This window comes from Streptomyces sp. NPDC021212 (assembly GCF_044332925.1).
Classification (GTDB): Bacteria; Actinomycetota; Actinomycetes; order Streptomycetales; family Streptomycetaceae; genus Streptomyces.
The window spans coordinates 494,592-552,262 of sequence record NZ_JBIRPZ010000005.1; the positions used below are offsets into that span (position 1 = coordinate 494,592).

Sequence of the window (57,671 nt, forward strand, 5' to 3'; positions counted from 1 at the left end):
GTCGGCGATCCGGCTGAACGCGATGAGGCGGTGCTGGTGTTCGTACAGTCCCGGCGCGGGATGGTCAGCGGCGAACTTCTGGCAGGCGGTGCCGAGGCGCCGGGTCTCGGCCGCGGCGAATCGCAGGTGGTCCGCGTTCAACGGGTCGAGGCCGTCGGTGCACGGTTGTTGTCCGCCGTCCTGCGAGAGGGCGGCCGATTGCCTGGCATGGTCCGGTCCGTAATAGGAGAACTGACTCATGCGGGCGGCCCAGAATTGGAGCAGGAATGACACTCCCCCGGAGATCCGGAGGTTTCTGGCGTCCCGGTAGAAGCGTTCCAGCGGAAGGGCCGGTGCGCCGCGCCGCGCTTTGCTGGGAGCTGTCTCGAACCCCTCTCCGGCCAGCAGATCCATGGTGCGGTCGGCGACTCGCCAGCAGATCTCCGCGCTGATCGCTTTGGTGACGTTCTGTTCGAACGCCACGTTGAGCCCGAGATCGGGTTGGTCGGCGGGGATCAGACTCCATTCGGCGAGCGCCTGGATCGCGAAGACATCGGCCATGGTGGAAGAGACCATGTGCTGGATTTCTTCCCGGGCACCCAGTGGGCGGCCGTCGATCGTGCGCCGGTTGACGAAGTTCCTGGACCATTCCAGGCAGAGTTTGGAGATGGCGAGTGAGGGGGCGGTGATCAGATGCAGTCGGCCCCGGACCACGGCCATGGTGAGTTCCGCGGTGATGCGTACCTCGGTGTCCGGGTCGACCTCGACGATCATGCGTTCGCGGGGCACTCGAACGCCGTCCAGCACCAGTGCCGCATTGGGGAAGCCTTTGACCCCCATGAACTCGTGGCGTGAGCGGATGCTGAACCCCGGGTCGGAGGTCTCCACGAAGAACAGCCGGGGCCGGTCCTGCCCGTCCTCGTCGAGCATCGCGGAGACGGTCACGATGTCCGCGATGGGGCCGTTGCCGATGTGGATCTTCTCACCCGTCAGGAGGAAGGTTTCCCCGTCGTCGGTGGGAACAGCGCGGGTCTGCCGGGCGCTGTTCGAGGCGCCGGCGGGCTCGGTGTCGGCGGAACCGGAGATGATGCCGTCCAGCAGTCGCTCTTCGACGTAGGAGTGCAGTTCGCCGGGCGGCAGCGCCCGCAGGTATGTTCCGGAGCCGACGGCTGTCTGGATCCCGAGGACCAACGCGACCGGCACCGACCAGCTCGCCGCCGCCTGGACGACCCGGAAGGTGTTGTAGCTCGAGAGACCCAGGCCGCCTATGTCCGGGGAGTCCTGGAGATTCAGGAATCCGGTGCGGCGCAGCTCCTCGAGCAGCCCTTCCGGGAGTTCCCGGGTGGCGTCGACGGCGGTGGGGTTCACCCGGTTCCTGAGGATATCTGTCAGGCGTTCCACTGCCGCGTCTCCCGCCTTCTCATCAGCGGAATCCTGTGCAACGAAATTACTTATCATGTCCCAATCGAGCCGACCCTGGTAGATCCCCTCCAGGAAGCTCGGAACCCCGTGCCGATGGAATAGGTTAACCGATTTGCTGTCACTCACTCCGGACCCTGCCTATGACGATGGTTCCTGCCCTCAGGCCAATTACATATAACTCTAGCCAGAGATTTTCGAGCCCTTCGTGTCCACTTATGCACACTCTGGATGTTTAGAACGAGCCAGAAGGGGAATTGGGGACTCCGTAAATTTTGTTCACCATGCGTTCGACCAAACGTCAGATACCAGCAGGAAAGATTGGTACGCGGCACGGCTGGGGCCCGGCGTCCGGTCAGCTCGGCCCCGGGACGAACAGCCCCGGCGCAACGGCGCCACCCCCGCGCCGCCTTCCGGCGCATCGACGACTCCGGTATCGGCGCTCAGGTCCGTCCGGTCGGCAGGCTGCCGCGCAGAGGCCTTCGGCAGCGCCCGGCAGCGGGTGAGTGCCCCCGTCTTTCCGGTGAACGTGCCGCGGGATCACGCGAGCGGCGGCCGGAGCCGATCACCCTGAGTCCCACCCTCGTCGTGGCGGACGGCGCCCGCGCCGCGACCGGCGCCGGGCATCGGGCTGCCCGGCGCCGCTTCGCGATCCGCCCGTGCGAGGGGGCGTCCTCCGTCCGCGCCGACGTCAGGCCGCCGCGTTCCTTTCCTCCATCAGCTTCGCCATGTCGCCGATCGTGGGGGCGGCCAGCAACTCGTCGTCAGTGATCGTGATCGTGAAATCCTTCTCCAGGATGATGGAGAGTTCGACGATGGACAGCGAATCCAGTTCGGCCTCCTCGATGGTGGCCTCCGGGGTGATCTTCTCCGAGGCCGCCTTGAGTTTGCCGACCAGTACTTCTTTGAGCGTCTCGAACACGGGACGGTCCCAATCCTCTGTGTAGGGGGTGTCAGGCAGTGGGCAGCTTGGGCCAAGTGAGCGTGGCCGCGCCCCAGGCGAGTCCGCCGCCGAACGCGGTGAGCAGGGTCCGGTGCCCTTCGGCAAGACTGCTGTCCTCAGCGGCCTGGGCGAGCAGCAGCGGGATGGAGGCGGCGCCGGTGTTACCGACCCGGGAAATGTTCGACAACCGGTGCCCGGCCGGTATGGCCAGCTCGTCCGCGACGGCCTCGAGGATCCGGGCGTTGGCCTGGTGGGCGGCGAACCGGTCGACGTCTTCCAGACACCAGCCGGCGGACTCGACGGCGTGCCGGGATGCCGCCGACATCCGCTCCACGGCCTGCCGGAACGTGTCACGTCCCTCCATCTGGAAGAACTCTTCGCCCGGGCCGCAGGACCGACTCCGGGAACGCTGGCGTGAACCACCGGCCGGCACCTGGATGAGGTGTGCGAACCTGCCGTCGCTGCCGAGTACCACGGGACCCACCGCACCGGGCTCGTCGGCCCGGCCCGCACGCAGCACCACGGCGCCCGCCCCATCCGCGAAGATCACCGCTGTGGAACGGTCCTTCGGGTCGACGATGGTAGTGAAGGCGTCCGCCCCGATCAGCAGAACCTGCCGCGCAGTCCCTGAGGCGATCAGCCCCGCCGCTGTCGCCAGACCGTAGAGGAAACCGGCGCAGACCGCCGAAATGTCGAAAGCCGGCACTCCCACGAGGCCGAGACGGGCCGCCACGTCCGGCGCGGTGGCCGGGCAGGGCCGGTCGGGAGTGGTCGTGGCGAGCACGACTGCTCCTATCTCCTGATCGTCCGCGGATCCCAGCGCCCTCCGGCCCGCCTCGAACGCGAGATCCGATGTGGCCATACCGGGGGAGATCACGTGCCGGGTTCTGATACCGGTACGGGTGCGGATCCACTCGTCCGACGTGTCGAGGCGGGCGCACAGATCGTCATTGGTGACAACGTCCGGAGGCACCCATCCGCCGACACCCGCCACCACCACCGCCCGTTCCCTCTCCTCGTACCTCGTCGGCATGTACGAACCTCCCTGGTCAAGTGGCCATGCCCGCCCGGGCGTCGGCAGAATTCCACGCAACGAAAATTACTGATGAGATCCCATTCGAACTGGATCTCGTCGATGCCCACCAGGAATCCCAGTGAGCCTCACCAACGAAACAATCACCGACCTACTGCCGCTCATTTCCTACTCCATGCAAGGAAATTCCCCGTCATCTTAATCACCCATGACCCTACTCGGAGATTTCCGAGAATTTCGTGTCCACCTATGTACACTCCAAGCGTTTAGGGCGAGACAGGAAGGGAACCGAGGTGTATCTCGCATGGCGAGTCGTTACGGGAGGGGTGAGATCCCCGCCGCCGGACATGAACGGGAACACCCGGACGCGGAAATGCCGGAGGGGCGGGCCCGAATCGGGCCCGCCCCTCCGGGACGGTGTGGCAGGAGGCTGCCGGTTCACAGGGCGACAGTGGGTCCTTCCGGCTGGCGTGACCGCTGCTCGACCACCAGACGACTCAGTTCCTCGGTATTCGCCTCGTCCATCCGCTCGTAGCCTTCCTCGGTGATCGACGCGACGATCGGGAATATCCGCCGGGAGATGTCCGGGCCGCCGGTCGCCGTGTCGTCGTCCGCCGCGTCGTACAGCGCCTGGAGCGCGGCCAGCGCGGCTTCCCGGCGCGAGAGCCCTGGCCGGTAGAGTTTCTTCAACGCTCCCCGGGCATAGGGAGAACCGGACCCCACGCTGTGGAAGTCCTGCATCTCGTACGGTCCGCCGGTCACGTCGTAGCTGAAGATCCGACCCTGCTTGCCCTCCGGGGCGAGTAGGTCGTACCCGGCGAGCATGGGTACCACGGTGAGACCCTGCATGGCCTGGCCGAGGTTGTTCCGGATCATGGTGGCCAGCCGGTTGGCCTTGCCGTCCAGGGTCATCGTCGTACCCTCGACCTTTTCGAAGTGGGCCAGCTCGACCTGGTAGAGCTTCACCATGTCCAGCGCGAGACCTACGGTTCCTGCGAATGCCACCGCCGTGTGTTCGTCCGCGGGATACACCTTTTCCAGATCACGCTGAGCGATGAGATTTCCCATCGTCGCGCGCCGGTCACCGGCCATCATCACACCGTCCGCATAGGTGAGGGCCAGCACGGTGGTACCGTGGGGAATCTGATCCTCTGTCAGCCCTGGGGCTCCGGCGGCACGCTTCCCGCGACCGGGCATCAGGTCCGGGTCGTACCTCTCTATGAACTCCATGAACGACGACGTTCCGGTGGTGAACAGCCAGGGCGTCAGCGGCTGCCCGCCGGTAGTCCCAGTCACTCGGTGTCCCCTTTCTGTGTGGGCCGAAGGTGTTCGGAACCTACCAAACATCCGATCACCGGAAACCCTCCGCGGCTAGCCTGTCGGTCAGTTCCCGAAGCCGGACCGCCGGTTCCGGCCTGTCGAAGAGATAGAAATGGCCACCGGGGAATCCCTCGTGGTCCGGCTGCTGAGCACACGACTCGGACCAGGCCAGCCGGTCCGCCTCGGCCAGGGTGAAGTCGTCCAGCCCGTACCAGACCAGGTACGGCACCCTGGATGGTGGACCGGGCGGCAGGATGTAGGTATCGGCCAGGTGCAGATCGTGCCCGAGCTGGCTGACGGCGGCTTCCGCGAACTCCGGGTCCTCCAGGAACTCCGGGGCGGTGCCGCCGAACGTACGCAGATCCTCCATGACGCTGGAGGCGGACCGCACAAGGAATGGAGCGGCGGGCATCGAAGCCTCCCCGGCGGCCACCACCGGCCCCTTGGACGCGGAGACCACAAGCGTCTTGACCAGCGCCGCCCGGTCGGGCGGAAGCGCCGCGACAAGATTGTGCGCGAACAGGGCGCCGAGGCTGTGCCCGATCACCACGGTTGGCCGGTCGACAAGGCGGAGAAAGTCCGGAAGGAACCGCTCATACGCCGAATGAAAATCGGCGGCTGGCGCACTTTCCGACTCACCGAACCGCCCTCCGAGCTCAAAGAGGAATCCACCACAGCCGTCCGGAAGCTCCTTCAGTACCGGCAGAAACGAGGAGGCCGATCCCCCGGCGTGATGGAAAGCGATCAATCGGACCGGAGCGTCGGATCCCGGAAGACTGTGGTATGTCACAGGCGTGGGCACGGAATGCATCACCTTTCGAGTCGGAGGAATGTAGTGTCAGGTGACCGGCGGCCACGTTCCGACCTTGAGCAGGCCCACCGCATAAGCCCTGGAGACCAACTCGGTCCGGTTGTCGGCCTGGAATTGCCTCATTAACTCGCCAAGATGGTACGAGATACCGTTCTTGCTCATGTGGAGCTGGGATGCCAGTTTGGCGGTGGAGAGGCCGCGCGCCACACCCTCTAGGATCCTGCGGCCCATCTCGCTCACAGTGGCCTTTTTGCTCTTATCGCTCGCGCTCACCGTCAAGCTACCGTCCGGCTGCCATAAAGCGATCAGACCAGGGCCTCCCTCGAATCCGCTCACGGCCACACCCACCAGGGTTCCAACGACGAACCCCCCGTTCCCCCGAGCCATGGCGACTTCCTCGGAGAATCGGATCCGCCGACCCTCCAGAACTTCAGCCATCAAATAACCCAAATGCTCCTTCGCTCCCGGATGAATGAAACCGGAGAGATGCTCCCCGATGACTTTCTCTCCCGCTCCCGAGAAGTAATGAAGGAAACTGGGGCTCGCCCACAGAATTCCCCCCTCTGCGTCGATCACGGCCATGCTGATTCCGGATTGCATGAGCAGCGCCCTATGGAATGTTTCCACGTCGTTGACGGCTATAGGCACAACTACTCCTTCGATCGAGTATGCCCAGAAACGGCGACGAGTGAACAGTAAGCGAGCACTTGAAGAGCAAAGCATGAGTAGCGCCGACACCCGCTAGATTGCGCCAAAGCAGCGAGCGGCCCAAGGGTATATGCCAATCCGCAAGTACCTGCTATACGCAACTTATCGTGGGATCCCTGCGCCGCGCCGCGCATCACGGACGATCCCAGGAAATCACAATACTTTCCAGGGGCCTGATGTCAGCGTCGAATATATGCACGATATAGTCGGAGGTTGGGGCGTTTTTGTGGGTAAGTGCCTTTTGTATTCATGACTTATGCGTAACCGTGAATTCCCGGCCGCAGAACGCGTGCCCCGACCCGGGTGAGCCCCCCGGGGAAGCGGAACTGTCGTTGCGACCCACTGCCCGACACGGCGACCCCCGCCTGTGGTGGCAAGGTGGACTGTCGACGGACCGAGGCGATCGCGTCGACGTATGGCGAGGCGGGCTATCGTGTCCGGTTCGTCGATCGGTGGAGGCAAGGGGGCAGTGGTCTGGCGTTGGCGATGCCCTGGTGTGGCCGGTGTCGGTTGTAGAACTGCTCGAACTCGCGCAGGGCGTGCAGAAGGTGTCGCTGGTTCCAGATCAACGTCCGGTCCAGGAGCTCGCGGCGACAGGTCTGTATCCAGCGCTCCGTGATCGAGTTCATCCTTGGCATCTGGATGCCGCTGAGGACGACGTTGATCCCCGCGTCCTTGAGGACGTCACCGAAGAGGGTGGGGAACTTCCTGTCGCTCGCCGTGCGGACGCCTGTACCCCCAGGGCGGGTTCTCCTTCGCCAGCCGCAGCACCAGGACGCGGATCGAGTGCACCGTGCGCGGCCGTCCCGGACGCTTGGGCCGGCAGGAGGCGGCTTGGCGGCGTGCGACGAGGGTGCGGTGCCAACGCAGCACCGTGTCGGGGCGTACGAGCAGCCGTAATCTTCGCAGGAGGTGAAGTGGCAGCCGGTGCAGCAGCGCCGCCAGGAACGCCCGATCGCTGGGCGTGAACCTCATCTTGCCCTTGCCGAGTTGACGTTCCAACACGGTGACCTGGTGGCGCAGCGCGAGGATCTCCGCGCACTTGTCCCGGTCGGCCATCGGCAGCAGGCGAAGCATCGCGAACGCGTTCGTCACGCCGGGGTAAGCCAGTCGCAGCAGCACGGTCGATCATCTTGCCGCGGTGAGCGCCAGCCTCGCGAGAGCGCCTGTTTCGGCGACTTCGCCGGTCGACCTCCGGTACACCGCGCACACCCCCTCCCACCAGGGCGGACGACATTTACGGCAAGCGCAATCCTCCATGAGTACCGAAATGCGGCGTGACCTGCACGGATGAGGTTTCCGGCAAGGCACCCCGGTGGAAGTCCGGCTGATACCAGGTGTTGCGCTGTGTTCGGACGTGTGCGGTCGCAGTTACTTCGTGGCGAACCAGGACATGCGGTCGGTGGCCTGGCTTCGCATGGGTTCGGGCAACTCCAGCGGCTTGAAGGTGACAGGCCAGTCGGCCGGCCGGTAGCCCGCGTTCAGGTCGACGTGATGCAGTTCGAGCTCGACGAGCTTGCGTAGGACAACCTGGCTGGCCGGGAACGGCTCAAGGTGCAGGATGGTGACACGGGTCGTCCACGCGTCATCGGGTGTTGTGACGGCGGCGGCCCGGAATGCCGCCGCCGTCCGTTCAATGTCGGCTACTTGCTCGGCGAGCGGTCGGCTCGCACCGTTCTCGATCGACCTGTCGCGGGCTTCTTGACTCGCGTAGGCGGGGATGTCGGTCCCGGTGCCGACTGCCTCCAACAGGTTTCGGTGAGCCTCAGCGGCGCGGGCGATGTGGGTGAGGACGTGGCCGCGGGACCAGCCGGACAGCAACGACGGTTCACTGACCTGTTTGTCGGTCAGGCCGTCGGCCGCCGCAATCAGTTTGGCCGTCGCCTCATCGATTTGGGTGAGTAGGTCCTTCAGCCAGGATTCCATGTCACAAAAGTACCAAGGCATGTTCCATACGGCGTTCGAGATCACATGCGTTGCTGACGGTGCTGGGCCCGGACCTGGCGCAGGTGGAGTACCGGCTGAGTGAGCACTGCGGATGCGACGCGGAGCACGAGGACCTCTCCGCCGAGCTCGCGGCGCGCGAGGACGCGAGGACGCGAAAGTCGAGTGCGGCCTCGGGGAGGCTGTGGGTGCCAAATATTACATCCGCCCTGGTCAGATGCCGGATGCTGGTAGCGGTCTCATAGATTCGAAACCTGGGTAGTTGCGTTGTTCGGTGGGGCGCGATGCACCGCGTCGAAGATGCTCCATGTGCCACTTGACCGCTTCCGCGTACGGCGTCGTACAGACCTTGATGGCGGCTGCTGCGGGCGTCGATGCGGGGGACTCCAGCTTCTTTGGTGCGTTTGCGGAATCGGTCCAGGACGGTCTGGGGCCGGAGCGGTTGTCCGTCGGGTCGGCAGAAGAACCAGACCCTGCCGCGCAGGCTCACCGTCCCCGCCGTCGGCTCCACCATGCGGTTGATCATGCGCAGGGTCGTGGTCTTGCCGCAGCCGGAAGGACCGACCAGCACCGTGATGCCGCCCTCGGCCAGTTCCAGGGACAATTCGTCCACGGCTGTGGTCACGTTTGAATAATTCTTGCTCACCGCGTCGAATCTGATCAAGGCTACCCCTTACCCGACTGCATATATTCGTGCAGAGTTATGGGTGACTGAATGAGCAGTCAATGCGTGTTTGTAAACTGCGCGTTACGTTCATGCGAAATCAGGCCAGGGGTGCCCGGAATAGTCACCTTGTACGCATCCGCAATGGTCACCTTGTACGCATGATGTGCCGTGCAAAACTCCAGCTCAGACATAGGGAGACACCCCGTGGAACCGGTCTGGTTCACCTTCCTGAACGGCTCGGACATCGAGCAGCTCGAATTGACCGACATCGAGATACTCGACGCCGTCGAGGAAGGGCTGCGCGCCCAGGGCCTCGGCGAGACGGTCATCGAGCCGCGCGTCCACCTCGTGCCCGATCCCGCCTTCAAAGGTCATTTCAACGTCCTGCGCGGCTATATCGCCCCGCTCGCGCTGGCCGGAGTCAAGATCGTGGGCGACTACGTCGAGAACTACAAGCAGGGTCTGCCCTCGGAGATGGCGCTGCTCAACCTTTTCAACCCCCGCAGCGGCATGCCCGTGGCCGTGTTGGACGCCACCGCCATCACCGAGATGCGTACCGGCGCCCTCACCGCGCTCGGCGCACGTCACCTGGCCCGCCGGGACGCCAAGGTGCTCGGTCACATCGGCGCCCGCGCCACCTCGTACTGGAACGTCCGGCTGCTCGACCGGATCTTCGACCTCGACGAGATACGCGTCCACTCGCGCCGCCCCGAGAGTCGGGAGGCCTTCGCCGAGCGGCTGGAGCGGGAGCTCGGCAAGCCCGTCATCGTCACCGAGGACTGGAAGAGCTGCGTGGAGGGCGCGGACATCGTGGTGGAGGCGTCCCGCCTGGAAAGTCCGCAGCCGCTGCTGAAGACCGAGTGGATCGCCCCCGGTTCGCTGGTCGTGCCCTACGGGGTGCACAGCGCCGTCGAGTTCGATCTCACGGACATCATGGACAAGATCGTGATGGACGACTGGGGCCAGGCACACGCCGGGCCGTTCGGCGCGCTGCGCCGGCACGTGGACTCCGGCAAGCTCAACAAGGACAACCTGCACGGGGAGTTGGGCGAGATCGTCGTCGGCAAGAAGCCCGGCCGGGAGAGCGCTCAGGAGACGAACCTGTTCTGGCACCGCGGCCTCTCCCTCTCCGACATCGCGCTGGGCGCGGCCATGCTCAGGAAGGCCGAAGAGCGCGGTCTCGGTCAGAAACTGCGGTTCTCATGACAGAGGTCGTCGTCGACGGGAAAACGTTGTCCTACGACGATGTCGTCGCCGTCGCCCGTCACAGCGCACAAGTCGCCCTGGCGGACGAGGTGTTGCCCCGACTGGAGCGCGAACGGGCCGTGGTGGACGACGTCGTCGACCACCAGGTGCCGACCTACGGCCTGACGACGGGGCTGGGCACCCGCTCATCGTACGCACTGCCCCGCGACGAACTCGAGCTGTTCAGCGTCCGTACGGTCCGGGGGCGGGCCAACGCGGTCGGCGATCCGCTGCCCGCCTCCGTCGTCCGCGCCGCCCTCCTCGCCCGCGTCAACGGAATCGCGGGCGGTGGCAGCGGCGTGCGGCCGGAGATCCCGCGGCTGCTCATCGACATGCTCAACTCGCGGCTGCATCCGGTGATCCCCGAGGTGGGCTCGATCGGCGCCTCCGATCTGTGTCAGATGGCCCATGTCGGTCTGGTGGTCATCGGTGAGGGCAGCGCCGAGTTGGGCGGCGAGGTGGTCGACGGCGCCACGGCACTGCGCCGGGCCGGTCTCACCCCGGCCGAACTCGGCCCCAAGGACGGGCATGTGCTGTGCAGCGCAAGCCCGTTGGCGGCCGGGCAGGGTGCGCTCGCCCTGCACGAGGCGGCCGCCGTCCTCACCCTGGCCCAGGCGGTCACGGCACTGACCTACGAAGGCTTCCGGGCGAACACCAGCCCCCTCGACGCCCGGGTGCTGGGCCTGCGTCCCGCTCCCGGTCAGTCCCGCGCGGCGGGCGAGCTGCTCGCCCTGCTGGACGGCGGTGAGCTGGGCGATCCCCGGCACGCACGGCGGGTCCAAGACCCCGTCAGCCTGCGCTGCGCGGCTCAGGTGCACGGGGCTCTGCACGCGACGCTGGACTTCGCCGACGACGCGCTCGCCCCGGAGCTCAACGGTTCCGGGGACAATCCGGTGATTCTGGCCGGCACCGACGAGATCCTTTCGTCCGGCAACTTCCACACCCCGGCCCTGGCCCTCGCCTTCGACACCCTCGCCCTGGCCCTGACACAGATCGCGTCGATCTCCGCCGAGCGCATGCGGCGGCTGCTCGACCCTTCGGTCAGCGGACTGCCCGCGAACCTGTCGCCATACGGTCCGGAGCGCTCGGGCTTCGCACCGCTGGTCAAGACGGCGCAGGCGCTCGTCGCCGAGATCCGCATGCTGTCCGCACCCGTGTCCACCGACTCCCGCCACGGCGCGGATGCCGTCGAGGACGACTCGACCAACGCGGCCCTCGGCGCACGGCGGCTGACGCCGATGCTCACCCACCTGCGCCAACTGCTCGCCGTGGAGGCCGTGGTCGCCGCGCAGGCGGTGGATCTGGCGGCGCCCTCTGCCCTGGGACGAGGACCGGAGGTCCTGCACCGCGCGATCCGGAAGGTCGTGCCCCGCCTGGACGACGACCGGCCGCACGGGGTGGATGTGGAGACGGTGAACCGCGACATCCTGGGGTCCGATGACGTGCGGAGGACACTGCGCGCCTTGGTGGAAGGATCGTCATGACCAACGTCGACGTACACCAGCATCTGTGGACCCCGTCCCTGGTGGCGGCCCTGCGGTCCCGCCGGCAACCGCCGTACCTGGACGGCTGGACCCTGTTCCTGCACGGTGAGCCGCCCTACGACGTCCCACCCGCCGACCACGACATCGCCCGCCGTACGGAACTCGCCGCCTCCGACGGTCTCGGTCGGGCGCTCGTCTCGCTGTCCGCCCCGATCGGCGTGGAATGGCTGCCCCCGGCCCAGGCGCGGCCTCTGCTCGACGCCTACCACGACGGAGTGGCCGAACTCCCCGAGCCGTTCGGCGCCTGGGCCGCCACCTGTGTACGGGACGTCGACGCGGACGCGACGGTCAAGGACCTCGACCGGGGCTTCGTCGGCCTGCAGCTCCCGGCGAACGCCCTGGCCGACGCGGCCGGTTACGCACGCTGCGCCCCGCTGCTGGATCTCCTCGAAGAGCGCGACCTCCCGCTGTTCGTCCACCCGGGCCCTGCGCCGGGAGGTTCCGACGGGCCCGGCTGGTGGTCGGCCATGGTGCCCTACGTCCAGCAGATGCACGCCGCCTGGTTCGCCTTCCGGGCCTTCGGCCGGCCGCGCCATCCGCGCCTGCGGGTGTGCTTTGCGCTGCTGGCCGGGCTTGCCCCGTTGCACGGGGAGCGCTTCGCCGCCCGGGGCGGAGGGCAGGAGGAGGCGGACCCGGGCGTCTTCGTCGAGACGTCCTCGTACGGTCCGCGCGCCGTCGACGCGATCGTCCGCGCCCTCGGTGTGGACGCCGTCGTTCAGGGCTCGGACCGGCCCTACGCGGAGCCGCCACGGCATCCCGGCTTCGGTCTGGGCGGAGCCGCGGCGTACGCCTTCCGCGTCGCCAATCCGCGCCGGCTGCTCACCGGGAAGGATTGACCGGGCCCGCAACCGTGCCCAGGTCGAGTCCCGTCTCCCGGGCCTTCCGGGCGGCCTCGTCGTCGCGCGGCGACCTTGCTTGCGGCTCCGGGCGGGTAGTCGCCCAGGAGGCCCCGGCCGCCCTTCATGCCGGTGGCTCCACCACGGCGGGCCTCCCGCAGCAGGGCCGGAACCTTGGTCGAGCGGGAGAGCCGGGGGAACAACTGCTCGGCGACGGCTTCGTGGACATCGAGTCCCGCCGCGTCCATGGACGCGAACGGGCCGATGGCGGCCCAACGCGCCCCGAGGCCGGAGACGACGGCACGGTCGACGTCCGCCACGTCACAGACACCCTCCTCCACCAGCGCGTAGGCCTCACGCAGCAACGCGTACTGCAGCCGGTTGGCCACGAAACCCGCGTGGTCACGGCGGAGCGTGATGGGCTGTTTGCCGATCGCCCGGGAGAGCGTGGCAAGCCGCTCCAGGGTGTCCTGTGCCGTGAGCGGTCCGCCCGTCACCTCCACGAGCGGCACGAGTTCGGCCGGGTTGAACCAGTGCCAGTCGACGAAGAGTTCGGGACGTGCCAGCGACCGGACAATGGTCTCCCGGCTTGATCGGCTCGGTGGCCTCATTCACGAATACAAGCAGGCCGCATAGGTGACACGGTTGTCGGCACCCACAGGTTCGAGACGACGATGGGGATGACCTCCAGGCTTACCAGGGCCTCCGCGTCGTCGTCCTCGTCCACCAGTGCCACCTCGGCCGCACCCGCCACGTCGGGGTCCTCGGTCAGCCAGCGGTAGAGGTCGTGTACGCCGGGGCAGCCCTCGGCGGTCGTGACTCGGACGCTCAACCGCACGGCACCTACCCCGATGTGATCCTGTGATGGGCGCCGATCGTAGCGCCCTTGCCGGGGTCTACTGAGGAGTTGGCGCTGTGCTCGATGGGCCCGCCGTGGAAGCGGCGGACACCGTGCCGTACACGCTCAGCGTCATGGACAGCCTGCCCCAGTCGTCGCGCATGATGACGTGTGCCTGGTACTGGGTACCCGGCTCAGCCGACTGAGGGGGATGGAAGCGGACGGTGTACCGGCAGGGGGCTGAGACCCGGATCGCCTGACCGGGATGGGCCGTCTTGGGGCAGGAGGTGGGAGTCACACCGAATGCGACGTGGCCGGGATCCGCCTTGTCGACGGTCAGGGTCCGCTCGTCGTCGCACTGCATGAACTCCTCCCATGCGTAGTCGTCTGTGGCTTCGCCGCCTGCGGGCGCGCCCAAGGTGATAGTGCCCTCTAAATCGAGCTGACATCTGACGGGGCCCTGGCCGGGGTCCGTGGGCGGCGATGAGGTGATCCGGGTGGGCGACGGGGGTGTCGTGGCCTTGGTCGGGGGGCGGGGGGACGTACGGCTCGGCGACGGGGTCCGGGTGGGGGTCCGGGGCGCGGTGGAGATCGGGACCGGGGGCCGGGTGCCGGTCGCGGCCAGGGAGGTGACCTGCCCGCTGGGGGTCGGCCTCGCCCGCGGCTGACTGTCGCCCGCGGTGGCGAGCCCGGCGAAGACCCCGCCGACCACCAAGGCGGCTACCGCCGCGGTGATCGCCGCCGGATTGGAGGCGGCAGCGGCGAACCCCGTCTTCCCGGCCGCCGCGCCGCCGTGGCCCGCGGTGCCCGCTATATGGCCGATCACTGCCCCGGCGGCCAGCGCCCCGCCGGCCGTCGCCAGAGCCACCATGCCCAGCGCCCGCTTGCGCACCTCCTCCTCCTGGCGGAAGTACGCCTCGTCCGCGGCCGAGCCCAGTGCGCGGGCCGCGGCCGCGCCCAGGTCGAGGACCTGGTGCCAGGCGCCCCAGCGCAGGGAGCGGGCCAGGGCGGGGGCCGTCGTACGGGCCAGGGCGCAGACGGCCGCATGGTCGCGGGCGCGTGCCGCAGCCGCGAGGACGTGGCAGACGACGGGGGCTTCGGCGGCGATGTCATGACGGGTGGCCGTTGTCGCGGCCGCCCAGGCTGTCAGGGCGGGCGCCAGTTTCGCCGCGTCCCGGGCCGGGCCGGTGCGCTCGGCGACCAGGTGGGCGACGCGGCCGGTGGTGCGGTAGCCCGTGCCGGAGGAGCCGATGAGGGCCAGCGAGGTCAGCTCCGTGATCGCGGCCTTGTCCACGCCGCCCGCCAGGATCGGCAGCAGCTTCGCGGACAGCGGCAGCGGGGACAGCGCGTCCAGCAGACGCAGGAGTACGGACGCGGCGTCGCTGAGCCCGTTCGCGAGCCCCGTCACCCGCGCGTCCTCGTCCACCTCGAAGGTCGTGTCCGCCGCCGCCTGCACCAGCGTCAGCGGATGGCCCCGGACCGCCGTGACCAGCCGTCTGGCCGCCTCGTACTCCTCGTCGCGCAGTGGCCGCCGTAACTCTTCCCCGAACAGCGCGAGCGCGGGCTCCTCCTGGAGGCCCTCAAGGCGAAGCGCCCGCCCCTCGTCCCAGGTGTGGCGCTCGGCGGTGGCCAACAGCACATCGCATCCGGGCGCGGCGTCCATCAGCTCGGCCAGCTCGGCGGTCGAGCCCTGGAAGTCGTCGATGACGAGCAGCGCCCGCACCGAGCCCATCAGGCGGCGCACCCTGGCCGGCTCCGGCTTGTAGTCCTCCGCCTCGTAGCAGGCGTGGAAGAGCTCCTGGACGAGGTCCTCGGCCGGCACACCCGCCGCCGGGAGATACACCACGTCTCGGCCGCTCGTCGCGGCGTCCGCGGCGTAACGGCGCAGTAGTACGGACTTCCCGGTCCCGGGTGGGCCGTAGACCTGCACTGGGTAGCCCTGCCCCAGCCACCGCTCCAGTGCGGCCAGCTCACGATCACGCCCCAGTAGCCGGGGCGCGCGGTCGGGCAGTGCGCGGCCCGCGGGACGGGTGCGCCGCCGCGTGGGCGGCGGGCCCTCGCTCCGTACGCTGACGGACGAGCCCAGCGCGGCGTTGATGACGACGTTATGGTCGCCGACGACGACTTGGCTGCCCTCGACATCACCGTGGACATGGATGCCGTGCGTACCGGCCATGGGGCTGCCCTCCCCCGTAGCGCCCACCCAGGGAGGAAGTTATAGCAGCCAAATGGGCTGTCCAGATCTTAATGCTCGTTATTGCCCGAAGTTGTCCGACGGGTTTCATTCACCCGAAGGGTGTGATCGTGGATCTGCGACTGCTCTACCTGATCTTCTGCCGACTACTGACCTGCCTCCTCTTGTTGAGCCGATCGACCGTCGCGAACAACGCCGAGATCCTCGTGCTTCGCCATGAGGTCGCGGTGCTTCGCCGACAGGTCGAGCGGCCGCGGTTCTCGTGGGCTGATCGTGCCGTGCTCTCCGCTCTCGCCCGGCACCTGCCACCTGTCTTACGCTGCCATCGGGTGGTCACACCGGGCACATTGCTGACGTGGCACCGTCGTCTGGTGCGCTGGAAATGGCACCAAACTCCAACCGTGCCCGGTCGGCCACCGCTTGCGGAGGAGATTGCGGCGTTCATCCAGCGCTTGGCGCGAGAGAACCCCACCTGGGGATACATGAGAATCCAAGGTGAGCTTCGACGGCTCGACTATCGGGTTGCCGCCGCCACGATCCGGCGCGTTCTGCGCCGCTCCGGTCTACCGCCCGCACCGCAGCGAGCCTCCCGGCAGACCTGGCGCTCCTTCCTCCGTGCCCAGGCCCACACGCTTCTGGCCTGCGCGGGTCACCCAACTTGCCCGAAACCTGCTCATGAACCTCGACGACAGAGCGGGGCGCTTCCGGTTCCTCATCCGCGACCGGGACAGCAAGTTCACCGCCCCTTTCGACGCCGTCTTCGTCGGCAACGGCACACCGACTCCTCATCACGGGTGAACGGCACCTGCGGACGGTCCTCGACGAAGACGTGCGCGGGGAACGTGCCGTCCCGTTCGGCCGCGGCGAGGCGACCGCGTCTGCACCTCGTGGAGGAGGTCGGAGGTACTCCGGGAGCGCGTGCGGCACAGCTTGATGATGGCGCGCTCGATGGGGTGGCGGCCCGGGTCGTCGGGCGGTTCGCCCGCGACACGCACGCGCGAGGCGCGCATGGTGGAATCGGCGGTGGGCCGTAATGTGGCCCGCATCGGAATGCAACCTTTCGTCCCAGTTCATTCCTCACTATGAATATTGTCCCGTCGAGTGGATGACGAACCGTCATGGTGGCAATTCAGAGGGCTATTTGAGGTTGCCCGGGACCTCGGACAGGAACCGAGGGGGCCTGGGCGCCATCTCCATGAACGCCCGCCCCGCGCACTCGCAGGGCAAACACATCGATTGACTTTCGATAAATATGTATCGATAATCGATACATGCATCGTTTCTTCATCGCCGCACTCCGGGTCGGCATCGCCACAGCGGTCTTGGCCGGGCTCTTCGGTCAGATCGTGGTCATCCCCACAACGGCGGCCGATGAGGTCGACCGCTTTCCTCCCTACGCCCCGTTCGCCACGCCCTATGTGACGGTGGCGATCATCGGCATCGTCTGCGTCCAAGTCGCGCTCGTGGCGGTGTGGATGCTGCTCGCCATGGTTCAGCGCGATGCGATCTTCACTGCGCGGGCCTTCCGGTGGGTCGACACCATCATCGGATCCGCGGTCGTGGCGACACTGCTGGCGTCCGGGGTCGCCGGGCATCTGGCCCTGGCCGCCATTCCCTCTCCCAGCGACGGAATGGAGGTCATCGGCGCGCTGGGCGCCGCGGTCACGGGTACCGGCCTGGGGGTGTCGTTCGTGATGCTCATCGCCATCATGCGGAGCCTCTTGCGGAAGGCGACGGATCTGCAGACCGAGATCGCCGAGGTGGTCTGATGGCGATCATCGTCGATCTCGACGTCCAGCTCGCCAAACGCAAACTGTCGGTCGGTGAGTTCGCCGCCGCCGTCGGCATCACGCCCGCCAATGTCGCGGTGCTCAAGAACGGCCGCGCGAAGGCCGTGCGCTTCACGACGCTCGACGCGATCTGCCGCACGCTCGGCTGTCAGCCCGGCGACGTGCTGCGCTGGGTGCCCGACGACACGGTGGAGACCCCTTAGCGCCTGCCGGGATGATGTCAGAGGTCCACGACCACTGGTCGCCATGCTCACCCGCTATGTCACGGCGCCCTCGGGCGGTGGTGGCACGGCGAGCCGTGCCACCACCGGGCGGGTTACGCCGACGGGGTCGTGACGGACACCTCGGTCGCCGGGCCGGTGCCGGTGGCCGTGACCGCCGCGATGGAGAAGGTGTACGCGGTGTCCGGGCGCAGGCCGGGAACGACCCGGAACATGTTCTTGGCCGAGGGCTGGCCGACGAGCACGTCCCGGCCGCTGACCTCGATGGTGCGGCCGTCGGAGACCGTGACGCGGTAGCCGATGACCGGGGTGTCGCCGGTGGCCTTGGGCGGGGTCCAGCTCACCGTGGCGGCCCCGGCCTCGGCGCGCGGCTTGAGGGGGGTGGGGGCGGCGGCGAGGGTGCCGGAGCCGGTGCTGGGAGTCACGGGCGCGGCGGGGAGGGACTTCTCGCTGACGCCCGCCGCGTTGCGGGCGGTGACGGTGACCGTGTACGGGGTCCCGTTGGTGAGCCCGCGGACCACCGCGTACCCGGTGCTCTTGAAGCGGGCGGCCGGGATGGTGGTGGACACGGTGCGGGGCCCGCCCGAGGCGGTGACGGTGTACGAGGTGACGGGGGCGCCGCCGTCCGCGTACGTCGCGTTCCACGCCACGTACACCGCGCCGTCGGCCCCGAAGTCGCCTACCCGGGTGGGGGCTTCGGGCACCGACACCTCGGCGAAGGTGCGCCCGAGCAGGCCCCGGTAGCGCGGTTCGAGACCGGCCGCGGCCACGATGTCGGCGGGGGCCTTCGACGGGTCGGTCAGGATGCGGTTGCCGCTGGTCACCACGCCCCTGGCGTCGCCGTCGGGGTCGCCTTGCTCCCAGTAGTTGTCCGCGATGAGGGTGGGGTCGTTGTTGCCGAGGTTGTCGCGGTAGTCGACGTGTTTGCTGCCCACGTTGGCGTAACTCGCGCCGTAGAGCACATTGCCCTGGACGGTCACGTAGGTGCAGCCGTTGTCGGTGTAGACGGACTTGCCCAGGCCCCACTGGTCGTGGATGACGTTTCCGGTGACCTTCTCGCCGTCGGCGAGGGAGGTGCCGGTCAGGCCCTGGGTGTAGATGCCGCCGCCGTCGTCGAGCGCCTGCATGTAGTCGTAGATCAGGTTGTTGGACACCGTGTTGTCGTGGGAGACATTGGCGGTGGCCGGTTTGCCGATCTTGTCGGGCCAGCCGCCCCAGCCCATGGAGATCGCCGAGTAGGCGACGTGGTCGATCTGGTTGTGGGCGATGGTGTTGTTCTGGGTGTAGCCGTTGAGGATGGCGACACCGCCGAGGTATTCGCGGGGGAGTGCGTAGAGGTGGTTGTTGGTCACCGAGACCCGGCGGGTGAGGTCCGCGTCGGTGCCGGGCTGCGGGGCGTCGACGCCGCCGATCTCCATTCCGTTGCCGGAGATGTCGGTGAAGACGTTGCCGCGTACGGTCGCGTCCTTGGTACCGGTGCCCAGCTCGAGCCCGGCCGCGCCGAGGTGGGTGAACGCGTCGTCGGAGAACTCGATGTTCTTGCCGTGGCTGATGGCCACGTTGCCGGGCATCTTGGTCCAGGACGCGTACGGGCAGGTGCCGCCCGGGGTGTACTGGCACAGCCCCTGGGTCTTCCAGCCGTCCGCGCCGGTCACCGTGTAGCCAGCCTGGACCTCCGAGAAGCCCTCGGGGGTCGAGGGGGTGAGCCAGGTGGCGTAGGAGTGCTGGATGGAGCGCAGCGCGATGTCGTGCAGCGGGGCGTCGCCGGTGCCGCGCCCGTCGACCAGTTTCTCCAGCGCCGGGGCCTCGACGTCGGCGGTGCGCGGATTCTCACCGGGACGCGGGCGGTAGTAGACGGTGTGGCTCGCCCGGTCGAGGTACCACTCGCCGGGCTGGTCGAGGACCTCGTACGCGTTCTCGATGTAGCCGGGCAGTTCACCGTTGGTGAGCTTGCCGGGTCCGACCATGTTGATGCTGCGGCCGGGGATGTCGGGGAACTCCACGCGCTTGGTGGAGTTGTCCCAGCACGGCTGGGCCATGGTGATGGTGGTGCCGCTCGCGGAGGCGATAGGGCAGCGCGGCACGGTCCACTGGCCGAGGCCGTAGCGCTGGATGTTCCACAGCGCCTCGCCGCTGGGGTAGACGAACTCGATGTCCGACCGGTTGCGCCAGCGGGCGAGCGTGTCGGCGGAGGCGGTGTATCCGGTGGCGGTGGCGGTCAGCGTGACGGGGATCGTCCCGCGCGCCCGCTGGGCACGGACGCCGTTCACGTACAACTGCCGGGTGTTGCCGAGCCCGGCGGGCGCGGGCGCCGACCACAGCCCGGCGCTGCCCTTGACCGGCTTCCACCCCTGGACGGCGCGGCCGCCGCTGAACACGGTGCCCTTGCTGCCCTGCCAGATGACGCGGTGTCCGTTGCGGCCGGAGTCGCGGGCGTCGAGGACGAGTGGCCGGCTGAGCCGGTACGTACCGGGCGCGAGGTGCACCGTGAGGTCGGACGTCTGGTGCGGGGCGCGCTTGCGCACGAGGTCGCGGGCGCGTTCCGGGGTGCGTAAGGGGGCGGTACGGGTGCCGGGTGCGTGGTCGTCGCCGTTGGGCGAGACGTAGACATCGGCGGGGTTCGCCCTGGCGGCGGGCCCTCGTGCGACGGCGTCGGCCGGGGCGCCGAAGGCGGCGCCGAGGGTGGCGAGGACGGCCGCGACGGCGGCGGCTCTTCGGGCCGCCCGGATGCGCGACCGGATGGGTGAGCGGAAGTTCTCCGACATGTCCCTCCCTGTGGGAACCGTGCTGGAACTCCTGGAGTAGGCCCCGGAAAGGTAGGATCTATATACGGATCACGTCAATATGTAGGGCGAGATCGGCCGCCAGGTCGCTCATTGATTGGATCTCTTGGGCGAACTTTGTGGTTCGCTGATCCAGCGCGCACGGCCGGCCCCCGGCCGGGGGCCGGCCCGAAGGCCGCCCCCCTGCACGTGGTCCGGCACTTCTTCCAGCCCGCGTTCGTCGTGCTCCTGGAGTTGATCGCCGACATCCTGGCCCTCTCCGAGGACGTGCTCTGGGCCGTTGACATCAACCGCGGCGGCGCGGCTCTGGTCATCGGCCTGCTGCTCGACCACGACGGATCACCTCTCGGAGCCTGGCTGGGCTCGGCAGTCGGCCGGCGCGCCAATTGGGGGAGCGGATCAACGACTGCTCAGCCGAGCTGGTCAGAACCGTCCTGGCCACCTACCTGGGGGATCCGGCTTCGAGCCGCTCATGGCCGAGCGCGGACGTCGTGGCGCCACCGTCTTCATCCATCCCTCGTACCTGCCCGGAGGGCCGGCTGCCGCTCTCCCGTCCTACGCGGCCGACTTCCTGCTCGACACCGTGCGCGCCGCCATCAACTACCGGCACCTTCGACGATGGCCTGCTTCCCGTGGCATCCGGAACCGCCTCGCCCGCAAGGGCATCGAGTCGTCCCGGCGTCTGGGCCGGCGCACAGCTCTTGTGGCAGTCCCCGCGTCAACCCAGGTCAGGACGGCGGTGACGGATGGGGCTGATCGTCTCCAAAGCTGCGCCCAAGCGCAGAACGGTCGCCTCGTCATACCAGCGCGAGACGAGCTGAACGCCGATCGGTAGACCGTCGGTGGTGGTCCCGAATGGCAACGACAGGGCGGGCAGGCCGGTGAGATTGAATGGAACGGTCGCGCGCATGATGCCGCGCGCCGGAACGGTCACGTCTCCGACGCGGAACGTCGACCGGGCATGCGGTGGGGCGGGGACGGGGCACACCGGGCACAGCAGCGCGTCGTAGCGCTCGAAATATGCGGCGAACAGCGAGCTGAGCGCGTCGACCTGCTGCTGTGCGGTGACGTAGTCGGCGGGTGCCACCTCCGGGGCGCTGATCGTCCGCCGGATGACGGGGTGTACTTCGGACTCGCGGTCGGCAACCACCTGCCGGAAGTACGGCGCCACCTCGGCGGTGTACAGCACCGCGCTCACCTCGGTCGCGTCGATCGCCTCCAGCCCGGCCGGCGGGGCGGGGTCGACCGCACAGCCCAGCTCCCGCAACGCGTCGGCGGCGGCTGTGACGGTGGCCATCACCTCGTGGTCCACCGGGCCGAACGCGGGCTCACCCGCCCAGCCCACCCGCAACCCGGCCAGGGCCCGCGGCCTCTCCGCGTGTGGCGGCGAGTGCCATACGTGACCATCGGCACCGTCGGGCCCGGCGAGAATGTGAAACGCGGTGGCGATGTCCCGCACACTGCGCGCCATCGGCCCGACGTGCCAGTAGCGGCTGGGAACCTGGGGCCAGTGCCCCGTGATCGGTACCCGGCCCCTGGTCGCCTTGAGGGCGAGAATGCCGGTGTCGTGGGCCGGGCCGCGCACGGAGATGGCCACGTCGCTGCCCAGTCCCAGCGGCGACATCCCGGCGGCGATGGCGGCCGACTCACCGCCACTGGAGCCACCCGGAGTCCGCTCGCCGTTCCACGGATTGCGGGACCTGCCGACGATCAGGTTGTCGGTCTCGGTCCAGTAGGAGAACTCGGGCAGGTTCGTCTTGGCCAGAGGAATGCCGCCGGCCGCCCGTAGCCGGGCCACCGCGGTGGCGTCCGCCACCGGGACATGGTCCCGGAACAGTGCCGAGCCGCGCGTGGTCACCGCTTCCGCCACGTCCAGCGAGTCCTTGACGGTGAACGGCACACCGTGCAACGGCCCCACCGCGTCGCCGGCCGCCATGGCCTCGTCCGCGGCACGAGCCGCGACGAGCCCCTGCTCACCAAGCACCGTCACCACGGCGTTGACCTGCGGGTTGACCGCCTCCAGGCGATCCAGGAAGGCCCGCACCACCTCCACCGCGGATACCTGCCGGGTGGCAATCAGCTCCGCCAACGCGGTCGCGTCCAGATAACAGATGTCGCTTTCGGACATCTCCATGCCCCTTCCACCAGCCGCCAAGATCAAGGTACCCGCAGGATGGCCGGTCGCGGCCGTTTCGGCACCGGTCGGGGAGCCAGCTCTCCAGGCGGGCGGCTCGGGCCTTCAGGTCTTCCGCGAAACCATCCCCGTCGGGTCCGAAGAGAGCAGGTCCGTCGTCGCCTCGCGCAGGAGTTCGGGGTCGTCCGGGCGCTGCGGACAGGCCAAGGCCACAGAGGACACTGCCTTCACTAGGCCGAGGCCGAGGCCGCCGTCGATCGTCTGTCGACTACATCCGGAATCCTGCGGGGCCGCGTACTGCGGCCGCGGCGAGTTCCTTGATGCGGGTGGCGGGGACGGGGATGCCGGTGGCCTGCTGGGCCCAGGCCACGAATTCCTGGGGAGTGAGACCCGACGGCGGCTGCCCGATATAGGGGAGGGCGTACAGCGGGGTGTGGGGTTCGCTGCGCCAGCTCTCGGCCAGCGTGCCGGGACCACGGGAGTTGCTCAGGACGACGTGCAGACCGGCGTCGGTCGCGCGGCGGGCCACCGCGCGGCCGACCATGCCGGTGCCGATGATTCCCAGGGTTACCTGGCTCACTTGTGTTCTCCGTTCATGTCTTCCCACCCCGCGGCAGCCGGTGATGGGGCCGCTGTGGTCTCACATCCATCACAGCGGCGATGACCCCGGTGAACAACAATCAGAATCCTCCAGCAGCGATCACACCATGTGAGAGATCGGAGGGATGGAGCTGAGGGAACTGCATTACTTCGTGACCGTCGCCGAGGAACTGCACTTCGGGCGGGCGGCACAACGGCTGAGCATCGTGCAGTCGGCGGTGAGCCAGCAGATCACCCGACGCGAAATCTCGGATGAGTAACTTGATCGACTCGGCGTGGTCGCCGAGGTCCACGAGGTAGTTGCGGGCTTGTTGGATGATCCAGGGTCCGGTCGGGTGTCGGGTGATGCCTGCGATGTGCACCCGCCGGGTGTCGTGGTTGATGAAGAGTACGAACCAGCGCCGCAGGAAGACCGTATCGGTGTGGAACAGGTCGGTGGCTACGATTACGGAGGCCTGGGCCTTGAGGAAAGCGGCCCAGGAGCAGTCCACACGCTGCGGCGATGGGTCGATCCCTGCTTGCTTCGGAATGGACCAGACGGTGGAGGCCGCGACGTCACGTCCAAGGCCGAGGAGCTCACCGTGGATGCGGCGGTATTTCCGCGCGGCCGTGGCTGGGCACGGCGTGCGATCGTCAGTTGATGCCGAAGCACCAAGATCTCTGCGTCCTTCGAGGCATCCGAACGGGCGAGCAGGGCAAGCCATCGGAAGGCTTGGCAGGCGAGCAGGTAGATCAGCCGTATCACCACGGTCGGCATGCTGCCTCAGAACGGCAGTCTCTTCCTGAGGTCTGACGGATCCGAACCAGCAGATCGGCCCGGGTGACATAATTCCCGGCACCCACACGCTTCTGCGACTGAGCGCTCTAGAGCGAGTGCGACACCGCGAGCGCGCCCCCGTCGATCGGGTAGACCGCGCCCGTCATGAAGCTGGAGGCGTCGGAGGCCAGCAGCAGCGCCAGGCCTTTCAGCTCATCGGTTTGGCCGATCCGGCCCAGTGGCACCGTGGTCTTCCATACCTGCTCACCGGGGTCGAAACCCGCACCGATATTGGTGCGGAAGGGACCAGGAGCGATGGTGTTCACGGTGACGCCGGCGCCGGCGAGATCGAGCGCGGACTGGCGGCCGAGGCTCACGACGGCGGCTTTCGTGGCCACATAGGAGTAAGCGACCATCGGATCCGTCCGCAGCCCCGCGGTGGACGCCGTGAGCACGATCTTGCCGCGGCCCCGTGGCCGCATGAGGGCCGCGGCGGCCCGCAGCGTGGCCAGCATGCCGTCCACGTTCACCGCGACCACGCGGTCCCAGCTGTCCATGGGGAACTCCTCGACCCGCCAGCCCGGCTCGGCGAAGCCGGCGCCGACCGAGATGCCCGCGTTGACGAACACACCGTCGAGGCGGCCGGCGTCCTCGGCCACGGCGCGCAGAGCGCGCTCCACGGCCTCGCCGTCGCTCACGTCGAGCACCGCACCGCGGACAGCCCGCCCGTCGGCGCGCAGCCGCGCGGTCTCGGTCTCGACCCGGTGGGGACTGATGTCCAGCAGTGTGACCGACGCACCTTCGTCGGCGAGGATCTCGGCGATGGCCAGGCCGATGCCGCTGGCACCGCCGGTGACGGCGAACACGCGGCCGGTGACATCGAACAGGGTGGCGGCGGTGGGACGTGAACGGTCGGACACAGCACTCCTTCCACGGGCGGGGTTCAGGACCGGGTGATGTCGACGAGGACCTTGACCGCGTCGGCGGCGGTGTGCGCCTCCGCCAGTGCCACGGCGCAGTCCTCAAGCGGGTGGCGGCGGACGGGCAACCGGTCGATCGTGCCCGCCCAGCGGCCGGCCAGCGCGGTGGCCTTCTCGAACTCGGGGGCCGTGCAGCAGCTCGAGCCGAGCACGGCGAGCTCCTTGGCGGCGATGGTACCGGTGTGCACGGAACCGGTGGCGGCGGTGAGCCCCACTGCCACCACCGTTCCTCCGACTCGGACCACATCCAGTGCGGTGTCGAGCACGGCGGGCGCGCCGGTCGCGTCCATAACCACATCGGCGCCGGTACCGGCCGTCCAGTCGAGGACCTCGCCGCGTAGCCGTTCTCGATCGTGCTCGGTCGTGGTCCGAGCGCCCCAGAGCGCGCCCGCACCGGCCCGCTCCGGGGTCCGCTCGACCAGGAACGTGGCGATGTCCCGGTCGGCCAGCACGGCGCAGACCCCCTGCCCGACCGCGCCCCCACCGAACACGACGACCTGATCGCCCGGCCGCGCCCCGGAGCGGGCGACCGCGTGCATCCCGATCGAGAGCGGTTCGACGAAGGCGGCGGCGACCTCGCTCACCTCTCCGACGCCGAACACATGCGTGGCCGGGACGGTGAGCGCCTCGGCCAGCCCTCCGTCACGGTGCACCCCGATGATCGACAGCCCGACACACGCGTTGACCGCACCGGCTGCACACCGGTGACACGACCCGCACGCCACGAGCGGCCAGACGGCTACCCGGTCTCCCGGGCGGAGGCGCCCTGCCGGGTCGGCGATGACCTCGGCTCCGATCTCGTGGCCCTGGATGCGGGGCAGGCCCCACTCGGCGCCCGACAGTGCCGCGGTGTCACCGTGGAACAAGTGCACGTCGGAGCCGCAGATGCCCACGGCGAGCGGCCTCAGCAAGATCTCGTCCCGCGCCGGTTGCCCTGGCTCGGCAACCTCGGTGACGGTGACCTCACCGGGCGCGACGGTGACGGCGGCGCGCATCGGTCTCCCTCCGTTGGAAGTCGGGTAGATCTTCGGAACCGTAATCCACCGACCGGGCGAGCTCTTGACTGAGGACGCAGTTTCCTGTGCAATTCGCGCAATCCTTGGCGAGGAGGTCTTCAACGATGAAGATGAGCACTGCCGCGTTCGCCCGTTCCGCCCAGGCGCGTCATTGGCAGTCGGTGATCGACGATGTATACGTGCCGCTCGAATTCCGCTCCGGCACCGGAGAGACCGGCTTCGACGCCGAGCTCGAGGTGCACAGTCTCGACGGGCTCGAGTTCTCCCGGCTCCACGCCGATCCCCACACAGTGGTGCGTTCGACCAGCGCCATCGGACGCGGTGGCGACGAGGTCGTCTTCGTGATGCTGCCCCGGACCGGCTCCCTGCGCATCGAGCAGGACGGCCGCACCGCTTCGCTGCGGCCGGGCGATCTGGCCTCCTATGACGCCTCCCGGCCCTGCCTGATCGAGTCACGGGAATGGTTCGATCTCACGATCACCAAGTTGCCGGTCTCCCTGTTCCGCTCCACCGGGTTCCCGGTTCCGCCACCGTCCTGCACCGCGGTGCGCATCGACCGCGAATCTCCCGTCGGCTCGCTTGCTTCCCGCTACCTCGTCCAGCTCGGCGAACTGAGCCGGCATCGCGACCGGCTGGGCATCCGCGCGACCACCGTGAGCCTGATCTCGACGGCCTTCGGTGACGTGGCGGGTGTCTCCCCCACGCTGGGCCGCGAGGAGCTGCGGCTGCGGGCCCAGGGTGTGGTCCTCGACCGGCTGGGCGACCCGGCGCTTGCTCCGGACCGCCTCGCTGCGGCCCTGTACGTGTCGCTGCGCACGCTGCAACTCGCGTTCGCCGACGTAGGGTTGTCCCCGGCGCGGTTCATCCTGGCTACGAGGATGGACCGGGCCGCGCACCTGCTGGCCGACCCCGCGTTCGCGCACCAGTCGGTCACCGAGATCGCGTTCGCGGTCGGCTTTGACGATTCCTCGCAGTTCTCCCGCGCGTTCAAGGCACGGCACGGCTGCTCACCCCGCGAGTACCGGTTGCGCGAATGCGCAAGCAGGGGTGCGCTCAGCGACAAGTGATCCGCCGCGTATCGGACCTACCTTCGATCCGTCGGCCACCTCGGCCGACCAGCTCTGACGCGAAGGATCCGATATGCCTGAGGATGCTACGACCCAGGACGTGGCCCGCACCGGCCCGTACACCGAATCGCGACTCGCGATCACCCGTGAGTTCGAGATACCCGACATCCACGTGCCACCGGACGAGTCCGCGTCGCCGTGGGTGCCGTGGGGCGACAACGCGCTCATCCGTCACCTCGCCTTCGATGTCCGCAACAACAAGTTCACCAACATCCTGTGGGTCAAGGGTGGCGGCCACCTCGGCGTCCACCGGCACAGCGGTGCCGTGCGGGGCTTCTGCCTCGAGGGTTCGTGGCGGTACCTGGAGTATGACTGGCTCGCCAGGCCGGGTGCCTACGTGCAGGAGAACCCCGGTGTGCGGCACACCCTGGTGTGCGACGACCCCGGCGGCATGAAGACGCTGTTCTGGATGGAGGGCACGCTGGAGTTCTACGACGACGCCGGCGAACTCGACGAGCTGATGGACGTGTTCTGGTTCATCGAGCACTACGTGACGTACTGCCGAACCAACGGGCTGCCGGTCAACGACAGACTGTTCGTCTGAGCGGGAGCGGAGACAGTCATGAACACACTTCTGCCCGTCCGTTCTGAACAGGACGTCGTCGACGCGATCGAGGCCTCGCGCGGTACTCACGGCCGGATGTACTGGGTCTGGACGCTGGCGCTGGGCGGGGTCTTCTTCGAGGCCTACTCCAGTACCGCGCTCGGCTCGACGCTCGCCGCGCTCGACCGCCAGCTCGGGCTGACCGCGTTCCAGCTGTCCGTGGTGACCAGCACCTCGATGCTCGTCGCGCTGCTCCTGTGCCCGCTGGCGGGTCGGCTGTCCGACCGCTACGGCCGGCTGCCGATGATTCTGCTCGCCAAAGTGCTCGCCGTGGTGTCCACCCTGCTCGCGGTGGTCGCGCCGAGCTTCGGGCTGCTGGTCATCAGCCGCGTACTCGCGGGCGCGTCCTGGGCGCTCGACTTCGCCGTCGTCATGGCTTACATCGCGGAGTTCCTGCCCCGGCGCCATCAGGGCAAGCTCAACCGCTGGCAGGGCATGTGGTACGTGGCGGCCACGATGAACCTGCTGCTCACCATCGGCGTATACAACCTTGGCGTCGGCGATGACATCTGGCGCTGGTCGCTGGTCAGCGCGGGGGCAATCGCGTTCGTCCTCGGCGCCGTGCAGTGGTTCGTGCTGCCGGAGTCGCCGAGGTGGCTCGCATCGCAGGGGCGGGTGCGCGAAGCCGCACAGGCGATTCGGCTGGTGTACCGGGTGGAGGTCGAATCGCCGCTGGAGGACGTCGCTCCCGCGCACCACGCGGGCGAGAGTGGCGGCCTGGCCGGCCTCCGCGAGCTGTTCGCCCCGCCGTACCGGCGGCGCACCATGCTCGCAGCAGTCACGTTCATGATGCAGGGCCTGGAGTACTACGCGGTCGGCTGGTACTTGCCGATCATCGCGTTGCGGCTGTTCGGGTCCGACTTCGTGCCCGCCACGATCGGTGTCGTCGTGTTCAACCTGTTCGGAATCCTCGGCGGCTTCAGCTCGACGTTCGTGGCGGCGAAGCTGCGTATCCGGCGCGCGATGCAGTTCGGCTTCGCCGGGGTGACGGTGCTGATCGTGGTGCTCGGCGTGTTCTTCCACGCCCTGCCACTGTGGGCGGCTGTCGCGATTCCCGCGGCCTTCCTGCTGCTGCATTCGGCGGGCCCCGCCCCCGGCGGGGCGAGCCTGGCGGCACTGGCCTATCCGAGCCACCTCCGCGCGCTCGGATCCGGGGTCACCAACACGGCGGGCAGCACCGGGGCGGCGATCGGGTTGTTCGTCTTCCCGCTGCTGCTCGACGCGATCGGACCGGGGAAAGCGATCATCGTCACCGCCCTCGTGCCGGCCATCGGCTTCGCGGTGTCGACGCTGTGCCGCTGGGACCCCGAGCGCGAGCCGGCGTCCAGCAGCGTGCGGCAAGAGGCGCGGGTCGTGGCCTGACGAGGGGTCGTAGCGCCGCCGTCATGTGGCCGAGCCTTCCCGCGACCGTACGGAGGGCCCCCGCACGGCGGCGGGGCTACGCCATTCGTCCGCGGCCGTGCCGACACGACGCATACGCGGCGCCCAAGGCCACCAGCGCCACACAGCCACATTGCACCCACAACGCAGGCTCCCGACGAGGGTTTCGGCGCTCTGACCAAGCACGACGAGTGCCGCGACGGGGCAAACCTTGCCGGGATGCCGTACGTTCCGGGGCCCCGCGCACGTGGCGCGAGGCCCCGGAACGGGGTGTGTCAGATGCCGCAGGAGGGCGCCGACCAGAAGCGGCTCTCGTGGTGGTCCACATGAGCGTGGTCGTCGTGGCCCGGGTAGCCGGTGCCAAGGGTGCCGTTGAAGCCGTGGTTACGGGCGGCCTGGACCAGCAGGGTGCACAGGGAGTGCGGCCCCGCGCCGGCCGCGTTGTCGCACGCCGTTGAGCGGAAACCGCTGGTGACATTGAGCGGTCGATGGTGCGCAGGGCGTTGGACTTGGCGGTGGCGGCGCTCACCGCCCAGCGATCCCAGGTGGAGTTGCACTTGTTCAGCTCGGCGTAGCTGAAGTGGATCGGGGTGCAGTCGGCGTCCTGCAGCGAGTAGATCTTGCTGAAGGTGGCGGGGCCGGCCGCCTTGGCCCCGGATGTCTCACGTGCGAGACGCCGACACGGCGGCGGCCGCGGTCAACTTCGGGCTGTCCCTGCGGGCGCTCCTGGCCGTGGCCGGCCGCGCCGACGACATCGTGATGGTACCGGTGAAGTGGTTCGGGGTAGTGGGCGGCGGTCCGGCCATGCATCATCTCGCCATAGCTGGATCGTCAAGCTCAAGATCCGCTCAATCGGGTTACCGATAAGGGAGTCGGCTAGTACATTCGTAATTGGCCAACACGGGGCGGCTTCTGACCAAAGCCGCTCTGGGGGAAGGCTGAAACGGGAGGGTTTATGAAGCGCGTTCTCTCCGGTGCAATATCGGCCGTCATGCTGGGAGACATAGTTCTCGGCAGCGGTACTGGTGTGGCATACGCCGAGCCGAAGCCGCGGCCCGCGGCGGCGCAGTCCACCATGGTGAGCCCCATCGAAGAAGCTCGTTCGATGTGCATCATGTCCGATGGCAAGGACGACTGTGCATACTTGATGCACAACGCCAAGATGGAGAAAGTCGCTAAGAAATGCCTGATCAAAGGGGCAATCGTCGGGCAGGGGCACTGGTCGTCGGCCGCTACGTCAGCAAGGACGTGGCCAAGGATGTCGCGGCCAAGACTGTTGTCGGCGGCGCCACCGGCTGCCTCTCTTCGCTCGGCTGAGGGTAAGGAACTCTGATGGGCAAGATTGTATTTACTCTCCTCTGGGCCGGGGTGCTCATTGCGGTGAGCAGGGCGCTCGATGATGTTGTCTGGGCTCAGTATCTGGCAATATTCGTCCTCGGGGGAATGTATGCGTTCACCATCGACAAGGTGCCGGACGCGCGCAGCAAGAACACCCGCGAAGGTTCAGGCCGGTAGCTCTCTTGGCGTCACGCATCAGTATTTCAGCCTCCTGAGGGCTGGCCGGCCCTTCCTGGCGCGTGGCGAGTCATCGGCGTGCTGAACTTTCCGGTCCCTATGGGTGCCGAAATGTCCATCCGCGCAGGTGAAAGAAATCTGACGGTAACGAACGCCTTCGCCGCGCTACGGCTGCTGCCGCTGAGCGACCGGGGCAAGGACGTGGGGAGCCTGGCGCTGCGGCACCAACTCGCCGTGCTGGGGCGGCAGCTCGGCGGAGTCCGTCCCCGGTTCGCGCCCGAGGACCGCACTTTCCTCGCTGCCTTGCTCTATCGTCTTCCCAAGCAGCGCCTCCGTCGGCTTCGACTGCTGGTGACGCCGGACACCGTACTTCGCTGGCACCGTGACCTGCTGCGCCGCAGGCACTGCCCTTGTCGGAAACCTCATCCGTGCAGGTCACGCGGCATGCCGGTACTCGTGGAGGATGCCGCCGAGGCGATCCTGTCGGCGTATGGCGAGGCGGGCTATCGCGTCCGGGTCGTCGATCGGCGGGGGCAAGGGCTGTAGCGGTCTGGCGTAGGCGATGCCCTGGTGTGGTCGGTGTCCGTTGTAGAACTGCTCGAACTCGCGCAAGGTGTGGAGCAGATGTCGCTGGTTCCAGATCAATGTCCGGTCCAGGATCTCGCGGCGACAGGTCTGTATCCAGCGCTCCATGATCGAGTTCATTCGTGGCATCTGGATGCCGCTGGGGTCGAGGTCCATGACCAGGTTCTTCGCCGCTTGTGCTACCCAGGAGGCGGTCGGCTGCGTGGTGGCGCGCGACGAGGGTGCGGTGCCAACGCAGCACCGTGTCAGGGCGTACAAGCAGCCGTAATCTTCGCAGGAGGTGAAGTGGCAGCCGGTGCAGCAGCGCCGCCAGGAACGCCCGATCGCTCGGCGTGAACCGGACCTTTTCCTTGCCGAGTTGGCGTTCCAACACGGTGATCTGGTGGCGCAGGGCAGCAGCACGATCGATCATCATGACGTGCTGACAGCAGCTGCGCGAGAGTGTCGGCTCGAGCGACCGCGGCTAAGGTCTCGGGAATCCGAAGAAGCACGCCCCACCAGGGCGGATGAGATTTCCGGCATGGGCAGGAACCAGCGGGTTCGGCGCCGCTCCACCGTGACGGAGCGGCGCAAGCGTGACGAGTGCGCGGCGGCGAGCCGCGTGTACGGCGTCGCAGCCGCCTGGGTGCCCCAGTGCCATGAATCCGCGGGGCGCCGACGTCGGGCTGCAGGGAGCCGTCGAGCCTTCCGAGCCCCACGTCGTACGGAAGGCGTGGAGCGAATCGATGCCACGCAAGCGCTTCGACGGATGGTACGACCGGCGGAATGCGGGGTCAATCCCGTGCCGTGAAGCGACGGCGGCGCCGACGAGCGTCCCGAAGCCCCGCTGCTTCGGCTGATGCTCTCCGAATCGGCCCTTCGCCACATGAGCTCGGCGGCTGCGTTCCTGCTCACCCGCATGATGGGCAGTCACCCATAATCCGGCGGCCCGCCGTCGGGCAGGCCCGCGCGGCCCGCCCGATGAACTGTTCGAGCGTCCCGATCGGTCCCGAACTGCCGGAATCGGCCGTCGAATCGATTCCGCGACAAGGTTCGCAACAAGTGACTCCGCACTCTTGACAGTCCACGAAGCCGGGAGCACCGTCTCCCCCCGAACCCTCTCTGCAATCTCGCTGCGGAAACGGCACCTTCAAGCGCTTCCGGATTGTCAGCGCCACCACAGACGACCCGATCGGGTCGCGCCGGCACGGTAGGGAGATCAGATGAGAACCATGCGTACAAGGTGCCACCCGCTGTCCGTGCGCGAGGGCGTGCGACGGTTGTTCGCGGCGGTAGGGCGCGGTGGCAGGCCGGGCCGCGTGCCGGGCCGGGCACACGTCCCTCTGTCGACGCGCTCGCCCCGCTCAGCGGCGACAGTGTTCGCCCGGGCGGGAGCCGCGGCCGTGTTCGTCGCCGGCGCGCTTGCCGGCGCCACGGCCACGGCGGGTACGGCCCGTGCTGACACGTCCGGGCCGTGCGACATCTACGCGACAGGCGGCACCCCCTGCGTGGCGGCGCACAGCACGACGCGAGCGTTGTACGCCTCGTACAACGGGCCGCTTTACCAGGTCCGGCGTGCCTCGGACAACAGCACCCGGAACATCGGCGTCCTGAGCGCGGGCGGATACGCCGACGCCGCCGCCCAGGACTCGTTCTGCTCGGGGACGACCTGTCTCATCACGATCATCTATGACCAGTCCGGCCGCGGCAACAACCTCACCCAGGCGCCCGGCGGCGGTGCTGCGGGCGGCCCCGACAACCTCGCGAACGCGACCGCCGCGCCCACCATGGTGGGAGGTCACAAGGCCTACGGCGTTTTCGTGGCGCCCGGCACGGGTTACCGCAACAACCACACCAACGGCATCGCGACCGGGGACAACCCCGAGGGTATGTACGCGATCTTCGACGGCACGCACTACAACGGCGGATGCTGCTTCGACTACGGCAACGCCGAGACGGACAGCAACGACGACGGCAACGGCACCATGGAGGCCATCTACTTCGGCAACATCAGGGTCTGGGGCTACGGTTCGGGCAACGGCCCCTGGATCATGGCCGATCTGGAGAACGGCCTGTTCTCCGGGGTGAACCAGCGCTACAACGCGGGCGACCCGACCATCAACTACCGGTACACGACCGCCATCATCAAGGGCGGCCCGAACCACTGGGCGATCCGTGGCGGCAACGCCCAGTCCGGCGCCCTGTCCACCTTCTACGACGGGCCGCGTCCCAACGTCCCCGGCTACAACCCGATGCGGAAGCAGGGTGCCATCATCCTGGGCACCGGTGGGGACAACAGTAAGGGCGCCCAAGGCACCTTCTACGAGGGCGTGATGACCTCAGGCTACCCGTCGGACGCCACCGAGAACGCGGTCCAGGCCAACATCACCGCTGCCGGATACAGCAACTCCTCCGGCGGGACGAGCACGGGCGCGCTGCACGCGGTGGGGGCGGGCAAGTGCCTGGACGTGCCCAACTCGTCCACCACGGCCGGTACTCAGCTACAGATCTGGGACTGCAGCGGCGGTGCCAACCAGACCTGGGCCCGCACGCCCTCCAGTCAGCTGACCGTCTACAGCGGCAGCAGCCAGATGTGCCTGGACGCGTACAACCACCAGACGTCCGCCGGCACCAAGGTGGTGACCTGGCCATGCAACGGCGGCGCCAACCAGCAGTGGCAGCTGAACTCCGACGGCACCGTCACCGGCACCCAGTCCGGACTCTGCCTCGACGTCACCGGCGCTTCCACCGCAAACGGCGCCTTGGCGGAACTCTGGCCGTGCAACGGCGGGTCCAACCAGCAATGGAATCTCGACTGACGTGACCGGCCCGTGGCCGGCTCACCACCGTCACGGGCCACTCGCCACCGGATACGGGCATCCGCGAGCCCGGCGCCCGGCGGCACCTCCCGGATCTTCCGACCGTCCGGCCGAATCGCCGTATTCCCCTCGCCCGGACCCGGCAGGGGGGCGCGTCGCGCAGGCGGCTTCGACGGCGAACAACGCCGCACCGCCCGCACCACCGGTCCCCACGCGCCACCACTGGAGGATGACGATGTCCGGAGCCAGAGCGCTCCGCGGCCTCTGGGCCGCCCCCGTAGCTGTGCTCGCCCTACTGGCCGGGAGCCTGGCCACGGCCGGGGCCACGTTCGCCGTACCGGCCGAGCGCCACGCGCCGGCCGCCGCCCTGTACGTGGCTCCGGATGCGGATCCCGGCGGGGACGGCACCGCCGGACGGCCGTTCGCGACGATCGACCAGGCGCAGCGGCCCGCGCACCAGCTCTCGGCCGATACGGATGTCGTGGTCCACCTGGCCGGGGGGACCTACCGGTTGTCCCAGCCGCTGACCTTCGGCTCCGGCGACGGCGGCCAGAACGGCCACACCATCACCTACCAGGCCGCGTCCGGGCAGCAGCCGGTCGTGACGGGTGCCCGCCAGGTAATGAATTGGCAGGTGCATGATCAGTCGAGCAACATCTGGTCGGCCCACATCGGCACCGGCGTGAACACGCGCCAGTTGTACGTGAACGGCAAGGAGGCGCCGCGGGCGGCGATCCAGGTGCCCCGCTCCGCCTTCACCTTCACCCAGACCGGCCTGACCGTCACCGACCCCTCCCTCGACTACCTGGCCGGTCTCTCGGACAAGAGCCACATGGAAGTCGAGAGCGTCAACTCCTTCACCGACCGCTACGCGCCGGTTCAGTCGATCAGCGGCAGAACCATCACCATGCAGCAGCCCGCCTGGAACAACAACTCGTGGGGTTACGACACCATCAACGCGCCGTTCGCCGGCGGAACCATGTATCTGGAGAACAACTACGCGTTCCTCAAGCAGGCCGGACAGTGGTACCTCGACTCGTCCACCGGCGACCTGTACTACCGGGCACAGCCGGGGCAGAACCCCAACACCCTCGATGTCGAACTGCCCCAATTGCAGAGCCTGCTCGGCATCAGCGGCAGCTACGGCTCACCGGCGACCGGTCTGGGATTCGCCGGCATCCGGTTCACGGGAACCTCCTGGCTCGGCCCGAGCGGCTCCGACGGCTACGCGGACCAGCAGAGCGGCGCGCACATCACCGGCGCCCACGCGATGCCCGCCAATTGGCTGAGCACCTGCAAGTCGGGCTGTACGCAGTTCGAGGCCATCCGTAACCACTGGGTGCAGATGCCCGCGGCCGTACAGGTCTCCGCCGCCACCGGCATCACGTTCTCCGGCAACACCTTCTCCGAACTCGGGCAGGCCGGACTTGGCGTGGGCAACGACGGTGCCGCCACGGCCTCCGGTACCGGACTCGGCGCGGGCGACATCAGCATCACCGACAACACGTTCACCGACATCGCCGGCAGTGGCATCCAGGTCGGCGGGATCCAGCCGGACGCGCACCACCCCGGCAACCCGCAGATGACCAACCATGACATCACCGTCAGCAACAACCGGGTGAGCGGGGTGGGCACCGACTACAAGGAAACCGCGGGCATCCTGTCCACCTACGTCACGAACGCCACGATCACCCACAACCAATGCGACCACCTTCCCTACGACGGGATCGACATCGGCTGGGGCTGGGGCATCAACGACCCGGGCGGCAGCCAGGACTACGTCAACCGGGGAACGTACGCCTACCAGCCCGTCTACAGCACGCCCACGACGCTGAAGAACAACACCGTCTCCCACAACCTGGTCTTCGACACCAAGAAGGCGATGTTCGACGGCGGCAGCATCTACAGCCTGTCCGCGAGCCCCGGCTCGGTGATCAGCGACAACTACATGTACGGCAACAACCACACCACCGCGCTGTACCTCGACGAGGGATCGCGGTACCTGGCGGTGTCCCGCAACGTGGTGCAGGACGCCAGTAACTGGGCGCTCACCAATGCCAATGGGAACAACCACACCGACGACAGCACCTTCTCCGGCAACTGGTACAACGGCGGCAACACCTACGTGGCCACCGGTCCTCCGCACAACAACATCCTCACCGGCAACGTCCTGGTCAGCGGCACCAACTGGCCGCAGGGCGCCAAACAGGTCATCCAGCAGGCGGGCATCCAGTCCTCGGGCGGCGGTGGTGGCGGCTTCCCCACCGGCTACCACCAGCTGGTGATCGGCAGCGACAGTCTGTGCCTCGACGTGTACGGCGACTCCACCGCTGCGGGCGCCGCGATCGACCAGTGGACCTGCAACGGGCAGAGCAACCAGCAGTTCGAGTTCGTGCCGGTCTCAGGCGGCTATGGGCAACTGCGGGCGCAGCACTCCGGACACGTCGTGGCGGTGTCGGGCGGCTCCACGGCCGCCGGTACGCCCAACATCGTGCAGCAGGCTCCGGACGGAACGGCCGGCACTCTGTGGCTGCCGGTACGACAGCCCGACGACTCGTACGCCTTCCAGAACAAGAACAGCGGTCTGTGCCTTGACGTCTACGGCGGCGGCAGCAGCCTCGGCCAGCAGCTCGACCAATGGCCCTGCAAGAACACCGCCGGCAGCAACCAGGACTTCACCCCCCGCTGACCGGCCCGCGCCCGGCCCCTCGCTCCCGATCGGCACGCACCAGGCAGGAATTCCGTGTCGGCGCCGGGCAGTGTCGACGGGCCCGCACGGACCGGCGGCTCGTTCACCACATCCACCGTCCCACACCAGTGAGGAACGCTGATGAAGAAGCACTGGGTCCCCTTGGCCGTGGCGCTGACGGCCGCGCTCGGCATGGGCGCCGCATTGCCCGCGACCGCCGCCACCAGCACCGAGGCGCCTCCCCCTGCCGCGCGGGCCGCCGCGCCCGCCGCCTTACGGCTGATGCCGTTGGGCAACTCGATCACCTGGGGCGTCGGCAGCCCGTCCGGGAATGGTTACCGCGGCTTTCTGTGGAACCGTCTGGCGGCCGAGGGACACGCCGTGGACTTCGTCGGCTCGGGACGCGGCGGGTCCATGTCCGACCCGGACAACGAAGGCCACTCCGGCTGGCGGATCGACCAGATAGCAGGAATCACGGACTCCGTGCTGGCCCGCTACCGGCCGAATGTGGTCACCCTGGAAATCGGCACCAACGATCTCAACGGCAACTATCAGGTCCCGACCGCACCCGACCGGCTCCGTGCACTCATCGACCAGATCACGAGGGACGCGCCCGACGCGACCGTCCTCGTCGGCACCCTGATCGTCTCCACCAGCGGTACCGAGGAGGCCCACCGGCCCGCGTTCAACGCCAAGCTCCCCGGAATCGTCCAGGCCGAGCAGGCCGCCGGCAAGCACGTACGCCTGGTGGACATGAGCGCTCTGACTGCCGCGGACCTGTCCGACGCCCTGCACCCCAACGACAACGGCTACCGCAAGATGGCGGACGCATTCAACGCGGGGGTCCAGGCCGCGGACGCGGCGGGCTGGATCAAACCGCCCCGTCCCGTGCGTGGCCAGGTGCGGCATTCCTCAGCGGCGGACCGCACTTCCGGTCTCCTGGGCCCCGTGAACCGGCGTACGTGAACGTCACCCGCCGCACCGGCACCACGCCCGGCGGACGCGCCCCGGGAGTGGGCGCCTCCTTCCGCAACCCGGCCCAGGAGTGATGAATCATGCCCGTGTCCACTGCGAGAGCCAGGCGACGGTTGTCGCTGTCCCCGCGGATGTCCTTGCGCAGAACATTGACGCTCATCGTCTCGGTCGTGCTGCTCACCGCGGCCGTTCCCCTCGTCTCCCTCGGAACGGCGCAACCCGCCGCCGCACTCGGCAACGGGCTCGCGCTGACCCCGCAGATGGGTTTCAACGACTGGAACGCGTACGGCTGCAATGTCTCCGAGTCGCTCATCAAGTCCACCGCGCAGGCGATGCACACCAACGGCATGCAGGCGGCGGGCTACTCGTACGTCAACATCGACGACTGCTGGATGACCCACAGCCGCGACTCCGGCGGCCGCCTGGTGCCGGACCCGGCCAAGTTCCCGGACGGCATCAAGGGCACCGCGGACTACGTGCACTCGCTGGGGCTGAAGCTGGGGATCTACGAGGACGCGGGCACCGCGACCTGCGCCGGGTATCCGGGCAGCCTGGGGCACGAGACCACGGACGCGCAGTCGTTCGCTTCCTGGGGCGTGGACTATCTGAAGTACGACAACTGCAACAACACAGGGGCGCCCGCGCGGACCCGGTACACCGTGATGCGTGACGCCCTGGCGGCCACCGGCCGGCCGATCCTGTTCAGCCTGTGCAACTGGGGCCAGGAGAACGTGTGGACCTGGGGCGCGGGGGTGGGCAACAGCTGGCGCACCACCGGGGACATCACCGCCAGCTTCTCCAGCATGCTGTCGATCTTCCACAGCAACGTGGGGCTGGCCTCCTACGCCGGTCCCGGCCACTGGAACGACCCGGACATGCTGGAGGTCGGCAACGGCTCACTGACGGCCACTGAGAGCCGCAGCGAGTTCAGTCTGTGGGCGGAGATGGCCGCGCCGCTGATCGCGGGCACCAACATCCCCTCGGCCAGTGCGGACACCCTCTCCACGCTGACCAACTCCCGGGTGATCGCGGTGGACCAGGATCCCCTGGGCAAGCAGGGCACCATGGTCTCCTCCTCGGGCGGCCTGGACGTGCTGGCCAAGCCGCTGGCCAATGGGGACGTGTCGGTCGCGCTGTTCAACGAGACGGGCTCGACGGCGACCATCACCACCACCGCGGCCGCGATCGGGAAGTCCGGCGCGTCCGCCTACGCGCTGACCGACCTGTGGTCGGGAGCGTCCTCGACCACCTCCGGCACGATCAGTGCCTCGGTGCCGGCACACGGCACGGTGATGTACCGGGTCGCGGGCGGCACCAGTAGCGGCGGCGGCACCAGCGTGACCGGCGCGCTGCACGCGGTGGGCGCCGGCAAGTGCCTGGACGTACCGGACTCGACCACGACCGCCGGCACCCAGGTGGAGATCTGGAGCTGCCACGGCGGGGACAACCAGACCTGGACGCACTCCACCTCCGACCAGCTCACCGTCTACTCAGACAGCCGCCGCATGTGCCTGGACGCCTACGACAACCGGACCAGCCCCGGGACGAAGGTGGAGATCTGGTCGTGCAACGGCCAGACCAACCAGCAGTGGACGCTGAACTCGAACGGCACGATCACCGGAGTCCAGTCCGGTCTGTGCCTGGACGTCGCCGGAGGGGCCACGGCCGACGGCACCCTCGCCCAGCTGTGGACCTGCAACGGCAGCAGCAGCCAGCGCTGGACGCTGGGATGAGTCCCCCTCCGGCGCCTCGGCCCAGCACCGGCCGGGCTCTCCCACGGGGCCTGCCCGCCACGGACAGCCGGGGCCTCCGCATCGACCACCGGCAGCTTCGGTGCCGCCGTGGGGCGGCACCGCCACAGAGGAGGTCGCCATGATCGAACCAGCCGTCCCTCCCGGGCGAAGGAGAGGGAAAGCCGTACTCCTTGTCGCCCTGGCGATGGCCCTGGCCGCGTTCGGCGCGCCGGCGTTCGCCACGTCATCGCACCCCCGGACCACGGCCACCATCCACCCGGCGGCCCACCGCGCGGCGGACGCGTCGCTTCCGTGTGACATCTACGCCGCGGGCGGTACGCCGTGTGTGACGGCGCACTCCACCACCAGGGCCCTCTTCGCGTCGTACAACGGGCCGCTGTACCAGATCCAGCGGTCCTCCGATCACAGCTACCGCGACATCGCGGTGCTCGGCGCGGGCGGATACGCCGACGCGGCTTCCCAGGTCTCGTTCTGCTCGGGCACGTCGTGCACGATCACCAAGATCTACGACCAGACCACCGAGCACAACGACCTGCCCATCTCCTGGGGCGGCTTCTGGAAGGGCCCTGGCCCGGGCGGATCCGACGTCGGGGCGGACGCCATGGCCCTGCCGGTGACCGCGGCCGGCCACCAGGTCTTCGGCGTCAAGGTCAAGCAAGGTGTCGGCTACCGGATCGATCACGCGAAGGGTGTGGCCACCGGTTCCCAGCCCGAAGGCATCTACATGGTGACGTCGTCGAACTACACCAACCAGTGGTGCTGCTTCGACTACGGCAGCGGGGAGAACTCCCACACCGACACCGGCAACGCCACCATGAACGCCATCTACTGGGGCAACGCCTGCTGGTTCAACGGGTGCACCGGCAACGGCCCGTGGGTGGAAGCCGATCTGGAGAACGGCATGTACCACACCAACACCGGCTCCAACAAGGACCCCAACAACACCGGCGTGCACTACCCGTTTGTCAGCGCGTGGCTGAAGAACAACGGCACCAGCAACTTCACCCTCAAATACGGCAACGGCGCCAGCGGCGGCCTGACCACCACCTTCTCCGGTCCCCTGCCGGGCGGTTACTCACCGATGAAGCTCGACAGTTCGGTCCTGCTCGGCACCGGGGGCGACAACAGTGTCTCGGGCACCGGCGAGTTCTTCGAAGGCGCGATGACGGCGGGCTACCCCTCCGACGCCACCGAGAACGCCGTGCAGGCCGCCATCACCGCCGCCGGCTACGGGGTGGGCGGCGGCGGTGGCAACACGACGGGTGCGCTGCGCGCGGTGGGTGCGGGCAGGTGCCTGGAGGTGCCTGGCGCGGGCACGACGCCGGGTACGCAGACCCAGATCCGCGACTGCGCCGGCGCGGCGAACCAGACCTGGTCGAAGACCGCCTCCCAGGAGCTCACCGTGTACTCCGGCGGCAGCCGGCTGTGCCTGGATGCCTCCGGCCGGGGCACCGGCCCCGGCACCAAGGTCATCACCTGGGCCTGCAACGGCCAGACCAACCAGCAGTGGAACCTCAACGCGGACGGCACCGTCACCAACGCCCAGTCCGGCCTGTGCCTGGACGTGACCGGCGCCGCCACCGCGAACGGCACCCCCGTCGAACTGTGGACCTGCAACGGGGGATCCAACCAGCAATGGTCACTGAGCTGACCTTGTGAGAGACCCGCGCTCGACACCGGGGCGGCATCCGACCGCCGCCCCGGCGGGCCACCGCGCCGCACCGTCCGAGCAGGGGAGCCAGACCCGTCCATGACGCGCGCCGCAGCCCAGCGGTGCCGAACGGGGCGGAGGATCGGATGGGCACGAGAGCGAGACCCGGCCGTCTGGCACTGACGGTCGGCACCGCCCTCGACGGCAGCGGCAGTACCACGGTCGGCTCGACCACGGTGATGTGGACACCGAACTCCAGGACCAACAACGAATGGACCATCACCGGGGCCTGAGCGGTCACAGCGGCAAGCTTCCGGAAGAAGGAGTACATGAAACCCAAACGCCTTTTCCTGTCCATCGCGGCTGCCGTACTTCTCGTACTGGCAGCTCCGGGCACCTCGTTCAGCAGCGGCCTCGGCGCGCTCGCGTCGGCCACGACCACCGGCGCCGTCCGGGCGACCGCCGGGTGCGGCAAGGCCCCAGAGCTGACGAGTGGTACGCACACGATGCAGGTCGGCGGCCAGACCCGCAGTTACATACTGCGGATTCCTGCCGGCTACGACAGCAACCACCCCTACCGACTGATCTTCGGTTTCCACTGGCGGGGCGGCACGGCGGGCGACGTCGACTCGGGCGGAAGCGACGGGTACAACTGGTCCTACTACGGTCTGCGGCGCCTGGCGGACGCGAACAACAGCACGATCTTCGTCGCGCCCCAGGGCAATGGCAACGGCTGGGCCAACCCCGGCGGCCAGGACGTGACCTTCGTCGACGCCATGGTCAGCCAGATCGAAGCAGGTCTGTGCGTCGACACCACCCAGGTGTTCTCCGCCGGATTCAGCTATGGCGCTGCGATGTCGTACGCCCTGGCCTGCTCGCGGGCGACGGTCTTCCGCGCGGTCGCGGTCTACTCCGGCGCGAACCTAAGCGGGTGCAACGGGGGCAACCAGCCCATCGCCTACATGGGTCTGCACGGCCTCAGGGACAACGTGCTGCCCATCGCGTCGGGACGGCAACTGCGCGACACCTTCGTCCGGACGAACGGCTGCACCCCGCAGAACCCGCCCGAGCCGTCCTACGGAAGCCTGGCCCACATCATCACCACCTACTCCGGATGCAGGTCCGGATACCCCGTCGTCTGGGCCGCGTTCGACGGAGCGGGCCACGACCCCGGTCCGATAGACGGTTCCACCGGTGACGGCTGGCGCACCTGGACGTCGGCAGCGGTATGGCAGTTCTTCACACAGTTCGGCTCGAATCCGCCGGCGCCCTCCGGCAACCAGGAGATCGTCGGCCAGCAGTCGGGGCGCTGCCTCGACATCAACAACTCCACCACGGCCAACGGCACGCAGGCACAACTGTGGGACTGCAACGGCGGCTCCAACCAACGGTGGACCCACACCGCCGGGAAGCAGCTGGTGGTCTACGGCAACAAGTGCCTGGGCAGCTCCGGCCAGACGGGCAACGGCACCCCGGCGACGATCTGGGACTGTAGCGGGCAGGCAGATCAGCAGTGGAACATCAATCCCGACGGCACGATCACAGCGGTGCAGTCGGGGCTCTGCCTGGACGCCAACGGCCAGGGGACCGCCAACGGGACGAAAGTACAGCTGTGGAGTTGCACGGGCGGTACGAACCAGCTCTGGCACCTGGAGAACTGACACGCCGGGCCGGGCAGGGGCATCGTGCGGGCCTGGCGCCGCCCTCGAGCCCGAGGTTGCCTGGAGGGGACTGAATCCCCTCCAGGCAACCTACGTGGCTGTGCCGTTCAGAAATCTGTCGCGTCAGGTCAGGCCGCATGTCCGTACTCGTTGATCAGGCCGCAGAGGACGCGAGTCCGGAGCGGTCGTCGCGGAGTACTCGCGTCGGTCAATCCGCGCCAGCCGCAGCACCAACTCCTTCACAACTTCCGCTGTCGCCGGCCGGCCCGGCCTGCCCTGGCGTGACAGGTAACACCTGCGCCCAGCGTACGGGTGGCCTCCGCGTTCCGTCGAGTGACCGTGTCATGCAACACATTCGACTGACATTGTCAGGTGACAATGTCGGGGGTATGTTGATGGCAAGCGACAGCCGGTGCGGCACGGAAGGCAAACTCATGACCAAGACGTCCCCGCGTGGAATCGAGCCGATCCCTCAGCGTCCGGCCCTCCCGCTGGTCGGCCACGCGTTCAGCGTCCCCAGCGGTGCCGACGGCCTGCTCCATGTGATGAAAGAGGCCAAGGAGCTGGGGCCGCTCTTCAGGCTCCGGATCTTCGGCAACGACATCAACTTCATCTCCGGCCTGGACCTCGTCACCGAGCTCGCCGACGAGACCCGCTTCCGCAAGAACGTCCACCCGGACCTCGTCGTCCTCCGGGCGATCGGCGGAGACGGGCTGTTCACGGCCTTCAACGACGAGCCGAACTGGCGGAAGGCGCACGACATCCTCATGCCGGCGTTCTCGCTCGGTGCGATGCGCGGGTACCACGCGACGATGCTCAAGGTCGCCCGGGAGCTGATAGGGAAGTGGGACCGGGCGGCAGGCACGGAGCCCGTGGACGTCGCCGCCGACATGACACGGCTCACCTTCGACACGATCGGCCTGTGCGGCTTCGGCTACGACTTCGAGTCGTTCCGCCGCGACGAGAAGCACCCCTTCGTCACCTCGCTGTCACGGGCGCTCGGCTTCGCCCAGTCCAAGGGGGAGTCGATCCCCGGTACGGAAGTGTTCAAGTGGAGGCAGGCCGAACAGTTCCGCGGCGACGTGACCCTGATGCAGGACCTGGTCGACGACGTGATCCGGCAGCGCAGGGCTTCCGGCGATCAGAGCACCGGCGACCTGCTCGGGCGGATGCTGCACACCCGCGACGCGGGGACGGGCGAACCGCTTGACGACGTGAACATCCGCCACCAGGCGATCACGTTCCTCATCGCCGGGCACGAGACCACCAGCGGGGCGCTGTCCTTCGCTCTGTACTACCTGACCAAGCACCCTGAGGTCCTGGCCCGTGCCCAGGCGGAGGTCGACGCACTGTGGGGCGACACGGACGCGCCCGAACCGGACTACGGAGACATCGGGAAGCTGACGTACATCCGTCAGGTGCTCAACGAGGGCCTGCGGCTGTGGCCCACGGCGCCCGTCTACGCGGTGGAGCCGCTGGAGGACACGGTCATCGGCGGAAAGTACGCCGTGCGCAAGGGCGAGTCGCTGCTGGTGCTCATTCCGCAGCTGCACCGGGACCCGGCCTGGGGCGAGAACGTGGAGCTGTTCGACCCCGACCGATTCCGGCCCGAGCGGGAGGAGGCACGCCCCGTCCACTTGTTCAAACCCTTCGGCAACGGCGAACGCGCCTGCATCGGCCGCCAGTTCGCGCTTCACGAGGCGACCCTGGTCCTCGCGCTCCTGGTGCACCGCTACCGCCTGATCGACCACACCAACTACCAGCTGAAGATCAAACAGTCCCTCACTCTCAAGCCCGACGAGTTCACCCTCGACCTGGCCCGGCGGACGGCCGCGGAGCGGCGCCGTCCCGCCGCCGTGACCAGCGCACCCGCGGCCCTGGAGCGGCCCGCGGCCCGACGCATCACCGGCACCGCACTGACCCTCCTGCACGGCTCCAACCTCGGGACCTGCGCGGGCATCACCCGAGATCTGGCCGAGGACGGCGGCGAACGCGGATTCACCGCGACCGCCACGTCCCTCAACGAAGCGGTGGGCAAGCTGACGCCCGGCGCCGGACCCGTGGTGATCGTGGCCGCCTCCTACAACGGCAGGCCGACCGACGACGCCACGGAGTTCGTCGCCTGGCTGGAGGGACTTGAGCCCGGCTCGCTCGACGGCGTCCAGTACGCCGTACTCGGTGTCGGAGACCGCAACTGGGCCGCCACCTACCAGCGCGTCCCCACCCTCATCGACGAGAAGCTCACCGCCGCAGGCGCCGTACGCCTTCTGGAGCGCGGTGCAGCCGACGCCTCCGGCGACTTCACCGGCACCGTGGACCGGTGGACGGGCGACCTGTGGACCGCCCTGCTCGACCGGTACGGAGCCGAAGGGGAGGCGGCCGCGGTGGAGACGGAGGCCGACCAGGATGCGGGGCTCTACGAGCTGCAGGACACGACCGACTCGGTCATCGGCGGGCTCGCGGCACGCCACGGCGTCCAGTCGATGGAGGTGCTCGACGCGTACGAACTGGTCGACACGGACCACCCGCTCGGCCGCTCCAAGCGCTTCGTGCGGCTGCGGCTGCCCGACGGCGTCACCTACCGCACCGGCGACCACCTGGCCGTACTCCCGCGCAACCCCGACGACCTCGTCCAGCGGGTCGCCGACCGGTTCGGCCTCGACCTGGACCGCACCGTCCGGCTGCGCGCCCGCCGCCGCAGCCGCAACATCCTGCCCGTCGACCGCCCGCTGCCCCTGCGCCGGCTGCTGACCGACTTCGTTGAACTGCAGGACGCAGCGACCCAGGAGCAGGTCGCGGTGCTCGCCGAGCACACGGCCTGCCCACCGGAGAAGCGCCCCTTGGCCGAGCTGGCGGCGGTGGAACCCGAAGCCTTCCGTGAGCAGGTGACGGTCGCGGGGCGAAGCGTCCTGGACCTGCTGGAACGGTACCGCGCCTGCGAGTTGCCGTTCGAGCGCTTCCTCGAACTGCTCCCCGTGCTGCGCCCGCGTCACTACTCGATCTCCTCCTCCGCCCAGGCGGCTCCGGGCGAGGTGGACCTGATGGTCTCGCTGCTGGCAGCACCCCACCGCGGCGGCGAGGGAACCTTCCACGGCATCGCCTCGCACTACATCCAGACCGTTCGGGCCGGGGACACCGTCCAGGCCAGGGTGCTTCCGTGCAGCGAGTCGTTCCGTCTGCCGGAGGACCCGTCCGTCCCCGTCATCCTGGTCAGTGCGGGCACCGGCCTGGCCCCCTTCCGCGGAGCCGTCCTCGACCGCCACCACACCCGGTCGACCGGAACGCTGCTGTGCTACTTCGGCTGCGACCACCCCGACGTCGACTACCTCCACCGCGAGGAATTCGCAGCGGCCGAGGCGGCCGGAGCTGTCAGCATGCGCCCCACCTTCGCCTGCGCGCCCGAGGGCGGCGCCCGCTTCGTCCAGGACCGCATCGCAAAGGAGAGCGACGAGGTCTGGGCCGCACTGGAGGCCGGCGGACGCGTCTACATCTGCGGCGACGGCCGCCGCATGGCTCCCGCCGTGCGCGAGGCGTTCATGGCCATCTACCGCAAGTACACGGGCGCGGACGACGAAGAGGCCACCGCCTGGCTCGCTGCCCTGATCGAGTCCGGCATCTACGTCGAGGACGTCTGGGCCGGCTGAACACACCGGATCCTCTCCACGGGGCACGGGCGTCCGCAGCGCCCGCGCCCCGTGACCTCCCCCGTTCCGAATGCCATTCGCTCTCCCACACGTGAGGTTTCCATGCTTGTCGCACGCTCGGCGGTACGCCGAGGATCCGCGCTCTTCCCGTACTCGTTGCAATGGAGGGACCGGTGAAGGCGCGCGGCGGTACCGTTCTCACCTTCGGCGTGGCGGTGGCGCTCATCGCCGGAGTGACGCTCGGCAACGGTGGGGCGAATGTGATGCCCGTCTTCGTCGACGACTTCGCCTCGCGCTTCGCGATGTCGAACTCCGGTGCCGGCCTCGTCGCCGCGACCCAGCTGCTGGCGACCGCCGTCGTGACCCTGCTGCTGGCCGAACGGGCCGCGCGGCCGGGCCGTGTGCAGCTGACCCGCCTCGGCCTCGCCTCCGCGGGAGTCGGCTTCCTGGCCGCGACGGCAGCGCCCGATGCGGGGACCCTGATCCTGGCGAACCTGGTCCTGGGAGCAGGACTCGGTGCGGTCTACGCCGCGGCCACAGCGGCGCTCGCCGCCACCGACGACGCGGACAAGGCGTCCGCGGTGACCATCTCGGGGACAGTCGGGGTGACGGCGCTGCTGATCATGGCTGTGCCCGCAGCCAACCACAATGTGGGGGAGGGCACCGGGTTCGTACTCATGGCGTTGTGCTGCATGGCTGCCTGGCCTCTCGTGCGCCGGCTTCCGGACGGCCCTCCAGCCTCCGATGGCGCCTCCGACGGCGTGGAGGGCAAAGGCGTCGCGGCCCGCCCTTCGGTGATCCTGCTGGTCGGAACCGCCCTCTTGTGGGCAGTCACCCAGGGGGCATGGTCGTACGCCTCGGTGCTGGGACGTCAGCACACCGCCATGTCGGACTCGGTCGTGTCGGCGGTCCTCGCGGTCTCGAGCGTCGTGGCACTCGTCGGTGCGGTCGTCGGCCCCGCAGCCGCACGCCGCTTCGGGCGCATGCGGTCGATGGCTGCGTTCGTCACAGGCCAGGCCCTCGCGATGGCCGTCCTGATCTCCACCCACGAAGCCGTGTTCTTCATCGCCGCGGCCGTGGTCTGGCAGGCCTGCCAACTGGCCGTCCTGGTACAGATGCTGGCTGCCGCCGCGCTCATCGACCGGACAGGACGCCTGGTCGCGTCCCTCAGTGGGGCGGGCGCGCTGGGCACCGGCGTCGGGCCACTGGCCGTCGGCGCCATCCTGGACGCAGCGGGAGCCGGCGTGCTCAGCATCTTTCTGGCCCTCGGCACTTTCCTCGCCTCTCTGCCTCTGCTCAGTATGACCATGGCAGGTGTAGGCGCCTCCGCAGAGCAGCACTCGGCTCCGTCGCCCGCTGCCGACGCGGGTTGAGAGTATCTGGCGCTGTGGCCAAGTTCCGGTTGACGACATAGGCCGGCCGCCTCCGATCCCGGGTCCCCGCGCTGGTGTCCCGGTGCGGGTGATGGCCCGCCAGCCTGGTCAGGCCGTAGGTACGGTCACGAGGTCCAGTCGGCCACCCGCCAGGGCCACGACGGCGGAGACCAGTGCTTGGAGGGCGGTGTGTTCGGCCGCGTCGTCGGGCAGTGACAGGTGCTGCAGGGTCAGTCCGTCGAAACCCGCGAGGAAGAATCGCGCGAGTGTCTCGGCCGGCTGGCCGAGCTGGTGGCCGGTGCGTTCGGCTGCCTCGTTCACCAGCTTCGTCGTCACGTCCACGATCCCGCCGTAGTGGCCGCGCAGGGCCTCGCTCAGGTGGGGGGTGCGCAGAGCGAACATGGACAGCTCCGTGAGCAGTTGGTAGCTGGTGGGCTGCTCACCCACGGTGCGCCATAAGGCGGCGGCAAGAGCCGCGACCGTTGCCTCGAAACCGGAATCCTCGGGTGTCGCCCGCTCGACCTGGGCGACCAGGTCCTCGGTGAGCTGCTCCATGACGGCGCGGTAGAGCTCCTCCTTCGTGCCGAACGTGTAGTGCACGGTGGCCTGTGCGACGCCCAGCTCGGCAGCGATGGCGCGCGTGCTTCCGGCTGCGACGCCCTCCCTGGTCATGAGGTCGATGGCCGCTTTGATCAGTTGGGGGCGGCGTTCGGCCGCGGAGACGTGAGCCATGTCTCTATTATATCGACTTAGTCCACTGTTTAAGTCGTTCGATCAACTCGATGGGTGGATTCGTGGCAGAGCAGGGCTTGCCCGTTCCTGGCCAGGCCGCGCTCGGCGAACGTCGTCTCGGGGTTCGCTGTCCGACGGCGGACCCCGTCTACTGTTGGTGCGACGAGCAATGTCCTGGTGACAAGGAATGCCCATGCCCCGCCGCCCCTTTCCGGACAACACTCCGGGCACCAGTCGCAGTACGTCGGCCACCATCCCGCCGAACATCCTCCGCTACCTCGCGCTCGTCGCGGAGGGGTACGGCGTCGACATCCACTCGGAGCTGGCCCGCGTCGGACTGGACGAGACGGTGATGCGCTCCGCCGGGCTGCGCGTCTCCTACCGGCAGGGCAGCGCCGTCATCCGCCGTGCTGTGGAGCTCACGGGTGACGCGCACCTGGGCCTGCGGGTGGGTGCGGCCCAGCACCTGACCGCTTGGGGGTTGCTCGGCTTCGCGCAGTTGGCCGCCGAGACCCTGCGGGACGCTGTCGAGACAGGTGTGCGCTTCCAGAACCTGTCCGGGGCCATGGTGGTCTGGTCGGCCCACGAGGAGGAGACCGGCTATGTGCTGCGCGCCGACTTGCCCGACCCCGCGCTCGACCCGACGGTCGCGGTCTTCCTCGCCGAGGAGGCGTTCGCCAGCGTCGTCACGCTGACACGCCTGAGTGCCGGCGTCGAATTCGCCCCGCAGAGCGTCGAGTTCGCCTTCCCCGCGCCGCCCGACATACATCCGTTCACCGAGCTGTTCCGCTGCGCGGTGAGGTTCGCCGCGGCCGAGAACCGCATGGTGTTCCCGATGGTGTGGGCCCGGCGCCCGATGCCGGGCCGGGATCCCGTCACGTACGCCGCCACTCTTGAGGTGCTGGAGCAGGCGATGGCGTCGCGCCGCGACCAGCAGGACCTTCTGGAGGTGCTGGAGATCTCGATCGCGCAGAGCTTGCCCGACGTGCCCTCGGTCGTCGAGCAGGCCCGCCGTCACGCCTCCAGCGAGCGCACGCTGCGCCGTCGTCTGGCCGAGTGCGGTACGACGTACGAGGCCGTCGTCGACGGAGTGAGGCGCGAGCGGGTCGAACAGCTGCTGTACCGAAGCGAGGCGACGATGCGTGACATCGCCCGGCAGGCGGGTTTCTCCGACGTACGGGCGCTCCGACGGGCGGTGCGTCGCTGGCACGGCGTGGCGCCCCGCCAGCTGCGTGTGCGGGAGGGGCGCGTCGGCAGTTGAACGCCGTCAGCGTGTGCGGATCCAGACCGTCTTCTCCCTGGTCCACTGCTCGAAGGCGTTCGTCGACTTCTCCGCGCCGCCGAAGCCGGACTGCTTCCAGCCGCCGAAGGGGGTGGTGATGTCGCCCTCGCTGTAGGCGTTGACCGAGACCACGCCCGCCTGGATGCGGCGGGCCAGGTGGAAGGCCGCATCCAGGTCACGGGTCCAGACCGAGGCGGCGAGACCGTACTCGGAGGCGTTCGCTAGCCCCACGGCCTCGTCCTCGGAGGTGAAGGTCTGGACGGTGACGACCGGGCCGAACAGCTCCTGCGTCAGGACCCTGCCGTTCTCGGGGGCTCCGGTGACGACGGTCGGCGGGTAGTAGGCGCCCTGCGGATGCAGGCCCCTGGGCAGCCCGCCCGTGTGGATCCCGGCACCGGCGGCTCGGGCCTCCTCCACCGCCGCCGCGACCCGGTCCCTGGCCACGCGGCTGATCAGCGGGCCGATCTGCGTCTCCGGCTTGGCCGGGTCCCCGATGACCAGGGCCTTCGCCGCCGCCGTGAACCGGGCGAGGACCTCGTCGGCGATGTCCTGGTGGACCAGGATCCGGGAGCCGGCCGTGCAGTTCTGGCCCATGGTCAGGAACGCGGCCTCGATCATGTTCTCGATCAGTTCGTCGCCGTACGAGAGCGCGTCCGGCATCAGCACCTGGGGACTCTTGCCCCCCATCTCCAGGGAGACCCGCTTGAAGTTGGTCTCCGCCGCATCGGCGAGGATGCCGCGTCCGGTGGTGGCTGATCCGGTGAACGACAGCGCGCGTACGAAGGCGTCGCGGGCGAGGGCCGCTCCGGTGACGGAACCGTGGCCGGGCAGCACCGTCAGCACGTTGTCCGGGAGGCCCGCCTCCGCCGCCAGGCCGGCGAGGTGAAGGGTGGAGCGCGGGGTCGCCTCGGCCGGCTTGAGCAGCAGGCTGTTGCCGACGGCGAGCGCCGGGCCGACCTTCCAGGCGGCCATGGCCAGGGGGTAGTTCCAGGGCAGGATCGCCGCGGCAACGCCGACGGGTTCGCGGCTGACCAGCCCCAGGCTGTCGTGTCCGGTGGAGGCGAGGCGCCCGAAGACCTTGTCGGCCGCCTCCGCGAACCAGCGGATCGACTCGATCGCCCCGGGTACGTCGCCGGTACGGCACTCGGTGATCGGCTTGCCCGCGTCCTCGCTGTCCAGCCGGGCCAGGAGTTCGGCGTCGCGCTCCATGAGGTCAGCGAGGCGGAGCAGTACCGTCGCGCGCTCGCGCGGGGGCCGCCCGGACCAGACGCCGCTCTCGAAGACGACGTGTGCCCGCTCGGCCGCCTTTGCGACCTCGTGCGCGCCGACGGCGGTGACCGTCGTGATCAGCTCGCCTGACGCGGGGTTGACGATGTCGAGCTCGTCCTTCGGATCCGTCCCCGTCATGATTCCTCCACCAGTTCCCACTGGCCGCCGACCTGATGGGCCAGTCCCCTGCGCCGCAGGTCCTCCAGATAGCGGGCCATGCCCCGCTCACCACGCTTCCGGAACAGTGGGAAGAGCCTGGGCAGCAGGTTCGGCGCCAGCATCGCGAACCGGACCAGTCGCGACTCGCCCGGTCGGACGTACGCCTCCAGCCGGGGCCTGTCCAGCAGGCTGACGACGGCGCGGACGACGTCGGCCGGCTGCTGCGGCTGGTCCTGGAACTGCATGGAGTTCCCGCCGTCCACGGCCTCCTGTTGGAGCATCCGGGTGTCGGTCGCCGACGGCAGCACCGAACCGGCCTTGATCCCCTTGTCCCCGAGATCCAGCCCGATGGCGAGCATGGCACCGCGCAGCCCGAACTTCGACGCGGTGTAGATGGGGGTCTCGCCCAGCGGGAAGATCCCGCCGAGGGACACCGCGGTGATCACGCGAGGATCTCCGGAGGCTCGCAGCAGTGGAATGGCGAGGCGGGTGGCGACCAGCGGGGAGAGCAGGTTGAGGTCGATCTCCCGCTCGATGCTCTCGACGCTGCGGACGTCGAAGCGTTCGGCGCTGGTCATTCCGACGTTGTTGACCAGGACGTCGATACGGCCGTGGGTCGCGGCGATGGAATCCAGCACCCGTTCCACCGCGGCGCGGTCCAGCAGGTCGCAGCTCAGGTGGATATGACCGGTTCCGGGGAGTTCGGAGGCGGTGCGCTCGGCGCGCACCTCGTCGATGTCGACCACGACGAGCCGGGCACCGCCGCCGGCGAACCTGCGGCACATCGCGCCGCCGATGCCGCCCGCGCCGCCGGTCACCACGATGACCTTGTCGCGGAAGTCGTACGTCACGACGCCACCGCCTCGCGCCGCACGGACGTCACCCGCGGCGGACGGCCCTCCGCACGCCAGCCCATTTCGGCGGCGACCTTGGCGAGGTACTTCACGATGGCCTCGCTGTGGACGTATCCGGTGTGGCGCGGCGAGTCGACGAACCTCAGCCCGCCGGTCAGGTCGGGCCGGTCGCTGCGGATCATGCGGGCGAACCGCTCGGCCGTCGGGAGCCCGCTCCGGGTGTCCTGGACGAAGGAGGCAATCAACTGGGCTTGGCTGTCGAAGAGTTTGTAGGCCCCGGAGTTCGTCTCCACGAAACCTACGCCGAACAGGCCCTCGTGTTCGCGGGAGAACGACGACAGGTAGAGGTCGGGGTGCTGTTCGTCGCCGAAGTACTTCTGGGCAGTGGGCACCTTGTGCACGTACCCGGTTGCCAGGAGGACCAGGTCGAAGTCGTCGTTGCTGCCGTCGGTGAAGTGGACCGTCCTGCCCTCGGTACGGGAGATGCCGGGCCTGGCCGTGATGTCGCCGTGCTGGAGGTGGTGCAGCAGCATCGAGTTGATCGCGGGGTGGGTCTCGAACAGCTTGTGGTCGGGCTTCTGGAGGCCGAGCCTGCGCGGGTCACCGTTGATGATGCGCAGCAGGGCGCCGAAGAGCTTCTGCTGGAGCCACATCGGCAGGTGCGGTCCGCCCGCCGCGATGGTATCCACCGGGCGTCCGAACAGGTGCTTGGGGATGAACCAGTAGCCGCGCCGCATGCTGATCACCGCGCGGTCGGCGGCACGGGCCGCGTCGCAGGCAATGTCGAGACCGGAGTTCCCGGCACCGACCACGAGCACCCGCTTGCCGCGCAGTTCGTCACTGCTTCGGTAGCTGACGGTGTGGCGCACCTCGCCGGTGAACTCACCTGGCAGGCCCGGGACGTTGGGGTACCACTGCGCGCCAGTGCACACCACGACCTGCTGATGCACGCTCTCCCGCCCGTCGGCCCGGGTCACCGTCCAGGTGCCGTCCGGGTTCTTCTCGACGTCGCGGACCTCGGTGCCGAACTCGATCCGCTCCCTCAGCCCGTACGCCTCGGCGAACGACGTCAGGTAGGACAGGATCTGCCGGTGCGGCGGATAGTCCGCGAAGTGGTCCGGAATGGGGTAGCCGCCGAAGCCGGAGAGGGTCTTGCTGGAGATGAAGTGGGCAGACTCGTACATCGGGCTGCCGGGATTGTCGATGTCCCACAGCCCGCCCGGTCCGGTGTGCCGCTCGATGTGCGTGTACGGCAGGTCCCGCTCCGTCAGCGCCCTCGCGACGGCCAGACCGGCGGGGCCTGCTCCGATGACACAGGTGTCGTATGCGTTGTACCGGTTCTCGCTCACCAGCCCGCCTCCTTTCCTTTACCTGACGTCTCGCAGGTGTTGCCGGAAACCTATGCACCAGGCGCTCGGCGGGAACTGACCCGTGCGGCCACGGAGGGGACCCCAGCGGCCAACGGGCGGCCGTCCCGGTCCAGCGGATCGACTTGATCGACTGACTTGCTCAAAAGACTGGGTCGGTATGATGTGCCTATGGCTCACGTTTCCGCGGCGGAGCGCCGCCCCCAGCTGATCAAAGCGGCCATCGACCTCATGACCAGGGAGGGCGTTGCCGCCGGAAGCACCCGTGCCATCGCCGCCGAGCTCGGCGTGGCACAGGCGACGGTGCACTACACCTTCGGCACCAAAGAAGACCTGTACCGGGCCGTCATGGAACAGCTCACCCAGGAGCTGCTCGCCCAGGTCAAGCACGGGGCGCCCACGGACGCCGGTTTCGAGGAGACGGTCGTCGCCCTGGCCGCCGCACTGTGGCGCACCGTGCGTGAGCGGCCGACCAGCTATCAGCTGCTCACCGAGCTGTCCATGCTCGCGCTCCGCGCGCCCAGCCTTCAGGCGGCTCTCCAGAGCCACTACCGCGAGGTGACGGCCGAGACGACCAAGCTGATCACCGAGGCCGCTGAGCGCGCCGACCATGAGCTCGTCCAGCCGGCCGAGACCATCGCCCGGTTCTTCCTCGCCGGGTTCGACGGACTCACCTTGCAGCACCTCTCGCTGCCCGACCAGGAGGCCGAACAGGCCGGACTGCAAGCCCTGGTCTCGACGGTCGTGGCCATGGCGAGTGGCCGGCTGGACCTGGTGTCGGTGCCGTGACCTGACGCCGACGGATCGGCTCGGACGGCGCCGCCGAGTGTGGTGCCCCCCGCGTCCGGGGCACGCTCGGCTCTTGGCCTTCCGCCCGCACAGTCACCCACGCGCAACCACGCGCAACCACGCGCAACTACGCGCAGACACGAGAGGAGAGCGAGCTGTCATCGGCCCCGCTTGCGTAACCGGGAAGCGGGGCGCTGCCGAGTTGCTGACGGGCAGAGGTCAGCAGGTCCGCGAACATCTGCCGCCACGGTTCGACGCGCCTGCGCAGCTCCGGTCCACCCGCCCGCACCGCAGCGCGTGCCCCAGAGTCCTGGAGCTGTTTTCCTCATGGAGATCGCCACCCGGCGTGTCCACGTCCCGCGCGTCACCGCCCGTCCCACCGGCGCATGGGGGTCACCCGACTCGCCCGCAACCTGATCATGGACCTCGGCGAACAGGGCCGGGTGCTTCCACATCCTCATCCGCGACCGGGACAGCAAGTTCACCGACGTGTTCGACGCCGTCTTCGCCGGCAATGGCGCAGCCGTCATCCCGACCCCGCCGCAACGTGGGACGGACCCACCGCAGTCTCGGCCTACGAGCACCGGAACACGCGCCCTGCACGAAGCGGTACGATCGCGGCCTCTGACCATCCATGCGGCGGCCAAAACGTTTTCGGCCGCTTGAGGACGCCCAACCGCCGTCGCCGGAGCAAGAGGAGTTACGGTGGTCGCGCGCAGTGGTCCGCAGTCCGAACCGGCCATGGAACTGGCCGGCCGCGACTGGGAACGGTCTCTCCTGGTCGAGCGAGCACGCGGTGCGTCGTTCGGCGCGGGCCAGGCAGTCCTGTTGCGCGGCCCGGCGGGCATCGGCAAGACCAAGCTCCTCTCCGTCGCGCTCGACGAGCTCACTCCCATCGCCCGGACAGTGCTGACCGTCAAATGCCCGGAGAGCGGTTCGGCCGCCTACGAGACGGTGCGTGGCCTGTTCGAGCCGTTGCGCCTCACCGAGGACGGAGCCGAAAGCTCGCCACTGCTCGGCGGGAGCGCCCGGCTCGCTCTGCCCGCCCTGCTCCCCGACCGCACGGACGGGACTGGTCCCACCGACACGTACTCGGTCATGCACGGCCTGCACTGGCTCACCGCCGGGCTCAGCGCCGACGGCTTGGTGGTGCTGGCGATCGACGACGTCCAGTGGTGCGACGAGGCGTCCCTGCGCTGGCTGGGTTTCCTGCTGCGCCGCGCGGAGGACCTGCCGCTCATGGTGCTGATGACCCAGCGCACCGGCCACGAGCGGTCCCGGCCCGAGGTGCTCGATGAGATCAGCGACACCCTCAGCTGCCTGATCGTCGACCTGCCGCCGCTGACCACCGAGGCCGTGGGCGAAATGCTGCGCCGGGCCTTCGACCGTGAACTCGACTCGGCGTTCTCCGCCAAATGCGCTGAGATCACCGGCGGTAATCCGTTCCTGGTACAGCGGGTGGTCAGCCGTCTGCGCGGTGAGGAGATCTCGCCCGGTGCCGAGCAGACGGCTCTGCTCGACGAGCTCGGATGGGATGTCGTCGCGCGCTCCCTGCTGGGCCGGCTCCCCAGGGACGCGTACGCGGTCGCCACGGCCATCGCGGTGCTGGGCGGTGAGACCATCGAGACGATCGCGGCATTGGCCGGGACGCAGCCGGGCCCGGCGGGAGCAGCGGTGGAGGTCCTGCGCGCCAACGATCTGCTGCTCGGCGACGGCCTCGACTACGCGCACGATTTGATCCGGAGCGTGGTGCTCGACACCACGTCGGCGGACGAGCGGGTGGCACTGCGCGAGCGGGCCGCCAGGCTGCTCAACGACTCCGGCCGCCCGGCCGAGGAGGTCGCGGTCCAGCTGATGCTGCTGCCTGGCGACCCGGCGCCCTGGATGGTCGGAGTGCTGCTGACGGCCGCGGAGAGCGCGGAGTACCGGGGAGCGCCCGCCGCGGCCGCGCGTTACCTCTCGCAGGCGCTGAAGCACGACCCGGACGACGTGACCTTGCTGGCCGCGTTGGCCAGGGTGCTCGGCCAGAGCGAGCCCGCAAAGGCGCTGGAGCATCTGGAGCACGCGCTGGGCCTGGTACACGATCCGCGCACCCGAGCCCCGCTCGTGGTGCAGTACGCCCTGACCTCGTTGGAAGTGCAGAACTCCCTGCGGGCCTTCGAGTTGGTGGACGAGGTGATCGACGCGATCGACGCCGAGGAGGGTGCGGAAGCCACCCCGGCGGACCGCGCGCTGCGCACGCTCGTCGACTTCGCGTATCTGATTTCCGGCCTCGATGAGAAGTCCACCGTGCACAGAGTGGGGCGGCGATTCCGCGAGTACGTACCACCGCAGGGGGACACCGCAGAGGAGCGACAGCTGCTGGGCATGCTGTCCGCTCTCGGCACCTTCCAGGGCAGGCCCGCCACCGAGGTCGCGGCCCAAGCGAAGAAAGTCCTCGCGATCGGCGATGTCGCACCGGGCGGATGGGAGGTGCTGGGCGCCAGCCTCTCGCTCTACCTCGCCGACGAGATCGATCCCGTGCTGGACGCGCTCACCGCCCTGATCGAGCATGCGCAGCGCACCGGTGAGGCGTGGACGCACACTCTCGGCAGGAGTACCCGCGCCGAGGTCTACCAGTGGGCGGGCAACGTGAGTGAGGCGCTTTCCGACGCGCAACTGTCTTTCGACGTCGTGCTCCAGGAGTCCTGGGCTCCGAACGTGGTGATGCCACAGACCGCGCTCGCCTCGGCGCTGATCCGCCGGGGGGAGCCCGCGCGGGCGCAGGAGGTGCTCGACCTCATCACTCGGCCGCGGCTGGATCAATTCACTCTGGAATACCACTGGTACGTGATGGCGCGGGCGCGGAGCCGGGCGGCACTGGGTGACCTGGAAGGCGCCCTCACGTACTTCTACCGGTGCGCCGACAGCCTGGCCGAAGGGAACATCGGCAACCCCGTGCTGGCGCCGTGGTGGTTCGACGCGGCGGACGTGCTCGCCGAACTCGGCCGCCCCCACGAAGGGCTGGACCTCATCGAACGAGTGGAGGAATCGGTGCACCACTGGGGCACCACGCGGGCCCTGGGCATGTTGAGGATGGCCCGTGGGGTGCTGACCGCGGGCGACACCGGCATCGACCTGCTCACCGACGCGGTGCACACGCTCGCGGACTCGCCCGGCAGGTGGGAGCAGGCCAGGGCCGAGTATCTGCTGGGCCGCAGGCTGTACCGCAGGGGTGACGGCGAGGGCGCGCGCGAGCGGCTACGCCGGTCGATCGACCTGGCCGTGCTGTGCGGGGACCAGCTACAGCTCAACCAGTCGCTGTCCGCGCTGAGCGATGCGGGCGGCAGGTTGCGCCGCAGCACCGCCTCGCCTGCCGACACACTGAGCGGCAGCGAGCGCCGAGTCGCCGAGCAGGCCATCGCGGGGGCGACCAACCGGGAGATCGCCGAGTCGCTGTTCCTCACTCAACGGACCGTTGAGTTCCACCTCACGAGCGTGTACCGCAAGCTCGGCATCCGGGGCAGGCGGGAACTCGCCCGCGTCTTGCGGAAGACGTAAGGGCCATTCTGGTAGCGGTTCGAGATGAAAGGGCCATCATTTCGGGGTCCTTGTAGGGAATGCGTCCCCATCCATGCGCGTAGAGATTGTCATAACCTCAAGGAAAGCTCAGCGTTACTCGCGCGATGCTGCACGGTCACCAGCACAGTTGTAATCTCCGG

Annotated in this window: 43 protein-coding genes and 7 pseudogenes (1 of these 50 only partly in view); 26 read left to right on the top strand and 24 right to left on the bottom strand. The window is 68.7% G+C overall.

The annotated features are described in order from the left end of the window. The 9 genes and pseudogenes from ACH4SI_RS16945 to ACH4SI_RS16985 all read right to left on the bottom strand — a co-directional run. Positions 1-1,527: the 5' portion of an acyl-CoA dehydrogenase family protein gene (locus ACH4SI_RS16945; protein ID WP_398296488.1), read on the bottom strand. The gene continues 273 nt to the left of window position 1, outside the view; only the first 1,527 of its 1,800 coding nucleotides appear in the window; its start codon is at positions 1,525-1,527; its stop codon lies off the left edge, out of view. Positions 1,528-2,089: 562 nt separating this feature from the next. After that, entirely contained in the window at positions 2,090-2,320 is a 231-nt protein-coding gene (locus tag ACH4SI_RS16950; RefSeq protein ID WP_398296489.1) for an acyl carrier protein, read from the bottom strand. A gap of 31 nt (positions 2,321-2,351) precedes the next feature. Then, a complete protein-coding gene (locus ACH4SI_RS16955; protein ID WP_398296490.1) occupies positions 2,352-3,374 on the bottom strand; it encodes a beta-ketoacyl-ACP synthase III in 1,023 nt (340 codons plus the stop codon). Between the two features lie 438 nt (positions 3,375-3,812). Further along, on the bottom strand, positions 3,813-4,721 hold the full coding sequence (gene prcB, locus ACH4SI_RS16960) for a proteasome subunit beta (protein ID WP_398296491.1): 909 nt from the start codon (positions 4,719-4,721) through the stop codon (positions 3,813-3,815). Between the two features lie 4 nt (positions 4,722-4,725). Continuing rightward, the gene (locus ACH4SI_RS16965) at positions 4,726-5,505 is read right to left on the bottom strand and encodes a thioesterase II family protein (protein WP_398296492.1); all 780 of its coding nucleotides are present in this window, start codon (positions 5,503-5,505) and stop codon (positions 4,726-4,728) included. Between the two features lie 27 nt (positions 5,506-5,532). Beyond that, positions 5,533-6,153: a LuxR C-terminal-related transcriptional regulator gene (locus ACH4SI_RS16970; RefSeq protein ID WP_398296493.1), complete on the bottom strand. Its 621-nt coding sequence runs from the start codon at positions 6,151-6,153 to the stop codon at positions 5,533-5,535. A 453-nt stretch (positions 6,154-6,606) separates the two neighbouring features. Then, positions 6,607-7,335 (bottom strand): annotated as a pseudogene (locus ACH4SI_RS16975) (integrase core domain-containing protein); the annotation flags it as partial. Between the two features lie 249 nt (positions 7,336-7,584). Next, positions 7,585-8,139 carry a maleylpyruvate isomerase family mycothiol-dependent enzyme gene (locus ACH4SI_RS16980; RefSeq protein ID WP_398296494.1) on the bottom strand — a complete coding sequence of 185 codons (555 nt, stop codon included), beginning with the start codon at positions 8,137-8,139 and terminating at the stop codon, positions 7,585-7,587. A 490-nt stretch (positions 8,140-8,629) separates the two neighbouring features. Continuing rightward, positions 8,630-8,821: pseudogene (locus ACH4SI_RS16985) on the bottom strand (ATP-binding cassette domain-containing protein); the annotation flags it as partial. A gap of 207 nt (positions 8,822-9,028) precedes the next feature. On the opposite strand from ACH4SI_RS16985, the gene ACH4SI_RS16990 reads away from it, so the two are divergent. The 3 genes from ACH4SI_RS16990 to ACH4SI_RS17000 are packed head-to-tail and all read left to right on the top strand — an operon-like array spanning position 9,029 to position 12,449. Continuing rightward, complete coding sequence (locus ACH4SI_RS16990) at positions 9,029-10,030, top strand: ornithine cyclodeaminase family protein (protein WP_398296495.1); 1,002 nt, start codon at positions 9,029-9,031, stop codon at positions 10,028-10,030. Next, entirely contained in the window at positions 10,027-11,553 is a 1,527-nt protein-coding gene (gene hutH / locus ACH4SI_RS16995; RefSeq protein WP_398296496.1) for a histidine ammonia-lyase, read from the top strand. The genes ACH4SI_RS16990 and hutH overlap by 4 nt, the downstream gene beginning before the upstream one ends. Next, the gene (locus tag ACH4SI_RS17000; RefSeq protein ID WP_398296497.1) at positions 11,550-12,449 is read left to right on the top strand and encodes an amidohydrolase family protein; all 900 of its coding nucleotides are present in this window, start codon (positions 11,550-11,552) and stop codon (positions 12,447-12,449) included. Before hutH ends, ACH4SI_RS17000 begins: the two co-directional genes overlap by 4 nt. On the opposite strand, the gene ACH4SI_RS17005 is transcribed toward ACH4SI_RS17000, so the two are convergent. The 3 genes from ACH4SI_RS17005 to ACH4SI_RS17015 form a co-directional block, all read right to left on the bottom strand. Further along, the gene (locus ACH4SI_RS17005; protein WP_398296498.1) at positions 12,347-13,060 is read right to left on the bottom strand and encodes a 3-hydroxyacyl-CoA dehydrogenase family protein; all 714 of its coding nucleotides are present in this window, start codon (positions 13,058-13,060) and stop codon (positions 12,347-12,349) included. The genes ACH4SI_RS17000 and ACH4SI_RS17005 overlap by 103 nt on opposite strands. Next, entirely contained in the window at positions 13,057-13,281 is a 225-nt protein-coding gene (locus ACH4SI_RS17010; protein WP_398296499.1) for a hypothetical protein, read from the bottom strand. The genes ACH4SI_RS17005 and ACH4SI_RS17010 overlap by 4 nt, the downstream gene beginning before the upstream one ends. 64 nt (positions 13,282-13,345) lie before the next feature. Continuing rightward, positions 13,346-15,463: a hypothetical protein gene (locus tag ACH4SI_RS17015; protein WP_398296500.1), complete on the bottom strand. Its 2,118-nt coding sequence runs from the start codon at positions 15,461-15,463 to the stop codon at positions 13,346-13,348. A 693-nt stretch (positions 15,464-16,156) separates the two neighbouring features. On the opposite strand from ACH4SI_RS17015, the gene ACH4SI_RS17020 reads away from it, so the two are divergent. From ACH4SI_RS17020 to ACH4SI_RS17030, 3 genes are all read left to right on the top strand, one after another. Continuing rightward, positions 16,157-16,279, top strand: a complete 123-nt coding sequence (locus ACH4SI_RS17020) for a hypothetical protein (protein ID WP_398296501.1) — start codon at positions 16,157-16,159, stop codon at positions 16,277-16,279. Positions 16,280-16,752: 473 nt separating this feature from the next. Beyond that, positions 16,753-17,250 (top strand): DUF2975 domain-containing protein, encoded by a 498-nt coding sequence (locus tag ACH4SI_RS17025; RefSeq protein WP_398296502.1) that lies wholly within the window; start codon positions 16,753-16,755, stop codon positions 17,248-17,250. Continuing rightward, positions 17,250-17,474 (top strand): helix-turn-helix domain-containing protein, encoded by a 225-nt coding sequence (locus tag ACH4SI_RS17030; RefSeq protein WP_398296503.1) that lies wholly within the window; start codon positions 17,250-17,252, stop codon positions 17,472-17,474. The genes ACH4SI_RS17025 and ACH4SI_RS17030 overlap by 1 nt, the downstream gene beginning before the upstream one ends. A gap of 113 nt (positions 17,475-17,587) precedes the next feature. Here ACH4SI_RS17030 and ACH4SI_RS17035 read toward each other — a convergent pair whose 3' ends face one another. Together ACH4SI_RS17035 and ACH4SI_RS17040 are read right to left on the bottom strand one after the other, a co-directional pair. Continuing rightward, positions 17,588-20,257: a fibronectin type III domain-containing protein gene (locus ACH4SI_RS17035; RefSeq protein WP_398296504.1), complete on the bottom strand. Its 2,670-nt coding sequence runs from the start codon at positions 20,255-20,257 to the stop codon at positions 17,588-17,590. Between the two features lie 108 nt (positions 20,258-20,365). Continuing rightward, positions 20,366-20,608 carry a hypothetical protein gene (locus ACH4SI_RS17040; protein ID WP_398296505.1) on the bottom strand — a complete coding sequence of 81 codons (243 nt, stop codon included), beginning with the start codon at positions 20,606-20,608 and terminating at the stop codon, positions 20,366-20,368. Positions 20,609-20,873: 265 nt separating this feature from the next. Here ACH4SI_RS17040 and ACH4SI_RS17045 point away from each other — a divergent pair. Next, positions 20,874-20,981, top strand: a pseudogene (locus ACH4SI_RS17045) (IS5/IS1182 family transposase); the annotation flags it as partial. A 12-nt stretch (positions 20,982-20,993) separates the two neighbouring features. On the opposite strand, the gene ACH4SI_RS17050 reads toward ACH4SI_RS17045, so the two are convergent. Both ACH4SI_RS17050 and ACH4SI_RS17055 read right to left on the bottom strand, forming a co-directional pair. Continuing rightward, positions 20,994-22,409: an amidase gene (locus tag ACH4SI_RS17050; protein ID WP_398296506.1), complete on the bottom strand. Its 1,416-nt coding sequence runs from the start codon at positions 22,407-22,409 to the stop codon at positions 20,994-20,996. Between the two features lie 268 nt (positions 22,410-22,677). Next, positions 22,678-23,016, bottom strand: coding sequence for an NAD(P)-dependent oxidoreductase (locus ACH4SI_RS17055; protein ID WP_398296507.1), 339 nt, complete (start codon positions 23,014-23,016; stop codon positions 22,678-22,680). A gap of 118 nt (positions 23,017-23,134) precedes the next feature. Here ACH4SI_RS17055 and ACH4SI_RS17060 point away from each other — a divergent pair. Beyond that, positions 23,135-23,254: pseudogene (locus tag ACH4SI_RS17060) on the top strand (LysR family transcriptional regulator); the annotation flags it as partial. A 30-nt stretch (positions 23,255-23,284) separates the two neighbouring features. Beyond that, positions 23,285-23,650: a hypothetical protein gene (locus tag ACH4SI_RS17065; protein WP_398296508.1), complete on the top strand. Its 366-nt coding sequence runs from the start codon at positions 23,285-23,287 to the stop codon at positions 23,648-23,650. 223 nt (positions 23,651-23,873) lie between these two features. On the opposite strand, the gene ACH4SI_RS17070 is transcribed toward ACH4SI_RS17065, so the two are convergent. Both ACH4SI_RS17070 and ACH4SI_RS17075 read right to left on the bottom strand, forming a co-directional pair. Further along, complete coding sequence (locus tag ACH4SI_RS17070) at positions 23,874-24,686, bottom strand: SDR family NAD(P)-dependent oxidoreductase (protein ID WP_398296509.1); 813 nt, start codon at positions 24,684-24,686, stop codon at positions 23,874-23,876. 23 nt (positions 24,687-24,709) lie between these two features. Further along, positions 24,710-25,741 (bottom strand): zinc-binding dehydrogenase, encoded by a 1,032-nt coding sequence (locus ACH4SI_RS17075; protein WP_398296510.1) that lies wholly within the window; start codon positions 25,739-25,741, stop codon positions 24,710-24,712. 125 nt (positions 25,742-25,866) lie between these two features. On the opposite strand from ACH4SI_RS17075, the gene ACH4SI_RS17080 reads away from it, so the two are divergent. From ACH4SI_RS17080 to ACH4SI_RS17090, 3 genes are all read left to right on the top strand, one after another. After that, positions 25,867-26,829, top strand: coding sequence for a helix-turn-helix domain-containing protein (locus ACH4SI_RS17080; protein WP_398296511.1), 963 nt, complete (start codon positions 25,867-25,869; stop codon positions 26,827-26,829). A gap of 73 nt (positions 26,830-26,902) precedes the next feature. Beyond that, positions 26,903-27,433, top strand: coding sequence for a 2,4'-dihydroxyacetophenone dioxygenase family protein (locus ACH4SI_RS17085; protein ID WP_398296512.1), 531 nt, complete (start codon positions 26,903-26,905; stop codon positions 27,431-27,433). 18 nt (positions 27,434-27,451) lie between these two features. Beyond that, complete coding sequence (locus tag ACH4SI_RS17090; protein WP_398296513.1) at positions 27,452-28,855, top strand: MFS transporter; 1,404 nt, start codon at positions 27,452-27,454, stop codon at positions 28,853-28,855. A gap of 293 nt (positions 28,856-29,148) precedes the next feature. Here ACH4SI_RS17090 and ACH4SI_RS17095 read toward each other — a convergent pair. Next, a pseudogene (locus tag ACH4SI_RS17095) lies at positions 29,149-29,516 on the bottom strand (peptidase M15); the annotation flags it as partial. A 539-nt stretch (positions 29,517-30,055) separates the two neighbouring features. On the opposite strand from ACH4SI_RS17095, the gene ACH4SI_RS17100 reads away from it, so the two are divergent. Both ACH4SI_RS17100 and ACH4SI_RS17105 read left to right on the top strand, forming a co-directional pair. Continuing rightward, a complete protein-coding gene (locus ACH4SI_RS17100) occupies positions 30,056-30,190 on the top strand; it encodes a hypothetical protein (protein ID WP_398296514.1) in 135 nt (44 codons plus the stop codon). A 15-nt stretch (positions 30,191-30,205) separates the two neighbouring features. Further along, positions 30,206-30,388, top strand: a complete 183-nt coding sequence (locus ACH4SI_RS17105; RefSeq protein WP_398296515.1) for a hypothetical protein — start codon at positions 30,206-30,208, stop codon at positions 30,386-30,388. Between the two features lie 435 nt (positions 30,389-30,823). Here ACH4SI_RS17105 and ACH4SI_RS17110 read toward each other — a convergent pair. Continuing rightward, positions 30,824-31,388, bottom strand: a pseudogene (locus ACH4SI_RS17110) (integrase core domain-containing protein). 787 nt (positions 31,389-32,175) lie between these two features. Here ACH4SI_RS17110 and ACH4SI_RS17115 point away from each other — a divergent pair. From ACH4SI_RS17115 to ACH4SI_RS17155, 9 genes and pseudogenes are all read left to right on the top strand, one after another. Continuing rightward, positions 32,176-33,771 carry an arabinofuranosidase catalytic domain-containing protein gene (locus ACH4SI_RS17115; RefSeq protein WP_398296516.1) on the top strand — a complete coding sequence of 532 codons (1,596 nt, stop codon included), beginning with the start codon at positions 32,176-32,178 and terminating at the stop codon, positions 33,769-33,771. A gap of 235 nt (positions 33,772-34,006) precedes the next feature. Beyond that, on the top strand, positions 34,007-36,460 hold the full coding sequence (locus tag ACH4SI_RS17120; protein WP_398296517.1) for an RICIN domain-containing protein: 2,454 nt from the start codon (positions 34,007-34,009) through the stop codon (positions 36,458-36,460). Between the two features lie 141 nt (positions 36,461-36,601). Further along, positions 36,602-37,405 (top strand): annotated as a pseudogene (locus ACH4SI_RS17125) (SGNH/GDSL hydrolase family protein); the annotation flags it as partial. 161 nt (positions 37,406-37,566) lie between these two features. Beyond that, positions 37,567-39,168, top strand: a complete 1,602-nt coding sequence (locus ACH4SI_RS17130) for a glycoside hydrolase family 27 protein (protein ID WP_398296570.1) — start codon at positions 37,567-37,569, stop codon at positions 39,166-39,168. A gap of 139 nt (positions 39,169-39,307) precedes the next feature. Beyond that, entirely contained in the window at positions 39,308-40,840 is a 1,533-nt protein-coding gene (locus ACH4SI_RS17135) for an arabinofuranosidase catalytic domain-containing protein (protein WP_398296518.1), read from the top strand. 146 nt (positions 40,841-40,986) lie between these two features. Continuing rightward, positions 40,987-41,133: a hypothetical protein gene (locus ACH4SI_RS17140; protein WP_398296519.1), complete on the top strand. Its 147-nt coding sequence runs from the start codon at positions 40,987-40,989 to the stop codon at positions 41,131-41,133. 36 nt (positions 41,134-41,169) lie between these two features. Further along, the gene (locus ACH4SI_RS17145) at positions 41,170-42,501 is read left to right on the top strand and encodes a ricin-type beta-trefoil lectin domain protein (protein ID WP_398296520.1); all 1,332 of its coding nucleotides are present in this window, start codon (positions 41,170-41,172) and stop codon (positions 42,499-42,501) included. Positions 42,502-42,935: 434 nt separating this feature from the next. Continuing rightward, entirely contained in the window at positions 42,936-46,145 is a 3,210-nt protein-coding gene (locus ACH4SI_RS17150; protein WP_398296521.1) for a bifunctional cytochrome P450/NADPH--P450 reductase, read from the top strand. 215 nt (positions 46,146-46,360) lie between these two features. Continuing rightward, the gene (locus ACH4SI_RS17155; RefSeq protein ID WP_398296522.1) at positions 46,361-47,518 is read left to right on the top strand and encodes an MFS transporter; all 1,158 of its coding nucleotides are present in this window, start codon (positions 46,361-46,363) and stop codon (positions 47,516-47,518) included. Positions 47,519-47,626: 108 nt separating this feature from the next. On the opposite strand, the gene ACH4SI_RS17160 is transcribed toward ACH4SI_RS17155, so the two are convergent. Beyond that, the gene (locus ACH4SI_RS17160) at positions 47,627-48,250 is read right to left on the bottom strand and encodes a TetR/AcrR family transcriptional regulator (protein WP_063737376.1); all 624 of its coding nucleotides are present in this window, start codon (positions 48,248-48,250) and stop codon (positions 47,627-47,629) included. Between the two features lie 193 nt (positions 48,251-48,443). Between ACH4SI_RS17160 and ACH4SI_RS17165 the strand changes: the two genes are divergently transcribed. Next, the gene (locus ACH4SI_RS17165) at positions 48,444-49,511 is read left to right on the top strand and encodes an AraC family transcriptional regulator (RefSeq protein ID WP_398296523.1); all 1,068 of its coding nucleotides are present in this window, start codon (positions 48,444-48,446) and stop codon (positions 49,509-49,511) included. 6 nt (positions 49,512-49,517) lie between these two features. Here the strand turns inward: ACH4SI_RS17165 and ACH4SI_RS17170 are convergent, their stop codons facing one another. Genes ACH4SI_RS17170 through ACH4SI_RS17180 form a run of 3 tightly spaced genes read right to left on the bottom strand, consistent with a single transcriptional unit; the run spans position 49,518 to position 53,166 of the window. Next, positions 49,518-50,939 (bottom strand): aldehyde dehydrogenase family protein, encoded by a 1,422-nt coding sequence (locus ACH4SI_RS17170; RefSeq protein ID WP_398296524.1) that lies wholly within the window; start codon positions 50,937-50,939, stop codon positions 49,518-49,520. Further along, positions 50,936-51,811 (bottom strand): SDR family NAD(P)-dependent oxidoreductase, encoded by an 876-nt coding sequence (locus tag ACH4SI_RS17175; RefSeq protein ID WP_398296525.1) that lies wholly within the window; start codon positions 51,809-51,811, stop codon positions 50,936-50,938. Before ACH4SI_RS17175 ends, ACH4SI_RS17170 begins: the two co-directional genes overlap by 4 nt. Further along, positions 51,808-53,166 (bottom strand): flavin-containing monooxygenase, encoded by a 1,359-nt coding sequence (locus ACH4SI_RS17180; RefSeq protein ID WP_398296571.1) that lies wholly within the window; start codon positions 53,164-53,166, stop codon positions 51,808-51,810. The genes ACH4SI_RS17175 and ACH4SI_RS17180 overlap by 4 nt, the downstream gene beginning before the upstream one ends. A 186-nt stretch (positions 53,167-53,352) precedes the next feature. On the opposite strand from ACH4SI_RS17180, the gene ACH4SI_RS17185 reads away from it, so the two are divergent. Continuing rightward, a complete protein-coding gene (locus tag ACH4SI_RS17185; protein WP_398296526.1) occupies positions 53,353-53,970 on the top strand; it encodes a TetR/AcrR family transcriptional regulator in 618 nt (205 codons plus the stop codon). Positions 53,971-54,675: 705 nt separating this feature from the next. Beyond that, a complete protein-coding gene (locus ACH4SI_RS17190) occupies positions 54,676-57,510 on the top strand; it encodes an ATP-binding protein (protein WP_398296527.1) in 2,835 nt (944 codons plus the stop codon). The last annotated feature ends 161 nt before the right edge of the window (positions 57,511-57,671 follow it).

Bases quoted from the DNA above. Each gene is read 5' to 3' on its own strand.
- ACH4SI_RS17105 (WP_398296515.1), top strand. From the start codon at position 30,206: ATGGGCAAGATTGTATTTACTCTCCTCTGGGCCGGGGTGCTCATTGCG.
- ACH4SI_RS16980 (WP_398296494.1), bottom strand. From the start codon at position 8,139: ATGGAATCCTGGCTGAAGGACCTACTCACCCAAATCGATGAGGCGACG.
- ACH4SI_RS17170 (WP_398296524.1), bottom strand. From the start codon at position 50,939: ATGACGGGGACGGATCCGAAGGACGAGCTCGACATCGTCAACCCCGCG.
- ACH4SI_RS17135 (WP_398296518.1), top strand. From the start codon at position 39,308: ATGATCGAACCAGCCGTCCCTCCCGGGCGAAGGAGAGGGAAAGCCGTA.
- ACH4SI_RS17140 (WP_398296519.1), top strand. From the start codon at position 40,987: ATGGGCACGAGAGCGAGACCCGGCCGTCTGGCACTGACGGTCGGCACC.
- ACH4SI_RS17130 (WP_398296570.1), top strand. From the start codon at position 37,567: ATGTCCTTGCGCAGAACATTGACGCTCATCGTCTCGGTCGTGCTGCTC.
- ACH4SI_RS17075 (WP_398296510.1), bottom strand. From the start codon at position 25,741: ATGCGCGCCGCCGTCACCGTCGCGCCCGGTGAGGTCACCGTCACCGAG.
- ACH4SI_RS17020 (WP_398296501.1), top strand. From the start codon at position 16,157: ATGAACCTCGACGACAGAGCGGGGCGCTTCCGGTTCCTCATCCGCGAC.
- ACH4SI_RS17015 (WP_398296500.1), bottom strand. From the start codon at position 15,463: ATGGCCGGTACGCACGGCATCCATGTCCACGGTGATGTCGAGGGCAGC.
- ACH4SI_RS17025 (WP_398296502.1), top strand. From the start codon at position 16,753: ATGCATCGTTTCTTCATCGCCGCACTCCGGGTCGGCATCGCCACAGCG.
- ACH4SI_RS17150 (WP_398296521.1), top strand. From the start codon at position 42,936: ATGACCAAGACGTCCCCGCGTGGAATCGAGCCGATCCCTCAGCGTCCG.
- ACH4SI_RS16965 (WP_398296492.1), bottom strand. From the start codon at position 5,505: ATGCATTCCGTGCCCACGCCTGTGACATACCACAGTCTTCCGGGATCC.
- ACH4SI_RS17120 (WP_398296517.1), top strand. From the start codon at position 34,007: ATGTCCGGAGCCAGAGCGCTCCGCGGCCTCTGGGCCGCCCCCGTAGCT.
- prcB (WP_398296491.1), bottom strand. From the start codon at position 4,721: ATGTTTGGTAGGTTCCGAACACCTTCGGCCCACACAGAAAGGGGACAC.
- ACH4SI_RS17005 (WP_398296498.1), bottom strand. From the start codon at position 13,060: ATGAGGCCACCGAGCCGATCAAGCCGGGAGACCATTGTCCGGTCGCTG.
- ACH4SI_RS17185 (WP_398296526.1), top strand. From the start codon at position 53,353: ATGGCTCACGTTTCCGCGGCGGAGCGCCGCCCCCAGCTGATCAAAGCG.
- ACH4SI_RS17030 (WP_398296503.1), top strand. From the start codon at position 17,250: ATGGCGATCATCGTCGATCTCGACGTCCAGCTCGCCAAACGCAAACTG.
- ACH4SI_RS17085 (WP_398296512.1), top strand. From the start codon at position 26,903: ATGCCTGAGGATGCTACGACCCAGGACGTGGCCCGCACCGGCCCGTAC.
- ACH4SI_RS17000 (WP_398296497.1), top strand. From the start codon at position 11,550: ATGACCAACGTCGACGTACACCAGCATCTGTGGACCCCGTCCCTGGTG.
- ACH4SI_RS16955 (WP_398296490.1), bottom strand. From the start codon at position 3,374: ATGCCGACGAGGTACGAGGAGAGGGAACGGGCGGTGGTGGTGGCGGGT.
- ACH4SI_RS17035 (WP_398296504.1), bottom strand. From the start codon at position 20,257: ATGTCGGAGAACTTCCGCTCACCCATCCGGTCGCGCATCCGGGCGGCC.
- ACH4SI_RS17090 (WP_398296513.1), top strand. From the start codon at position 27,452: ATGAACACACTTCTGCCCGTCCGTTCTGAACAGGACGTCGTCGACGCG.
- ACH4SI_RS17165 (WP_398296523.1), top strand. From the start codon at position 48,444: ATGCCCCGCCGCCCCTTTCCGGACAACACTCCGGGCACCAGTCGCAGT.
- ACH4SI_RS17145 (WP_398296520.1), top strand. From the start codon at position 41,170: ATGAAACCCAAACGCCTTTTCCTGTCCATCGCGGCTGCCGTACTTCTC.
- ACH4SI_RS17050 (WP_398296506.1), bottom strand. From the start codon at position 22,409: ATGGAGATGTCCGAAAGCGACATCTGTTATCTGGACGCGACCGCGTTG.
- ACH4SI_RS17160 (WP_063737376.1), bottom strand. From the start codon at position 48,250: ATGGCTCACGTCTCCGCGGCCGAACGCCGCCCCCAACTGATCAAAGCG.
- ACH4SI_RS17100 (WP_398296514.1), top strand. From the start codon at position 30,056: ATGCCTGATCAAAGGGGCAATCGTCGGGCAGGGGCACTGGTCGTCGGC.
- ACH4SI_RS17115 (WP_398296516.1), top strand. From the start codon at position 32,176: ATGAGAACCATGCGTACAAGGTGCCACCCGCTGTCCGTGCGCGAGGGC.
- ACH4SI_RS17080 (WP_398296511.1), top strand. From the start codon at position 25,867: ATGAAGATGAGCACTGCCGCGTTCGCCCGTTCCGCCCAGGCGCGTCAT.
- hutH (WP_398296496.1), top strand. From the start codon at position 10,027: ATGACAGAGGTCGTCGTCGACGGGAAAACGTTGTCCTACGACGATGTC.